The 55,776-nt window shown below is 41.4% G+C and carries 42 protein-coding genes; 37 read left to right on the top strand and 5 right to left on the bottom strand.

The window, feature by feature from the left end:
* Window positions 1–288 precede the first annotated feature (288 nt).
* The gene (locus tag EI161_RS02605; protein ID WP_192528920.1) at window positions 289–1,578 is read right to left on the bottom strand and encodes a replication-associated recombination protein A; all 1,290 of its coding nucleotides are present in this window, start codon (window positions 1,576–1,578) and stop codon (window positions 289–291) included.
* 263 nt (window positions 1,579–1,841) lie between these two features.
* Between EI161_RS02605 and EI161_RS02600 the strand changes: the two genes are divergently transcribed.
* Together EI161_RS02600 and EI161_RS02595 are read left to right on the top strand one after the other, a co-directional pair.
* Window positions 1,842–2,384 carry a type IV secretion protein Rhs gene (locus tag EI161_RS02600; protein ID WP_225735192.1) on the top strand — a complete coding sequence of 181 codons (543 nt, stop codon included), beginning with the start codon at window positions 1,842–1,844 and terminating at the stop codon, window positions 2,382–2,384.
* 52 nt (window positions 2,385–2,436) lie between these two features.
* A complete protein-coding gene (locus EI161_RS02595) occupies window positions 2,437–3,480 on the top strand; it encodes a hypothetical protein (protein WP_192528919.1) in 1,044 nt (347 codons plus the stop codon).
* 116 nt (window positions 3,481–3,596) lie between these two features.
* Here the strand turns inward: EI161_RS02595 and gltA are convergent, their stop codons facing one another.
* Window positions 3,597–4,877: a citrate synthase gene (gltA, locus tag EI161_RS02590; protein ID WP_192528918.1), complete on the bottom strand. Its 1,281-nt coding sequence runs from the start codon at window positions 4,875–4,877 to the stop codon at window positions 3,597–3,599.
* 1,091 nt (window positions 4,878–5,968) lie between these two features.
* On the opposite strand from gltA, the gene sdhC reads away from it, so the two are divergent.
* The 19 genes from sdhC (at window position 5,969) to EI161_RS02495 (ending at window position 35,526) form a co-directional block, all read left to right on the top strand.
* Window positions 5,969–6,355, top strand: a complete 387-nt coding sequence (gene sdhC / locus EI161_RS02585) for a succinate dehydrogenase, cytochrome b556 subunit (RefSeq protein WP_192524178.1) — start codon at window positions 5,969–5,971, stop codon at window positions 6,353–6,355.
* A 2-nt stretch (window positions 6,356–6,357) separates the two neighbouring features.
* A complete protein-coding gene (gene sdhD / locus EI161_RS02580; RefSeq protein WP_318779311.1) occupies window positions 6,358–6,762 on the top strand; it encodes a succinate dehydrogenase, hydrophobic membrane anchor protein in 405 nt (134 codons plus the stop codon).
* A gap of 351 nt (window positions 6,763–7,113) precedes the next feature.
* Window positions 7,114–8,964, top strand: coding sequence for a succinate dehydrogenase flavoprotein subunit (gene sdhA / locus EI161_RS02575; RefSeq protein WP_192524176.1), 1,851 nt, complete (start codon window positions 7,114–7,116; stop codon window positions 8,962–8,964).
* Window positions 8,965–9,165: 201 nt separating this feature from the next.
* Window positions 9,166–9,876, top strand: coding sequence for a succinate dehydrogenase iron-sulfur subunit (locus tag EI161_RS02570; protein ID WP_192528922.1), 711 nt, complete (start codon window positions 9,166–9,168; stop codon window positions 9,874–9,876).
* A gap of 1,285 nt (window positions 9,877–11,161) precedes the next feature.
* The gene (locus EI161_RS02565) at window positions 11,162–14,044 is read left to right on the top strand and encodes a 2-oxoglutarate dehydrogenase E1 component (RefSeq protein WP_192528917.1); all 2,883 of its coding nucleotides are present in this window, start codon (window positions 11,162–11,164) and stop codon (window positions 14,042–14,044) included.
* Window positions 14,045–14,180: 136 nt separating this feature from the next.
* Window positions 14,181–15,440: a 2-oxoglutarate dehydrogenase complex dihydrolipoyllysine-residue succinyltransferase gene (gene odhB / locus EI161_RS02560; protein WP_192524174.1), complete on the top strand. Its 1,260-nt coding sequence runs from the start codon at window positions 14,181–14,183 to the stop codon at window positions 15,438–15,440.
* Between the two features lie 331 nt (window positions 15,441–15,771).
* Entirely contained in the window at window positions 15,772–17,226 is a 1,455-nt protein-coding gene (gene lpdA, locus EI161_RS02555) for a dihydrolipoyl dehydrogenase (protein ID WP_192528916.1), read from the top strand.
* Between the two features lie 156 nt (window positions 17,227–17,382).
* The gene (sucC, locus tag EI161_RS02550; RefSeq protein WP_192524172.1) at window positions 17,383–18,549 is read left to right on the top strand and encodes an ADP-forming succinate--CoA ligase subunit beta; all 1,167 of its coding nucleotides are present in this window, start codon (window positions 17,383–17,385) and stop codon (window positions 18,547–18,549) included.
* Window positions 18,550–18,701: 152 nt separating this feature from the next.
* Window positions 18,702–19,577, top strand: coding sequence for a succinate--CoA ligase subunit alpha (gene sucD / locus EI161_RS02545; RefSeq protein ID WP_192524171.1), 876 nt, complete (start codon window positions 18,702–18,704; stop codon window positions 19,575–19,577).
* Between the two features lie 99 nt (window positions 19,578–19,676).
* The gene (gene galE / locus EI161_RS02540; protein WP_192528915.1) at window positions 19,677–20,711 is read left to right on the top strand and encodes a UDP-glucose 4-epimerase GalE; all 1,035 of its coding nucleotides are present in this window, start codon (window positions 19,677–19,679) and stop codon (window positions 20,709–20,711) included.
* A gap of 41 nt (window positions 20,712–20,752) precedes the next feature.
* On the top strand, window positions 20,753–21,892 hold the full coding sequence (wecB, locus tag EI161_RS02535; RefSeq protein WP_192528914.1) for a non-hydrolyzing UDP-N-acetylglucosamine 2-epimerase: 1,140 nt from the start codon (window positions 20,753–20,755) through the stop codon (window positions 21,890–21,892).
* 42 nt (window positions 21,893–21,934) lie between these two features.
* Entirely contained in the window at window positions 21,935–23,176 is a 1,242-nt protein-coding gene (gene wecC / locus EI161_RS02530) for a UDP-N-acetyl-D-mannosamine dehydrogenase (RefSeq protein ID WP_192528913.1), read from the top strand.
* 123 nt (window positions 23,177–23,299) lie between these two features.
* On the top strand, window positions 23,300–26,998 hold the full coding sequence (locus EI161_RS02525) for a glycosyltransferase (RefSeq protein WP_192528912.1): 3,699 nt from the start codon (window positions 23,300–23,302) through the stop codon (window positions 26,996–26,998).
* Between the two features lie 97 nt (window positions 26,999–27,095).
* A complete protein-coding gene (locus tag EI161_RS02520; RefSeq protein WP_192528911.1) occupies window positions 27,096–28,739 on the top strand; it encodes a hypothetical protein in 1,644 nt (547 codons plus the stop codon).
* A 150-nt stretch (window positions 28,740–28,889) separates the two neighbouring features.
* Window positions 28,890–30,002 (top strand): hypothetical protein, encoded by a 1,113-nt coding sequence (locus EI161_RS02515; protein ID WP_192528910.1) that lies wholly within the window; start codon window positions 28,890–28,892, stop codon window positions 30,000–30,002.
* Between the two features lie 48 nt (window positions 30,003–30,050).
* Entirely contained in the window at window positions 30,051–30,770 is a 720-nt protein-coding gene (locus EI161_RS02510; protein ID WP_192528909.1) for a DUF6270 domain-containing protein, read from the top strand.
* Between the two features lie 78 nt (window positions 30,771–30,848).
* Window positions 30,849–33,620, top strand: a complete 2,772-nt coding sequence (locus EI161_RS02505) for a glycosyltransferase (protein WP_192528908.1) — start codon at window positions 30,849–30,851, stop codon at window positions 33,618–33,620.
* Window positions 33,621–33,623: 3 nt separating this feature from the next.
* Window positions 33,624–34,703 (top strand): hypothetical protein, encoded by a 1,080-nt coding sequence (locus EI161_RS02500; protein WP_192528907.1) that lies wholly within the window; start codon window positions 33,624–33,626, stop codon window positions 34,701–34,703.
* Between the two features lie 4 nt (window positions 34,704–34,707).
* Window positions 34,708–35,526, top strand: coding sequence for a hypothetical protein (locus EI161_RS02495; protein ID WP_192528906.1), 819 nt, complete (start codon window positions 34,708–34,710; stop codon window positions 35,524–35,526).
* 302 nt (window positions 35,527–35,828) lie between these two features.
* On the opposite strand, the gene EI161_RS02490 is transcribed toward EI161_RS02495, so the two are convergent.
* The gene (locus EI161_RS02490) at window positions 35,829–36,545 is read right to left on the bottom strand and encodes a DUF6270 domain-containing protein (RefSeq protein WP_192528905.1); all 717 of its coding nucleotides are present in this window, start codon (window positions 36,543–36,545) and stop codon (window positions 35,829–35,831) included.
* A 120-nt stretch (window positions 36,546–36,665) separates the two neighbouring features.
* On the opposite strand from EI161_RS02490, the gene EI161_RS02485 reads away from it, so the two are divergent.
* The 4 genes from EI161_RS02485 to EI161_RS02470 all read left to right on the top strand — a co-directional run bounded on the left by EI161_RS02485 (window position 36,666) and on the right by EI161_RS02470 (window position 41,881).
* Window positions 36,666–37,682, top strand: coding sequence for a glycosyltransferase (locus EI161_RS02485; protein WP_192528904.1), 1,017 nt, complete (start codon window positions 36,666–36,668; stop codon window positions 37,680–37,682).
* Window positions 37,683–37,757: 75 nt separating this feature from the next.
* Window positions 37,758–38,639 (top strand): UTP--glucose-1-phosphate uridylyltransferase, encoded by an 882-nt coding sequence (locus EI161_RS02480; protein ID WP_192528903.1) that lies wholly within the window; start codon window positions 37,758–37,760, stop codon window positions 38,637–38,639.
* A 3-nt stretch (window positions 38,640–38,642) separates the two neighbouring features.
* On the top strand, window positions 38,643–40,313 hold the full coding sequence (gene pgi, locus EI161_RS02475) for a glucose-6-phosphate isomerase (protein ID WP_192528902.1): 1,671 nt from the start codon (window positions 38,643–38,645) through the stop codon (window positions 40,311–40,313).
* A gap of 200 nt (window positions 40,314–40,513) precedes the next feature.
* Window positions 40,514–41,881, top strand: coding sequence for a UDP-glucose/GDP-mannose dehydrogenase family protein (locus EI161_RS02470; protein WP_192528901.1), 1,368 nt, complete (start codon window positions 40,514–40,516; stop codon window positions 41,879–41,881).
* 306 nt (window positions 41,882–42,187) lie between these two features.
* Here the strand turns inward: EI161_RS02470 and EI161_RS02465 are convergent, their stop codons facing one another.
* Window positions 42,188–43,669: a phosphomannomutase CpsG gene (locus EI161_RS02465; RefSeq protein ID WP_225735191.1), complete on the bottom strand. Its 1,482-nt coding sequence runs from the start codon at window positions 43,667–43,669 to the stop codon at window positions 42,188–42,190.
* Between the two features lie 144 nt (window positions 43,670–43,813).
* On the opposite strand from EI161_RS02465, the gene mazG reads away from it, so the two are divergent.
* The 8 genes from mazG (at window position 43,814) to yjgA (ending at window position 51,548) form a co-directional block, all read left to right on the top strand.
* Window positions 43,814–44,680 (top strand): nucleoside triphosphate pyrophosphohydrolase, encoded by an 867-nt coding sequence (gene mazG, locus EI161_RS02460; RefSeq protein ID WP_192528900.1) that lies wholly within the window; start codon window positions 43,814–43,816, stop codon window positions 44,678–44,680.
* Window positions 44,664–45,068 (top strand): ComEA family DNA-binding protein, encoded by a 405-nt coding sequence (locus EI161_RS02455; RefSeq protein WP_192528899.1) that lies wholly within the window; start codon window positions 44,664–44,666, stop codon window positions 45,066–45,068. Before mazG ends, EI161_RS02455 begins: the two co-directional genes overlap by 17 nt.
* A gap of 166 nt (window positions 45,069–45,234) precedes the next feature.
* Window positions 45,235–47,511 carry a polynucleotide adenylyltransferase PcnB gene (gene pcnB, locus EI161_RS02450; protein ID WP_192522727.1) on the top strand — a complete coding sequence of 759 codons (2,277 nt, stop codon included), beginning with the start codon at window positions 45,235–45,237 and terminating at the stop codon, window positions 47,509–47,511.
* A complete protein-coding gene (gene folK / locus EI161_RS02445) occupies window positions 47,504–48,034 on the top strand; it encodes a 2-amino-4-hydroxy-6-hydroxymethyldihydropteridine diphosphokinase (protein WP_192522726.1) in 531 nt (176 codons plus the stop codon). The genes pcnB and folK overlap by 8 nt, the downstream gene beginning before the upstream one ends.
* 72 nt (window positions 48,035–48,106) lie before the next feature.
* Window positions 48,107–48,907, top strand: coding sequence for a 3-methyl-2-oxobutanoate hydroxymethyltransferase (gene panB, locus EI161_RS02440; protein ID WP_192522725.1), 801 nt, complete (start codon window positions 48,107–48,109; stop codon window positions 48,905–48,907).
* An 81-nt stretch (window positions 48,908–48,988) separates the two neighbouring features.
* A complete protein-coding gene (gene panC, locus EI161_RS02435; RefSeq protein WP_192522745.1) occupies window positions 48,989–49,876 on the top strand; it encodes a pantoate--beta-alanine ligase in 888 nt (295 codons plus the stop codon).
* Between the two features lie 114 nt (window positions 49,877–49,990).
* On the top strand, window positions 49,991–50,938 hold the full coding sequence (gene rapZ / locus EI161_RS02430; protein WP_192522744.1) for an RNase adapter RapZ: 948 nt from the start codon (window positions 49,991–49,993) through the stop codon (window positions 50,936–50,938).
* A gap of 94 nt (window positions 50,939–51,032) precedes the next feature.
* Window positions 51,033–51,548: a ribosome biogenesis factor YjgA gene (yjgA, locus tag EI161_RS02425; protein ID WP_192522724.1), complete on the top strand. Its 516-nt coding sequence runs from the start codon at window positions 51,033–51,035 to the stop codon at window positions 51,546–51,548.
* A gap of 253 nt (window positions 51,549–51,801) precedes the next feature.
* Here the strand turns inward: yjgA and EI161_RS02420 are convergent, their stop codons facing one another.
* Window positions 51,802–52,422: a thiol:disulfide interchange protein DsbA/DsbL gene (locus tag EI161_RS02420; protein ID WP_192522723.1), complete on the bottom strand. Its 621-nt coding sequence runs from the start codon at window positions 52,420–52,422 to the stop codon at window positions 51,802–51,804.
* A 382-nt stretch (window positions 52,423–52,804) separates the two neighbouring features.
* On the opposite strand from EI161_RS02420, the gene ubiG reads away from it, so the two are divergent.
* From ubiG to EI161_RS02400, 4 genes are all read left to right on the top strand, one after another.
* The gene (gene ubiG, locus EI161_RS02415; RefSeq protein ID WP_192528898.1) at window positions 52,805–53,641 is read left to right on the top strand and encodes a bifunctional 2-polyprenyl-6-hydroxyphenol methylase/3-demethylubiquinol 3-O-methyltransferase UbiG; all 837 of its coding nucleotides are present in this window, start codon (window positions 52,805–52,807) and stop codon (window positions 53,639–53,641) included.
* Window positions 53,642–53,706: 65 nt separating this feature from the next.
* Window positions 53,707–54,417, top strand: a complete 711-nt coding sequence (locus EI161_RS02410) for an HAD family hydrolase (RefSeq protein WP_192528897.1) — start codon at window positions 53,707–53,709, stop codon at window positions 54,415–54,417.
* Window positions 54,418–54,504: 87 nt separating this feature from the next.
* Window positions 54,505–55,317, top strand: coding sequence for a YciK family oxidoreductase (locus EI161_RS02405; protein WP_192528896.1), 813 nt, complete (start codon window positions 54,505–54,507; stop codon window positions 55,315–55,317).
* Between the two features lie 113 nt (window positions 55,318–55,430).
* Entirely contained in the window at window positions 55,431–55,697 is a 267-nt protein-coding gene (locus EI161_RS02400; protein ID WP_192522719.1) for a DksA/TraR family C4-type zinc finger protein, read from the top strand.
* Window positions 55,698–55,776: the final 79 nt, after the last annotated feature.

Raw genomic sequence — 55,776 nt, 5'->3', positions numbered from 1 at the left:
ATGATAAGCTTAAAGCCAGCTATGAGGCTGCCGTAATTCTCGCTTGTGTCTTTATCTGGCTGCCGCTGATTTGAATTCTATACAGCCCCTAGTAGATTTACTTTAAAACCGATACAGTGCTATTTATTTTACTACAATCGTATCGCTTTTATTTTGAACCGACTATCTGTATCGTTATGAGGCCATTTTAACGCTTTTCACCCCAGCATGCTGCCTCATCTCTAAACTCTATCGCTCAGTAGCTCAAAAACAGTGATGTGTGTTATCAATAATAAATACCACTCGAGCTTATTCGTTACTTGCCGCTTGGCTTTTTAGCCAATCCATAAACTGTTTGCTGTGTTGTTCACGCTGATTGTCCGCAAACTCATAAAATCTTGTGCCCAGCAAATTATCTGGTAAGTAGCTTTGAGCGTAGTAATGATTGGGATAGTCGTGCGGATAAACATAACCTTGTCCATAGCCCTGATTGCGCATCAACTTAGTGACACCATTACGCAGATGCAGCGGGACAGGTGAGGCATCTTTTTCTGCCAAACTCATCGCCGCATTAATGGCTTTATAAGTGCTGTTGCTTTTGGCACTGGTCGCCAGATAGACCACCACTTGGCCTAATGTAATGCGCGCTTCGGGCATGCCGATAGATTGCACACTACGCAAGGCAGCGTCGGCGAGTAGTAGCGCATTGGGGTTAGCATTGCCGATGTCCTCACTGGCCAAAATCACCAAGCGCCGCGCAATAAAATCAGCAGGCTCACCACCGACCAGCATCCGCGCCATCCAGTACAGCGCCGCATCAGGATCAGAGCCGCGTACGGATTTTATCAAGGCCGAGACGATATCATAATGCTGCTCGCCGTCTTTATCGTAGCGCACCAGCGCGGTCTGGGCGACACGAGCGACTAAAGCATCATCGACGATGAGCGGTGATTGGTTGGTGTCAGCCGTTTGAATCGCCAGCTCTAATAAGTTTAGCGCCTTTCTCGCATCACCATGTGCCAATTGGCTGATGGTTTCTTGCGCCTGCAAATCTACAGTCAACTTTTTAAATACATTATCTTCTGAGAGCGCCCGCTGTAATACTGCTGCAATTTGCTCAGGCGTCAGTGGCTCCAAGCGATATACTTGGCAACGTGATAACAGGGCGTTATTGACGCTAAAAGAAGGGTTTTCAGTCGTCGCGCCAATCAAGGTAATATCGCCAGACTCTACCGCGCCAAGTAACGCATCTTGCTGGGCTTTATTAAAACGGTGAATCTCATCGATAAATACCACCGGTGACTCAAAGCTTAGAGAGTCTTTGCTATCTAGCACTTCTCGCAGTTGCTTCACCCCAGTATTTAGCGCAGACAGCGCATGGAATGGTCGTCCAACGGCATCAGCCAATAGCATGGCGATGGTGGTTTTGCCGATACCTGCTTCGCCATGCAAAATAATCGACGGCAGATGTCCTTGTTCCACTAAGCGTCTTAACGGTGCTCCTTTTGCTAACAAATGCTCTTGACCAATAATGGCATCAAGCGTCGTTGGGCGCATACGCTGGGCGAGTGGGGTGTCGGTATGAAAGTTAGGCGGCATGGGACTCTCTATTATAAAATAGCAATTAAATTAGAAAAATAAGATAAATTTTATTGATCATTATATAAGCTGGTATTGGGTATTATATGAGCTAGGCTAACGCAGATTTACGTTAATAAAAGTCAGCTAAGTGTACAGCTTATGTCCCAAATACTTTGGTTTTTATATTTTTATCCCTATTAATGCTCTAACAGAGTTTATGACTTAGTTTATGACTTGGGATATATTAAGCATTGATTTATTGAGCATAAGGTAGGATATTAATGGTAACACCATCGACTTTTAAGCGCTTATTGAATCGCCATCCAGAAAAACCGCAATCACGACAGCTGACAGCTGGTGAGATAGCGCTGGCTCGTTCAGTGTTCGCTGACAGTATTAGACTTGATAACGTTCAGCTAAAGACCGCTTGGTGGGTGCTCAAAAATTATGCGGTGAGTCCCAATGGGAATATTTATTTTCACCCAGCAGACTGGATTGTAGATTTTAGCCAAACGTCGCTCAATAAGCAAAGCTGGTTGATACATGAGCTGACCCACGTCTGGCAGTTGCAGCAAGGTCTAAAAGTCGTACGTGGCGCGCTCATTGACCGTCGCTACAATTATGTGTTTGAAACAGGCAAGTGCTTCTTTAAATACGGTATCGAGCAGCAAGCGCGCATGGTACAAGATTACTTTATCCGCCGTCAGCGTGGGCAGTACTGTCAGGATTTAGAAAGCTGTATTCCGTTTCTAATAGCGCCACCAGTCGTTCCTGCTGGTAGTAGCCATGCTAATGAAACTAATGAAAGCTCGCTCAAGTCTTAACCCGTATGTCATGATTTAATATTTCTGCTTTTAACCAAGGGTGTGTACTCAAATGTTTAAATTTTTATCAGTAAAACCGACTATTGATACTCATCATAACCTTGTAGATAAAGGCCTCATGAGTCCACGCCAAGCGCCAACCTTGCTTGCAGCAGCAATGACAGGTGTCTTATTGTTGAGCGGTTGTCAGCAACAAGCAGAAACACCACCAGTGCCAGATGACAGCCAAACCACTGAGAAAACGGCTGAAGAGGACAGTCAGCCTATGCAAAAAAGCGATTCGGCTGCTGCTCGTATAGAACAGTACCAGCCTATATATGTCGCCCAAGCGCAAGGGTTGCAGCGTCGTTTGCAAGCAGAGTACGAGTCGCTACAAGCAGCTGATGCCTCAGTACCGCAAGAGTCGTTATTGCTAAATGGTACGACGGACGACTTCAGTGATAACAATGACAGCTACAATAACGATGACATCGCCGGCAATAATGAAAATAACGACAGTATCAATATTGAAAAGAATGCTGGAATGGCTAGTGGTGCTACTTCGTCGACAGTAGCGCCTACATCTCCAATGGCTAATGTCGACAGTGACACTAACAGTGCCAGTGATATTGCTAATGACGCTGTTAACGAAATAGCGGCTGAAGATGATATTAATACTAGCACGGAAGTCGGTGAGCGTGATTTGACTGTGTTAAAACGCATCAGCCTCGAGCCGCGCAAGCCTACGATACTCACAGAAGCGCAAATTATCGAACGCTACCAGCAAGTAATGGAGGCGCTCTATCAACCTGTGACCACGCCGCTTAGTGCCGAAGATACCGATACGTTGATTAATGTTGCCACCTTGGTGCCGCAGTTGTTTGAAGATGCGGAAATTGCTGGACGGGTTAATGCAAAAAGCCCAGCACTGGCGCGTTTGGTGATTCAGCATCAGGTTTGGGAGCAAATAGAAGCTCAGCAAGTGCTAGATATGCAGCAAATGAAACGAACCCAGCAGCAAGAATTTGAGATGTTAATGACAAAATTTAATGAGACCATTGAAGGTTACGATGAACAAATTGCTAAATATGAGCAGACCTTAAAAGCCTTTGAGTAATGACTCAAACCCATCTGTCGTTAAGCGAATAGTTGTAAATGCAGCCCATAAAAAATCCCGCACTTTGGCGGGATTTTTATGGGGCTTCAATTAATTAATCAATCAAATACTAAAGCTTATTTGCGGTCTTCCACTTTAACGAAGTCACGATGCGTCTCACCTGTATACAACTGACGTGGACGACCGATTTTGAACGGTGCGCTATGCATCTCGATCCAATGGCTGATCCAACCTGAGGTACGGGCTAGTGAGAAAATAACCGTAAACATTGACGTTGGGATACCAATAGCTTTTAGAATAATACCAGAGTAGAAGTCAACGTTTGGATAGAGGTTACGCTCGATGAAGAACGGATCTTCTAAAGCGATTTTTTCTAGTTCCATAGCCAACTTAAGCTTAGGATCGTCGATACCTAAAGCTTCCAATACTTCATCACAAGCCTTTTTCAGCACTTGTGCGCGTGGGTCAAAGTTTTTATAAACACGGTGACCAAAGCCCATTAGCTTCACTTCACGGCTCTTCACTTTTTCCATAAATTCAGGAACATTTTCAACAGAGCCGATCTCGTCTAGCATCTCAAGAACAGCTTCGTTAGCGCCGCCATGTGAAGGACCCCATAAAGCAGCGATACCAGCAGCGATACAAGCGTAAGGGTTAGCGCCAGTAGAGCCGGCTAGACGTACGGTAGATGTCGAAGCGTTTTGCTCATGGTCAGCGTGCAAGGTAAAGATTTTGTCCATCGCATCAGCGATGATTGGGTTTACTTTATAATCGACATCAGCAGGGGTTGCAAACATCATATATAAGAAGTTTTCTGCGTAGCCAAAGTCATTACGTGGATACATGAACGGTTCGCCCTGTGAGTATTTATAACTCATAGCCGCTAATGTAGGCATTTTTGCGATTAGACGAATAGCCGTGATTTCACGATGATCTTCATCGCTGATGTCTAACTTATCGTGATAAAAGGCAGATAAAGCACCAACGACACCGACCATAATCGCCATTGGATGCGCGTCACGGCGGAAGCCTTCAAAGAACTTACGCAGTTGGTCATGAACGGCCGTATGCTTACGGATTTTTTCAAAGAAGTCTGCTTTTTGCTCGCTATTAGGTAGGTCACCATGAATCAGTGCATAAGCCACTTCTAAGTATTCAGCGTTTTTTGCTAACTGGTCGATAGGGTAGCCGCGGTATAATAACTCACCTTTACCACCATCAATAAAGGTAATCTTTGATTCAACAGGAGCCGTTACTTTAAAACCAGGATCATAAGACCAAAACCCTGAGTTTTGTAAAGCAGCAATATCGATAACTGGGCGCCCTAAAGTACCTTTGATGATAGGAAGTTCGTACTCTTCACTATTTACGGTTAGTTTGGCATTATTGTCAGCCATAAATTGCTCTCCATTAGTTTTAACTTGTTAGAATAAATTCACGACAGACGCATACCCTCGCGTTATCGATTCACCAAATAGTTTAAATTTATTTAAGCCACTTGATACGCAGGGTATATTAGCAGCAATTCAATATGATTTGAAAAGACTTTTACCGACAATCCCACCAAGTGACACGGTTTAGCCGTGTGTAACCACTGTAATTTTTGTATCAAAATATGTCTAATCGGTTATTTTGCTTAAAAGTACCTCTTTTAAAACTATAAGTAGAGCTACATTATTCACGTAATTTTTAAAGATTTTTAACAGAATAATACGGTAAGTGTTATAAATATTTGTGTTAGAAACAGGCAGAGTATGAGCAACAGACAAATAGAGTGGGCCATAAATTTTGGTAAAATCAAACATTTTTAGACAACCATTATTAATGTTCTCTATTTATTTGCTCACTTAGTGTGCCTTTTTTACTACTCAGGGGATAAATTTGTAATTGTCGCTCAGTCATTTTATAATTGATAATACTTAACTGGCACTCGTATTGTACAAATTGAGAAGTAGTTAGGATATGGTATCGTTTAAAGCTGGTTGTTTGGATACTGGTTGTTTGAGTATTTGAATATGGCTAAATAGCAAACGAGCAAGACTCGATACTGTTTCGATAAACGATTGAATCGATAAGACCCCGAATCTATGGTTTGGGTGTTGTTTTTAGTGGCTTTATTTTTAATTGTTTAAATGTTAAGCGTTTAATACAAGCACTTAAATTTAGCAAAACGTTTGTATCAATACAAAATGACAGGATAGCGTCATTTTTTATTAATATGTCTCGTAAAAATAGGCTGGTTAATCGATGTTATTCATGTTTTTTCTTTGTTGTATAATGGCGAGGCTTCTTTAGATCTGTCATTTCGACCAACGACATGAAACGGTTTATTGATTCCCTATACTGCACTATCCTCTCTTCATATTTGACGCAAACTATACGAAGTCAGCTAGCTCTTCCTTACCTTATTCGTCTTGAGTAGTACTCGGTGTGTTTGGTAGACGATTGCCAAACCATAAGTAACTACCAGACACAACCGCAAAAAAGGATGCCCGCTGTGAAAAGCAACAGACCTATTAATCTGCCTTTGAGCCAAGTGATTAGCGTTAACAGCTCACCGATTGCAATTGCCTCAATTTTGCATCGTATTTCTGGCATTGTTTTATTTTTATTGATTCCTGTCATGCTGTGGTTACTACAGAACTCGTTGGCGTCGCCTGAGAGTTTTGAGACCGTATTTGACAACGTATTCGTGCGCTTTTTGGCATGGATATTTGTTGCCGCGATTGCTTATCACTTTGTGATGGGCGTCAAGCACTTATTTGCTGATATGGGCATGAACGAGGAGCTAAAATCTGGCCGTGCCGCTTCTATGATTAGCTTTGTAATTGCAGCAATCTTAATTGTCGCGTCATTTGTATGGGTGATGTTCTAATGATAAAAAATGATTCAGGAATCAAAAGCGCTACTGGTCTGACCAGTTCAGGCTCACGCGATTGGATTATCCAGCGCCTCAGTGCAGTAGTCTTAGCCGTTTATAGTGTGGTATTACTGGGCTTCTTTTTGACCCACGGTAATGTGACCTTTATTGAGTGGTCATCATTTATGACCAGCTTGCCGATGCGTCTATTCAGTTTGATAGCTGTACTTGCGTTAGCTGGTCATGCTTGGGTTGGGATGTGGACGGTATTTACTGACTATATTACCACTGGCAAAATGGGCTCAAGCGCAGCAGGTTTACGTTTAGTGCTACAGTCATTGATGATTATCGCTATTTTAGTGTTTCTATTTTGGGGCATCATGATTTTTTGGGGTACTGGTTTCGGCGTTGTTGCTGTTTAACCACTGAGTGATAACCTCTACTATCGATAACGGGTGCGCGTAGCAGAATTTTTAGCTGCCTTAGTATGTCAAAGCCATCCGTTAGTCGCCAAAAATAGTCATAGCCAATCATAGCGTTGGGCACACATTGACTTAACCAGTCACTTAAAACTTAGGTGTATCCGTGGTGAAGCGAGTGATGAGTCCCAATATAACGATAGATATGCAAGTTAAGTGGTTAAAGGTTGTTTGCATGGTGCTTTGATAAGCACAAGTGGTACTGAAGCAAAAGTTATTCGGTACGGCAAAAATAATATGCAGAATCACCTTTTTATTTACTTCTAAGCATTAACAGGCATTAGGAAAACCGTAATGGCAACTAGACAAGATAATACCATTAGCAATATCAAGACCCTAAACTACGATGCAGTCATCGTGGGTGGCGGCGGCTCAGGTATGCGTTCTTCACTACACTTGGCTGAAGCGGGCATGAAAGTTGCCGTTTTGACCAAAGTATTCCCAACGCGCTCGCACACCGTTGCCGCTCAGGGCGGTATTGGTGCAAGTTTGGGCAACATGAGCAACGATAACTGGCATTTCCACTTTTATGACACCGTTAAAGGGTCAGATTGGTTGGGCGACCAAGACGCGATTGAATACATGTGCCGTGAAGCGCCAAAAGTCGTTTATGAGCTTGAGCACATGGGCATGCCGTTTGACCGTAACGAAGACGGGACGATTTATCAGCGCCCGTTCGGTGGTCACACTTCAAACTATGGCGAAAAAGCCGTACAACGTGCGTGTGCTGCTGCCGACCGTACCGGTCATGCGCTGCTACATACGCTCTATCAAAAAAACCTAGAGCAAGGCACTGAGTTCTTTATCGAGTGGATTGCGCTTGATTTGATCAAAGACGAAGCGGGTAACATCAACGGCGTTATCGCCATTGAGCAAGAAACGGGCACAGTTGCGGTATTCCAATCGCCGATTACTGTCCTAGCGACAGGCGGTGCTGGCCGTATCTTTGCCGCGTCGACCAACGCTTATATCAATACTGGTGACGGCATTGGCATGGCGGTCCGTGCGGGAATTCCATTACAAGATATGGAATTCTGGCAGTTCCACCCAACCGGCGTTCATGGGGCAGGCGTACTATTGACCGAAGGGTGCCGTGGTGAAGGCGCTATCTTACGTAACAAAGATGGCGAAGCGTTCATGGAGCGTTACGCGCCAACCGTGAAAGACTTGGCACCACGTGATTTGGTTTCTCGCTCTATGGACCAAGAAATCAAAGAAGGCCGTGGTTGTGGCCCCAATGCTGACCATATCGTTATGGATATGACCCATTTGGGCGTTGAAACCATCATGAAGCGTTTGCCATCAGTCTTTGAGATTGGTAAAAACTTCGCCAACGTCGATATCACCAAAGAGCCTATTCCAGTCATTCCGACCATCCATTATATGATGGGCGGTATTCCGACCACGATTCATGGTCAAGTAATCACTCCTGATCTAGAATCGGGTACAGATGAAGACGGATTATATACCAAAGGTAACGTGGTCAAAGGTCTATATGCCATCGGCGAATGTGCTTGTGTGAGTGTCCACGGTGCCAACCGTCTAGGTACCAACTCATTACTGGATTTGGTCGTATTTGGTCGTGCTGCTGGTAAGCATATCGTTGATGAATTCCATCATGCGGATCATGACTACAAGCCACTAGATCCACACGTGCTTGATTTTACCGTGAAGCGTTTAGACAAACTGCAACAGTCGACCGACGGCTACAATGCGCAGGACGTGGCTGATGAGATTCGTGCCACTATGCAAAAGCATGCCAGCGTATTCCGTACCCAAGCGATCATGGATGAAGGGGTTGAGCAGATTTTAGCACTGGGTGAAAAAATCGACAAAATCCATCTGGCGGACAAGTCACAAGTCTTTAACACCGCTCGTATCGAAGCGTTTGAAGTAGCCAATCTGTACGAAGTAGCAAAAGCCACCATGGTATCAGCAGCCCATCGTCACGAAAGTCGCGGCGCGCACAGCGTGGCAGACTACGATCGCCCAGAGGATGACGATTATGCACCAAACGGCCGTAATGACCACGATTGGATGAAGCATACCTTGTGGTATTCTGAAGGCAACCGCATCGTTTATAAGCCAGTTCGTAAAGTGCCGTTGACAGTTGATTATATCGAGCCAAAAGTTCGTGTCTATTAATTTTAGACCGCGCACCTGATTTATAGCTGATATATAACAACAGCGTTAACGTTTTATCCCTTATTCATTTATTAAAAGGTTGACCGCCAGCTACAAGCTACAATCAGCGCTATGATGAAAAACATGAATAGCGCTGATGTTTGCAAGATTAAGTTGCAACGCTTGTATGCCAGCCATCACCTATGTGTGGAGTTTAGCATTATGAGCCGAGGTACTCGCACCATCGAAATCTATCGCTACGATCCTGATCAGGACGCAGCGCCGCGTATGCAAACGTACACGATTGAGCTACAAGAGTCAGATCGTATGTTGCTTGACGTGTTATTACGCCTAAAAAAGGAAGATGAAACGCTCACCTTCCGTCGCTCGTGCCGTGAAGGTATTTGTGGCTCTGACGGCATGAACATCAATGGTAAAAACGGTCTTGCTTGTCTAATCAACATGAATACGTTGCCAGAAAAAGTCACCGTACGCCCATTGCCAGGTTTGCCAGTGGTTCGTGACTTGGTCGTCGATATGAATCAGTTCTACGAGCAATACGAAAAAGTACATCCGTACTTAATCAATGACCAGCCAGCACCGCCAACAGAGCGTTTGCAGTCACCTGAGCAACGCGAAAAAATGAACGGTCTGTATGAGTGCATCTTATGCGCTTGTTGTTCAACCAGCTGCCCATCGTTCTGGTGGAACCCTGATAAGTTCTTGGGGCCTGCTGCTTTATTGAATGCCAACCGTTTTGTCATGGATAGCCGTGATACGGATACTCAGGCGCGTTTAGCACGTCTAGACGATCCGTTTAGCTTATTCCGTTGTCGCGGTATCATGAACTGTGTATCGGTTTGTCCAAAAGGTCTAAATCCGACCAAAGCCATCGGTAACTTACGTAATATGCTCATTGATCAAGCGGGTTAATCGTTATACCAAACCCAAAAAGTACGATTAGCTGTGTCAAACTTGTTTAGTCTACAGTGCGTAGCACTTGCACTTGTTTTCCTTGCTACTCTAATTTTTGTGAATGGTATGACATGGGTTTTGTAGAGTCTATCTTCTGCAAAACCCGCACAAAAAAACCACCTAAATTTTAGGTGGTTTTTTTGTGTGCAATTTTCTAGATTTTTTAGAAAAATTTGTTCGTCTCATACAAGCTTTAAGGAATGCAAAGATCAAAGGTAAGGCTGTGCTAACAATACGTTGGTCGTGTGTAAGAAAACATGATATATATGCAGGCAACCTATATAATTATTATGAAAAAACAGGTATTCACTGAGAGATATTGATGAAATTAAATGTTACAATGATGTCTGCTTTGAATGATGAGTTTTAATAACCAAGCATTTCGCTGAATAAATAGCCGTTATCGACTTTCTGCTTTATCAGTGACCGCGTACTAATTAACCTCGTAAGCGATAAAGATGTACCTAAATTAATATAGCCAATAGCATGTTATTACCATTACATCGCTTTTGTTTTGAGCTGACTATAGTGGTTATTCATTACCTAAATACCTAGTATTGAACAAACAAACTATGGCATAAAAGACAGGCGTGCTACCCTATACAGCAATGTATTTCAGGCTAAAAAAAGCAGTAACCCTCAGAAATAGCCAGGCACCTCAGCAACGATAGCCAATTTATAGGCCAGCTGATAGCACACCAAGTATCCACTATAAATAAATTTGTTATGGCTATAGGCAGTATATATAAATTAATGTTGTGAAACGAGCCAGATAAGAAAACTCATCGTTCACAAATAATTATATTTTTCATCAAGTGTTGTAAAAATACTGATGGCCTCTATGTAGCATATAGACTCTCGTAAATGATTACAGCCCTATAGTTAGATCAATATAAAAGCGATACAGGCGTGGCTGGAATACTTTCGTTTAAAACACTGGAGTACTTTCGTTTAAAACATAAGTTTTGTAGCCTCTGTTGGCGTAGGCACAGCAAGCAAGAAAAATTTGTACTAACCACGCAACGTGCCAGCCACGTAACCATGTAACAGAGTTTCGTGTATCATTTTATTCAGTATCGACTATATCTAAACTGTGAATACTACTGAAAAGTAGGATTTTATCAGATGACACCTAATACGATATATCAAGTTTTTGCACGATTGTTTTGCATGTTTAACCAGTGACAGATGACACAATAATAAGCACGATTCCATTCATTTATCTATCAAATAGACGATTATTATGAATAGTATAACTAAAGAAACAGCAAGCCACGGCCACACAGAACTGGCCGCTGATAATGCCCATTATGTAGAAGCTCTTTACGAGCAATATTTAGACGACCCTAATAGTGTTGATAGCGATTGGCAAACGTACTTTGAACAGTACAAATCGCCAAACGATGCTCATCATAATGCTATTAAGGATCAGTTTTTATTGCTTGCCCGTAATCAGACAGCCAATAAAGGGGGAGCGGCGTCTAATAGCGAAGCAACCAGCTTAGCTAATTGCGCTGACCCTAAGCAAATGGGTGTGCAACAATTGATTTCGGCATACCGTCGCCGTGGTCACCGTAAGGCGAAGCTTGATCCATTAGATTTGCACCCACGTGCAAAAGTAGAGGATTTGACCCTCGCTTATCATAACCTTTCAGAAGCCGACCTCGATACGGTATTTCCTACCAATGATTTGGATATCGGTAAGGAAGAAGCGCCTCTACGTGAAATTATTGAAATCATGGAGCGTGTTTACTGCCGCAACATTGGTGTTGAGTACATGCATGTCACCACCAGTGTAGAAAAGCGCTGGATGGAAAAATACCTAGAAACCAATCTAGGCTATATCAAGTTTGACAAAGAAAAACGTCTGTCTATTCTTGAGCGTCTAACCGCTGCTGAAGGCCTAGAAAAATATCTAGCCCGCAAATATACGGGTGTTAAGCGTTTCGGCCTAGAAGGTGGTGAAAGCTTTATCCCTGCTATTAATGAAATCATCCAACGTGCTGGTGGCTATGGCACTAAAGAGATGGTCATTGGTATGGCTCACCGTGGACGTCTAAACTTATTGGTCAATATTTTGGGTAAGAACCCAGCAGATTTATTTGATGAGTTTGATGGCAAAATCCAGCCAGAAAAAGGCTCAGGCGATGTCAAATACCACAATGGTTTTTCATCTAACGTCATGACGCCAGGTGGCGAGACGCATTTAGCTTTGGCATTTAACCCATCACATCTTGAGATTGTAGCCCCAGTATTGCAAGGCTCAGTACGTGCACGTCAAGTGCGCCGTAATGACCAGCCATTACAGGACAATAAAGACGGTAATTCAGTATTGCCTATCGTGATTCATGGCGATGCCGCTTTTGCTGGTCAGGGTGTGGTTCAAGAAACCTTCCAGATGTCACAAACCCGTGCTTATACTACAGGCGGCACAGTACACATTGTCATCAATAACCAAGTTGGTTTTACCACCAGCCGTCAAGAAGATGCACGTTCAACTGAGTACTGTACCGATGTAGCAAAAATGGTTCATGCGCCTATTTTACATGTTAATGGTGATGATCCTGAGTCAGTGGTATTTGCCGCTCAATTGGCGTTAGATTACCGCCATGAGTTTGATAAAGACATTATCATTGATTTGTTCTGCTATCGCCGTAACGGTCATAACGAAGCCGATGAGCCGTCAGCTACTCAACCGTTGATGTATGCGGTGATTAAAAAGCTGCCGACCACGCGTGGTATCTATGCAAAAACATTGATTGAAGAAGGCCTACTAAGTGCCGACGATGAAAAGCGTTACGAAGATGAGTATCGTGAATCATTAGATCGTGGTGACTATGTTGCTAATTCACTAGTCAGTGAGCCTAACGAAGAATTGTTTGTCGATTGGAAACCTTATCTAGGTCATGATTTGGTGGACGAGTGGGATACCAGTGTCGATATCGAAAAGTTGAAAGGTTATGGTCGCCGTATGGCTGAGATGCCCGAAGGCTATAAGCTACAACGTCAAGTACAAAAAGTTGTCGACCAACGCTTAGCCATGCAAACAGGCGAAGAGCCACTTAACTGGGGCGCTGCTGAAACATTGGCATACGCGTCACTGGTTGATAATGATGAAGTGATGGTACGTATTACTGGCGAAGATGTCGGCCGTGGCACGTTCTCACATCGTCATAGTGAGCTATATAACGTCGAAGATGGCAGTATGTATGTGCCCCTTGCTCATATGAGTGAGACACAGGCTCGCTTTGCTACTTATAACTCTTTATTGTCAGAAGAAGCCGTGCTGGCATTTGAATACGGCTATGCCACCACCGTGCCAAACGCATTGGTAGTATGGGAAGCGCAGTTCGGTGATTTCGTCAATGGTGCACAGGTTGTCATTGATCAGTTTATATCCAGTGGCGAAACCAAATGGCAGCGTGTTTGTGGTTTGACCATGCTATTGCCGCATGGCTTTGAAGGTCAAGGTCCTGAGCATTCATCTGCTCGTCTAGAGCGCTTCTTGCAATTATGTGCTGAAGACAACATGCAAGTGGTTACCCCAACGACGCCTGCGCAGATTTATCATGCTCTACGTCGCCAAGCGGTACGTCCAATTCGCAAGCCGATGATTGTCATGTCGCCAAAGAGCTTGCTACGTCATAAGCTGGCCACGTCAAACCTAGAAGAGCTTGCCAATGGTAAGTTTGAAACGGTACTGCCAGAGATAGATCAGCAAAATGCGGACAACGTGACTCGTATGGTGGTATGTGGTGGTAAAGTTTATTATGACTTGCTTGAGCATCGCCGTGCATTGGGTCTAGATCATGTGGCTATCGTCCGTATCGAGCAGCTTTACCCATTACCAGAAGAGCGTTTGGTTGCTGAGATTGAAAAATATAGTAATCTAGAAGAGATTGTGTGGACGCAAGAAGAGCCATTGAACCAAGGCGCTTGGTACTACTTGGCACCGAATATATACCGTATTGTCGTACCGCACCCAACCAAGGCAAAAGTTATGGATCCGGTAGCGCGTCCTGCTAGTGCAGCTCCTGCGACAGGCTCACCAAAACTACACGCTCAGCAACAGCAAGCGTTGATCGCTGGTGGTCTTGGTATCAGTGTCGATGAATTGTCTAAATAATAGATGGGTTCATCACAAGATTATAGACAGTAAATGAATCAGGCGATGGCAGTCAGTGCTTTTTAATTGAAACAATACTGACTGCCTATCACGACTTAATAATAAATATGAATATCCAAATCTAAGGAGTATATCGATGGCTGATATCAAAGCCCCCGTTTTTCCAGAATCGGTTGCCGATGGCACAATCGTTGAATGGCATGTCACTGAAGGTCAACAAGTTAATCGTGATGACCTATTGGCTGAAATCGAAACTGATAAAGTTGTATTAGAAGTTGTGGCGCCTGATAATGGCGTTGTGACCAAAATCGTTAAGCAAGTAGACGATACCGTACTGTCTGACGAGCTCATCGCTCAGTTTGAAGCCGGTGCAACTGGAAGTTCTGATGGCGGTTCTAGCTCAGATGCTGCGCCTGCCGTAGATCCAGATCAACCAGCCGCGCCAGTACAAGCAAAACAAGCCGCAGATGGTGGTGAGCCAGTACAAGCAACAGATAAGAAAGACGAAGCGGATCATAAAGATCAAAGCCCAGCCGTACGTAAAGCCGCAAAAGAGTCAGGCGTCGACCCTAAAGACGTCGAAGGTAGTGGTCGCGGCGGCCGTGTCACCAAAACTGATATGGCAAGCCCAACACTGAAAGCCGACAGCAGCATTAAGTCTGATAGCGGCCGTCCAGTGGCTGAATCAATGGGTGAGCGTACTGAAAAACGCGTCCCAATGACTCGCTTGCGTAAGCGTGTGGCTGAGCGTCTATTGTCAGCGTCACAAGATACTGCCATGCTAACGACGTTTAACGAAGTGAACATGAAACCGTTGATGGACATGCGCGCTAAGTATAAAGAGCAGTTTGAAAAACGTCATGGTGTGCGTTTAGGCTTTATGTCATTGTTTGTGAAAGCAGCGACCGAAGCCCTTAAACGTTTCCCAGCAGTCAACGCCTCACTAGATGGCGATGACATCGTTTATCATGGTTTTTATGATATCGGTGTTGCGGTATCGTCAGATCGTGGTTTGGTCGTGCCAGTATTGCGTGATACCGACCAGATGAGCATGGCAGGTGTCGAGAGCCGTATTCGTGAGCTTGGTGGTTTGGCGCAAAAAGGCAAACTTGGTTTAGATGACATGACTGGCGGTACGTTCACTATCTCTAACGGTGGTGTCTTTGGCTCATTGATGTCAACGCCTATCTTGAATCCACCACAAACGGCTATCTTAGGTATGCACGCCATCAATGACCGCCCAATGGCAGTCGATGGTAAAGTTGAAATCCTACCAATGATGTATCTTGCACTGTCTTATGACCACCGTATGATTGATGGTAAAGAAGCAGTACAATTCCTAGTAACGATCAAAGAGTTGGTTGAAGACCCAGCCATGTTACTACTAGACCTATAAGTGTTTAAGCTTGTATTGGCAATCGCTGATACAAGCTTTTTTCACCTTATGATAAAAGCTCTCCCAGTTATTCTGCAATTCTCACGGTTATACATCAGCGCTCTACAGCATGTGATACTGAAGTAGTGTATTAACTATACGGTTAACTTGTGGCTGATTACTTTTGTTATTAATAAATTGCCTAATAGCTTAAACGATAACGAATACCAAACCTAAAAAACATGATTAGTTGTGTCAAACTCGTTTAGTCTACTAAAAGTAGTACTTGCACTGGTTTTCCTTGCTACTCACATTTTTAGGAATAGTATAAAATTAGAAATAGGAATGGACTATGAAAGACAGTTATGATTTAGTCGTCATCGGCGGCGGTCCTGGTGGCTACGAAGCTGCTATCCGCGCAGGACAACTAGGTATGAGCGTTGCTTGTATCGAAAAACGTGTTTATAAAGGCGAGCCTGCACTTGGCGGTACTTGCTTAAACGTTGGTTGTATCCCATCAAAGGCGTTGCTTGATAGCTCGCATCGTTATGAAGCGACTAAGCACGACCTTGGCGAGCATGGAATTAGCACGAGCGATGTGACCATTGATGTCGAAAAAATGATAGAACGCAAAGAAGGCATCGTTAAGCAATTGACGGGCGGTGTTGCGGCATTATTGAAAGGCAATGGCGTTGACTGGCTACAAGGCTGGGGCACGTTAGAAGATGGCAAGGGCGCCGATAAAAAAGTTAAATTTACCGCTCTAGCAGACGAAGCAGAGACAACGATCACTGCTAAAAACGTCATCCTTGCGGCAGGCTCAGTGCCTATCGATATTCCAGTCGCTAAGACTGACGGCGACCGTATCGTTGATTCTACTGGCGCGCTTGATTTCACCGAAGTACCTAAGCGTTTAGGCGTGATTGGCGCAGGCGTCATCGGTCTTGAGCTGGGTTCAGTATGGCGTCGCCTAGGTGCCGAAGTGGTGGTTTATGAAGCACTACCAAGTTTCTTAGCAGCTGCTGATAAAGACATCTCAAAAGAAGCGGGCAAAATGCTGAAGAAGCAAGGCCTCGATATCCGTGTCGATACCAAAGTCACCAACGCTGAAGTGAAAGGCGATCAAGTGGTCGTTACTAGTGAAGCCAAAGGTGAGGCGTCAGACGAAAGCTTTGATAAATTAATCGTTTGTGTTGGTCGCCGTGCCTATTCTGAAAAGCTGCTTGGCGACGATAGCGGCATTCAATTGACCGAACGCGGTTTGATTGATGTCAACGATCAGTGTAAAACCAATCTTGATGGCGTTTATGCTATCGGTGATTTGGTTCGTGGTCCAATGCTTGCGCATAAAGCCATGGAAGAGGGCATGATGGCCGTTGAACGTATTCACGGCGAAAAAGCTCAGGTCAACTATGACACTATTATCAACGTCATTTATACCCATCCAGAAATCGCATGGGTTGGGTTGACTGAACAAGAAGCTGAAGCAGCTGGCTATGAAGTCAAAACAGGCTCGTTTAACCTAGCAGCGAATGGCCGTGCCCTTGCCCAAAGTGAAGCGCAAGGCTCTATTAAAGTCGTCGCTGATGCCAAAACAGATCGCCTATTGGGTATGCATGCGATTTCTGCTGGTGCTGGTGATATCGTCCATCAAGGCATGATTGCGATGGAATTTGTTTCTAGTATCGAAGATTTACAGCTGATGACATTTGCGCACCCAACCATTTCAGAAGCAGTGCACGAAGCTGCTCTATCTGCAGATGGTCGTGCTATTCACGCCATTCAGCGTAAAAAACGTAAGAAGTAAGTAATTAGTTTGATAAGTACCAACTTATAACCTGATTGTGGTGTGGCTATGTTAATCATCACTACAGTCATGAGTGCGCTAGACGGATGTCTACTAGATATATATGCGCACTCGTTTTCACTTTTTATTAATTGTAAAAAATAAAGGATACAATCAATGAATTTACATGAGTATCAAGCAAAAGAGCTATTAAAAAGCTACGGTTTGCCGATTCAAGAAGGCATCATTGCCCATAGTGGCGACGAAGCGGCCGCTGCTTTTGATAAAACACCAACAGATATTGCAGTTATTAAAGCGCAAGTACATGCTGGTGGTCGCGGTAAAGCGGGCGGTGTAAAGCTGGTTAAGACTCGTGAAGAAGCTAAGCAAGTTGCTGAAGAGCTTATCGGCACCAATTTGGTTACTTTCCAAACCGACGCTGACGGCCAACCAGTGAACTTCGTATTGGTTGCAGAAGACATGTACCCAGTACAAACTGAGCTATATCTTGGTGCAGTTGTTGACCGTTCTAGCCAACGCGTGACGTTTATGGCATCAACCGAAGGCGGCGTTGATATTGAAGAAGTGGCCAATGAAACGCCAGAAAAAATCTTCAGTGTTAACGTTGATCCGTTAGTGGGCCTTATGCCTTACCAAGCGCGCGAAGTTGCGTTCAAATTGGGTATGGAAGGCAAACAAATCAATCAGTTCGTTAAAATCATGACTGGTGCTTATCAAGCCTTTATAGACAACGATATCGAAATGATTGAGATCAACCCACTAGCCGTACGCGAAAATGGCGAAATCGTCTGTGTTGATGGCAAAATCGGTATCGACTCAAACGCCCTTTATCGTCTGCCTAAAATCGCAGCACTACAAGATAAAACGCAAGAAAATGAGCGTGAGCTAAAAGCCGCTGAATTTGACCTAAACTATGTTGCCCTAGAGGGTAATATCGGTTGTATGGTTAACGGTGCTGGTCTTGCGATGGCGACGATGGACATCATCAAACTGTACGGCGGCAAGCCTGCTAACTTCTTGGACGTTGGCGGCGGTGCTACTAAAGATCGCGTTGTTGAAGCATTCAAGATTATCCTTGAAGACAGCAGCGTTGAAGGTGTGCTAATCAACATCTTCGGTGGTATCGTACGTTGTGACATGATTGCAGAAGCCATCATCGCTGCGATCAAAGAAGTTGACGTAAAAGTACCAGTTGTTGTCCGTCTAGAAGGTAACAACGCTGAAAAAGGCGCGAAAATCTTAGAAGAGTCTGGTCTGAAACTAATCTCAGCTCAAGGCCTATCAGACGCTGCTCAAAAAATTGTCGACGCTGTAAAAGCCTAATATATTTGAAGTATAGAACTTTAGATATAGCTGCTTAAACATAGTAGTCAAAGCGTAATAGCAGCTTGTTGGTAAAGAATGAATCATTAATATTTAATGATCAATCCATCATCAAGTGGCTATTACAAGACAACCGAATAAAGGAATAAATAATGAGTGTATTAATCGATAAAGACACCAAAGTATTGGTACAAGGTTTCACTGGTAAAAACGGTACGTTCCACTCTGAACAAGCAATCGAATACGGTACGAAAGTCGTCGGCGGCGTAACCCCAGGTAAAGGCGGTCAAACGCATTTAGACCTACCAGTATTTAACACCATGGCGGAGGCGATGGAAGCCACTCAAGCCGACGCTTCTGTTATCTACGTACCAGCGCCATTTGTACTAGATTCTATCGTTGAAGCTATTGATGCTGGCGTCAAGCTGATCGTAGTAATCACTGAAGGCGTACCGACTCTCGATATGCTAAAAGCCAAACGCTATCTCGAAGAAGCGGGCGATGTACGTCTGGTTGGTCCTAACTGCCCAGGTGTTATCACTCCAGGTCAGTGCAAAATCGGCATCATGCCAGGCCATATCCATCAACCAGGTAAAGTGGGCATCATCTCACGCTCTGGTACATTGACTTATGAAGCGGTCGCTCAAACCACTAAGCTTGGTTTTGGTCAATCAACTTGTATCGGTATCGGTGGTGATCCTATCCCTGGTATGAACCAGATTGATGCGTTGAAACTGTTCGAAGCAGATCCACAAACTGAAGCTATTATCCTGATCGGTGAGATCGGTGGTACTGCTGAAGAAGAAGCGGCTGCTTATATCAAAGACCATGTGACTAAGCCAGTGGTTGGTTATATCGCAGGTGTTACTGCTCCAGAAGGCAAGCGTATGGGTCATGCTGGCGCTATCATCTCAGGCGGTCAAGGTACTGCTGAAGAGAAATTTAAAGCCTTTGAAGATGCTGGTATCGCGTATACACGTGACCCATCTAAACTGGGTGACAAGCTAAAAGAAGTTACTGGTTGGTAATACATACAGAGTATGTTAAGTAACTACTAAAACTGCATTGAAAAAAATCAAAGACACCTCTACAATGAGGTGTCTTTTTTATGCCTAAAAAATTATATTATGAAAAACAAGATATTAGTCACTGGCGGTGCGGGATATATTGGTTCACACACTTGTATTGCGCTGCACGAAGCAGGCTACGAGATAGTAGTATACGACAATTTATCCAATAGTAGCCGTGAAGCGGTAAATCGTGTTTCTAGTCTAATTGGACAGCCAATTGACTTGATTGAAGGCGATATCCGTGATGTGAAGTTACTAAGACAAGTCTTTTCTGACAATCAATTCTTTGGTGTCATTCATTTTGCAGGTCTTAAAGCCGTTGGTGAGTCGGTTGCCAAGCCACTCATGTATTATAACAACAATGTCAGCGGTACGATTACTTTACTAGAAGTAATGGCAGAATATAAGGTGAAGAACCTCGTCTTTTCTTCATCGGCTACTGTCTATGGCGACCCCGAAACTCTGCCTATCGATGAGAGCTCGAAGCGCTCTTGTACCAACCCTTATGGCCAAAGTAAGCTCACGGTTGAATATATACTAGAAGACCTCGCAGTATCAGATAACGACTGGAACCTGATTACCCTTAGGTACTTTAATCCGGTAGGGGCACATCCATCAGGGCAGATTGGCGAAGATCCTAATGATATCCCAAATAATTTAATGCCTTATATTGCTCAAGTAGCAGTCGGTAAATTGCCCAAGCTCAGTATCTTTGGCAATGACTATCCAACTATCGATGGTACTGGTGTTCGTGATTTTATTCATGTCACTGATTTAGCACAAGGTCATGTAGCCGCACTTAGTTACCTAGAACAGCAAGCAGCTCCAGTAGGATTTTTACCAATTAATCTTGGTACCGGTAAAGGAACTTCTGTCTTAGAGCTAGTAGCAGCATTTTCTAAAGTGTCGGAACAGGACATTCCTTATCAATTTGTTAGCCGCCGCGCTGGTGATATTGCGAGTTGTTATGCCAGTGCTGATAAAGCGAAAAACCTATTAGGGTGGCAAGCAAAACTCTCTATCACTGATATGTGCCAAGATAGCTGGCGATGGCAAAGCATGAACCCTAATGGTTATGAGACAAATATATAATTAGATTTTGTAAAATAGAATTAAACTAACAAGAGGTATTTATGATAAAAGTACTAAGTATATTTGGCACGCGTCCTGAAGCAATAAAAATGGCACCAGTAGTTAAGGCGCTAGAAGCCAACCCTAAGATAGAATCATTGGTTTGCGTGACAGCCCAGCATCGCGAAATGCTGGATCAGGTATTAGCATTGTTTGAAATTACGCCAGATTATGATTTAGATATTATGAAGTCGGGACAGAGCTTGACTCAAGCCAGTTCAAGAATGCTACTTGCTCTCGAGCCTATTCTTGAAGAGTGTCAACCAGATTTAGTTTTAGTCCACGGTGATACATCAACAACTCTATGTGGGGCACAGGCTGCTTTTTATCAGCAAATCCCTATTGGCCATGTAGAGTCTGGCCTACGTACTTATAATATCTATTCTCCATGGCCAGAAGAAGCCAATAGACAGCTAACTAGTATCATTACTAAGTTGCATTTTTCACCGACGAAAGCCGCTGCTCAGCATCTATACGACGAACATAATAATCCTGACTTTATCTATGTCACAGGCAATACTGTTGTCGATGCACTATTAGATGTCAAAAACAAACTCGAGACTAACGAGACTCTCAAGAATGAACTGAAGCAGCAGTTCTCTAAGTTAGACTTCAATAAACGCCGTGTATTGATTACTGGTCATCGCCGCGAAAACTTTGGAAATGGGTTTGAATCAATTTGTCAAGCGATTCAAGAGTTAGCAAAAAAGTACCCTGATTATGAGTTTGTCTATCCTGTACATTTAAATCCTAATGTTAAAGAACCAGTGGAACGTTTACTTCACGGTTTAGATAATGTCAAACTGATTGAACCCCAAGATTATCTACCTTTCGTTTATTTGATGAGTACTAGCCATATCATCCTCACTGACTCAGGTGGTATTCAAGAAGAGGCACCATCGCTTGGTATTCCAGTCCTTGTCATGCGTAGCACCACTGAACGACAAGAAGCGGTTGAAGCAGGTACCGTTAAGCTGGTAGGTACACACCATGCTACTATCGTTGCCGAAGTTAGCAATCTGATAGAGAATGAAGCTATTTATTCAAAAATGAGTGAGGCACATAACCCATACGGTGATGGCCAAGCTTCAAAACGTATAGCAGAGACTATCGTTAAGTTTTTCGAACCGAAAGAAGCTTAAAAAGCAATAAAATTAATTATAAATAGAGTAAATGAGATAAAAATGAAAAATATTTGTGTATTTGGCTTAGGATATATTGGCTTACCTACGGCTGCGATGTTTGCTCATCATGGTGCCAATGTGGTCGGGGTCGATGTCAATCAGCATGCCGTTGATACGATCAATCAAGGTAAAATCCATATTGTAGAGCCAGGTCTCGAAGCCATTGTAAAGCAAGCGGTAGACAAAGGTAATCTCAAAGCCAGCTTGACACCTGTGCACTCTGATGCTTATCTCATTGCGGTGCCAACACCGTTTAAGGGTAATGACTATGAGCCAGATCTTTCTTATATTCAAGCGGTTAGTAAAGCACTAGCGCCGCTATTAGAAAAAGGTGATATAGTCATTTTGGAGTCAACCTCTCCAGTCGGGGCTACCGAAAAAATGGTTGCTTGGCTATCTGAAGTCCGTCCTGATCTAACCTTTCCTAAGTATCATGAGCCGGATAATGAAGCAGATATCTTTGTTGCTTATTGTCCAGAACGCGTGCTACCTGGAAAGGTCGTAGAAGAACTAATCTCAAACGATCGTATCATTGGTGGTATGACCAAAGAATCGACTAAAAAAGCGCAAGAAGTATATCGTATCTTTGTAGAAGGTGAGCTACTAGCAACCAACTCTCGTACGGCTGAGATGGCAAAGCTGACCGAAAATGCTTCTCGTGATGTGAGCATTGCCTTTGCCAATGAGTTGTCTATTATCTCTGATAAACTAGATATCAATGTCTGGGAGTTGATCGAGCTAGCCAATCATCATCCACGTGTTAATATCTTGCAGCCTGGCGCTGGAGTTGGTGGTCATTGTATCGCTGTTGATCCATGGTTCATCGTTAATCAAAACCCAGATGAGGCTAAAATTATCCGTGCGGCTCGTGAGATTAATGACAATAAGCCTAACTGGGTGATCGAAAAGATCAACGCCGAAGTGAATAAGCTAAAGGAACAAGGGAGTGAGAAGCCAACAGTAGCACTCTTAGGCTTAGCATTTAAACCTAATATTGATGATCTACGTGAGAGTCCAGCGGTTAACATTGCTAAAAAAATGCTCGAGAGCAGCAGCGCTAATATTCTATTAGTTGAGCCTAATATCAAACAGTTACCTGAAAGCTTAAACTCAGGTAAACTCTCATCTCTACAAGAAGCTATCGATGCAGCTGATGTGATCGCTATTTTGGTCGCTCATGATGAATTTGAGAGCTTAGACCTATCTGACAAAAGTGTTGTGAATTTTGTGACTAACCGTTAGTTTGACAAACCTAATCATAAAATTAGAAAGCTTTTATGATTAGGCCTATTTCGAGTTTAAGCTTCTAATATTCTTTCCTCCATCCACTCATTCTGGTGACCTATGAAAAACAGGATCTATAAGATGCTATCTAAAAACACTACTAGTTTTAGCGAATCAGAGCTAAAGGTAGTCAGAGACCTAGTTGAGAAGCATGGAGGCTCTATAGATGATCTAAAAGAATACATTCGCGCGCTCGAAATCGAAAATGAAAGAAAGCAAATTAATAAAGCAGCAGAAAAAAATACGATCTCTTATCAATTAGGCAAATCTCTAATCGATGCTGCTAAAAGAAAAACAAACGTCAGAAGGCTTAGTAAAGAGCTATATGCAATTTATGCTGACTCATTAAGTAGAAAAAATAAAGATTTAAGCAATGCTAGTTTATTGCATAAAATAATAATATTGCTTGATGAGCAAAAACAAAAAGAACGTTATGATTTAGTGAAAATGAGCAATGTTAATAAACGCAGTATCATAGCGACACCTACAAAAGTAAGAAAGATAAAAGAATTAAATAATGATCGTGTAAATAAAATTACTTTACAGAAAGATTTCTCAGAAAAAAATATCAAAATCGCTGCTGTTATGGATGAGTTTACCTCGCTATGCTTCGACCCTGAGGCAACTATATGTCATATCACACCAAACAACTGGCAGTCAGAGATTCTTGAGTTTAAGCCAGATGTGTTATTTATTGAATCAGCTTGGCAAGGTAAAGATGGTCTATGGAAAACTAAGATTAGCCATCAATCAGTAGAGCTAATAAACCTAATAAAGTTTTGTGATGAGCAAAAGATTAGAAGTGTTTTTTGGAGTAAAGAAGATCCAGTACACTTTGGTACTTTTTTGGGAGTAGCTGAGCTAGTCGATATTGTATTTACTACAGATATCGATTGTATAAGCAAGTACAAAGAACATTTGGGTCATGAGAGAGTGTACTTACTGTGTTTTGCTGCGCAACCACTTATTCATAATCCTATTGAAATTTACGATCGACAAGATAAATTCAACTTCGCTGGCTCCTATTATTTAAAATATCCTATAAGGCAGCGCGATTTTAGCGTTTTATCTGGAGTTGCAGATAGCTATAAGGGTTTAGATATTTTTGACCGTAATTTTGATAAGCCTCATCCACATTATGAGTTTCCTGAAAGCTACCAGTCAATGATACTAGGTAGTTTAGCACCATCTGAAATAGATAAAGCCTATAAAGGCTATGTATACGGTATCAATATGAATACCATCAAGCAATCACAAACCATGTTTGCTAGACGAGTGTTTGAGATGCTGGCTTCTAATACTATAGTACTAAGTAATTACTCACGCGGTGTCAGACTTTTATTTGGTGATTTAGTCATATGTTCAGATGAGACCATTGAACTTGATAGACAGTTAAAGAAGTTTACTGGAGATCTTTTAACTCAGAAAAAGTACAAGCTTCAAGGACTTAGGAAAGTTTTAAGCCACCATACTTATCAGCACCGATTAAAGTATATTTTAGAAAAATCATTTGAATCAACCTTAAGTATTGCTCGCAATCATATAGTAGTAGTAGCCTATGTTAATAGTCAAAGTGAGTTAGACAGTGTTATCAGCAGCTTTAATGAGCAAGACTATTTAGATAGAGAGTTATTTATACTTAGCAATATAGATTTAGGTAATGTGGTCGATGACAGGATTACTATCTATAATACAAAATCTGAATGTTCTGAGGCCATTGAGCAATGTCAAAAAGATACTGATATAGCTGTGTTTAATCCGAATGACAGTTATGGTCGCTATTATTTATCTGATTTGGCACTAAGCGGAGTGTACCTTGAGCAGAATGACGGTCACCTTATATCTGCTATAACTAAAGACAGTTATTTTGAAAATATAAGTGGCAAAGCTGTGCTGGTACAGAACAAGGAATACCAACAAGTAGATAAATTTAAATGTACTAAAAGTCTAATAACTGCTAATTTATTTAAAAAAGTGGTATTAGAAGAGGATCAGCTTGAAAGTATTAATAACTTAGAAGTTCAAGCAAGGTCATTCGCTATGGATTGCTTTAACTATGTATTAAATGGAGCTAGTCTCAGCGATGAAGAAATTTTAGCTGCACACGGCAAACTGACTCTCGATGAAGGAGTTGACTTTGAAGGCAGACTCCTAAAGGTCTCAGAAGCAATAAATGTTAGTACAAATAAAACCGATGACCTAAGTGTATATCAAGACTCAAATGCTGTTATATTTTTAGCTAGCGATATAGATGCCCAGTTAATCAAACCTCAAAGCAAACAAATACAAATTAATAGAAATATTGAAAATGTCGAAATCAAATCTACCCTTCCTGATGGTAAGTTTGCTTATGTCTATTTTAAGACTATTTATAATAGGTCTGACGTCAATCTAAGGTTCAATAGTCAGTTTATGGTTGATGCAGATACCAACATGGATCTACGTTCCGTATTTGTATTTTTGGATGAAAACAAAGAGAAACTATCACATCATATAACGGCAGTCTCTCACAACCACACTATGCCTATACCGGTCAATTGTGAATATATACAAATAGGATTTAAAATTACGGGTAATGGTCAATCCTATATAAGATCTATAAATATTGGCGAAAAAAGAGAAACCATTAATGACTTCGTTGCCAAAAGTGACACTTTAGTATTAGCAAAACAGTATCCTTCATACGATGATTTATATAAGTATGGTTTTCTGCATAGTAGAGTAAGAGCTTATAAAAACCATGATCACATCGTAGATGTCTTTAGAATGGCAGAGAGTAATACTGATTTAGGTTTCAGAGAGTTTGAGTCTATTGATGTGTTTAGTGGTAATAAGGGTAATTTGAAGAGTATACTCGAATCAGGTCAAGTGAAAAATATATTTATCCATCTTATGGACGAAAAGATGTGGAATATAATCAAGGACTATCGAGAAACGTTAAAGATTACTATATGGTTACATGGGGCTGAGGTACAAAGCTGGCAGCGTCGTGAATTTGATTTATTAGGTTTAAATGAAGCTGAAAGAGAGAGAAAAAAGAGGCTTGCTGATAACCGGTTAAGTTTCTGGAAAAAGCTTATTGAAGAAGAGCTGAATAGTAGCATTACTTTAGTTTTTGTTTCTAACACCTTTCTTCAGGAGGTTGAGGAAGATTTAGAGCTTACAATACCAAGCTCAAATAAGAGGGTGATTCATAATTATGTAGACGACTCTATATTTGAATACACTGAAAAAAAGGCTGAAGATAGATTAAAGCTGTTGTCTATAAGACCATACTCCGGTCCTAAGTATGGTAATGATATTACAGCTGATGCTTTATTAGAATTATCTAAGTATGAGTTCTTTAAGGATTTAGAGATTAATATTTATGGTGACGGGCAGGAGTTTGATTCGATTAATGAGCCTTTGCTTCAATTTGAAAACGTTCATTTACACAAACGATTTCTAAGTCATCATGAGATAGCAGTAGCTCACAAAGAACATGGCGTTTTCTTAAACCCTACTAGATGGGACTCTCAAGGTGTATCTAGAGATGAGGCTATGTCTTCAGGGTTAGTGGTAGTCACCAATAAAGTAGCAGCAGTTCCTGAGTTTATCTCTGACGAAGAAGGTGCTTTGTTTGGAGCTGAGAATGTTCAAGAAATGGTCGAGAAAATTATAGAAATTACTCAAGATCCTTCTTTATTTTTGAATAAATCTACAGCTGCTAAAGAACGTGTCAAAGAACAGTGTGGTTTTGAAAATACCATAGAACACGAAATTAACTTAATAGAAAAGTGATGAAGTTTGATTAAAGAGGGTGAGAGTTATTTTATTAAGCATGAACTCTGAATGAAATAAACTATAGCTATTAAAAACTATATAAACAAGGTTTACCATGACTGATAGCTCTACATACCTATTGTCTAGCTTTAAGAATAATCCTGAAAGGTTATTTCAAGGTTACTGCTTTGCTAAAGAGGATTTTATTTTTGGTCAATCAGGGGCTGATAAGTACTTTGAGCACACTGGAAAACAAATATCTTATGGAGAAGATGGATGTTATGTCTTAGCAAAGAAAGTTGAGAAAGGGTTTCTAATAGGATCGGATTTTTCAGGTTTTAAGAAGATACTATACTTTTATGATAAGGCTTCTAGTGTTTGGGCAGTATCAAATTCATTAAGCTTACTAATTAATCATTTAAAAGAACATTCAATTAATGTTACCCCTAATGTAGCATTATTAATGATGTCAACAGAACGCTTGTCTTTCACTCAACAACCTATTACCTTTGATACCATTGCTAATGAAATAAAGATATTGCCTGTCAATACTTTGCTCACAATAGGGGGTAGTTGTCTTAAAATAGAAAAAATTAATGATATTGGAAGTGATACTATTGACTATCGTCAAATTTTAATAAATTTTGTCAATATATGGATATCAAGATTTTCTACATTATTATCGAATGATGAGCTTTTTATTCGACAAGGCTTGACTGGAGGGTTGGATTCTCGCGCTGTTTTTTCTTTATCCAACCTAGCCTATCATCAGATAGATACGAAAAATACTGCTGAATATCGATTAGCGTGTCATGTAATTAAAGGCTGTGATAAAGATATAAAAGTAGCTGAAAAAATAACCAAATATTTTGGATATAAACTGAACGCCAAAACTAGGTATTCAGATACTATTTATCATCTAGATGCTGAAGAGAAATATCTGACTTGGAAGAACTTGTGTTTAGGAGTTTACCAGCCTATATATTTTCCAAGTACAAAAGTCGATTATAGAAAAATATCGATTGGTGGTGGGGGTGGTGAAAATCATAGAACATTCTATGGTAACAACCCTAAAACTACTACTTATAATGACTCTATTAGATATCTATGTAGTAAGCTCGATAACCCAGAGCAAATGGTTGATTTAGCTATTAATTTATTTGAGACTCTGTCAGTGATGCAAGATGTAGATCATTGTGGCGATGATATTGATGCTTTACTTCTACATTATAGACATTTTAGAAATCGATTCCACACTGGTTTATTTCCCCAATATCAGATATCTTTTACACCTTTAAGTTCGCGCTACTTAGCTAACATAGCAACTAAAAAGAACTTTGAAAAAGTCAAAAGCTCGCAAGTTCTTTATGACATTATAAATATTACCGATAAATTAATTGATTTCCCTTATGATAAGGTAGCAAAAAATCCTTCTAGTAATACTTTGAGTCAGCTAACTAAGTTGAGAGAAGAGTTATCGATCACTACAGGAACTATATATGCAGAAAATAATTCAAACGAGAAGGTTACCTCATCAAAGCCTATAGAGAAAACCCTTGAGTATTTGAAAAAAGATTTTGACAAAGCTTGCAAATCTAAATTGGTCCAAAAATTATGGAGTAATAGCTTTATTAATAAGGCTTCTCAGGATTTAGATGAAGCCATTAGTCGAGGGAGATTTAATCACGCCTCTGAAGGTAGTAGCATATCACTAATTATTGCCGCTGCTCTCTTTAAGACCAGCAACAGTGAAGCTTAATATTTTTAACACTTTGATAAAAATATATTTTACTTACGTTTAAACATTTTATGATAGTTCTGTTTTCATACTTCCTAATATTAAGTAAATCATGAGAAAGCAGAGCTATTCACTGAAAAGTCATATATTTATTAGAAAAGTGAATTAAAGATGATAAATTTAGATGATACTAAAGAGTTTAAAAGAAAAGTTATCAATAGTAATGGATTTATAAGCTTAGAAACGGAATTTGAAGAAGGCTTAGAGTATGCATTTTACTTAACTCATTCTAAAGGCACAGAAAAGAAGGGTTATACTAATCAAGCTAGTACTTGCTTTGCTATACCTTTTAAAGAAGGAAGCTTTAAGGCTATATTTTATTATAAGACTGGTAAGAATAAGATAGCGCATAAGGTATACGTAAATATTGATAGTAGTGGTGCGGTAGAGCTATCAGAACTTGTCGTCAGTAATATAGTTGAAAAAAATGGATATAAAATAGACTTATATGATGTAGGAGCTTCAAAAACCTTTATCGTCTTTAATGGAGCTGGAACATTAAAAACTGAAACTCCATTCGCCTTAAACTATCTTAATAAAAACGGATTCAATGTTGTAGCCTGCTTGCAAAATGATAACCAATATCAAGAGTTATCGTTCGAAGATGTTGAGCATTATGTATTACCCGTTGTTCGCGATCATGAAGTGTTTCTATATGGTAGCTCATTAGGTGGTTATTGTGCGATCTACTACGCTGGAGCGGTAAACGGTACGGTTATAGCATCTGCACCTCGGAACTCAGCTCATCCTATCTTAGTAGAAACCTCCGAAACTCAGTCTAAATTTAGCAAAACAGATTTTAAACATCTAGGCTTCGATCAAAATAAAAAAACAGATAAAAATATTTATATTTTTTATGATCCTTATGTCAAAGAAGATAGCTATTTTATAGATCGTTTGATAAAAAAATCTTTTGAAAATTTGAATTTGATTAATTTTGATTATGCTGGGCATGAAGTTCTTTATCATCTAAATCATACAAAGCAGTTAAGTAAGATAATAAAATCTATATCAACAGGCTCCATACCTTATATTGATAAGATAGAAAGTAGTTACACTCATATGGGACGTGCTAGACAAGCTTATGCGTTAAAGGATTATAAAAGAGCTATATCTTTATCAGAAACAGCTCTTGCAGATAAATCATTGAAACCCGTCACGAGAGAAAAGTTTCTGAGATTCAATAAGACAGTATTGGCAGCGCTTCATAAATCATTAATTTGATTTAATATCATTATTCTTTATTTATGTTCTTTGTTTAAGAGGTATCTGATGAAAGTTAAAGTGTATGGAGGCTGTGTCTCTCGAGATATTTTGAATTTTGATGAAGCTGAGACTATGCAGTTGGTAAGCTATAACGCAAGATCCTCTCTAGCGACACTCGGTTCTAACAATGTAGCAAAGACAATTCCAAATAAATATTACGAATCACTATCTAATATAAGCTCAAAGTTTCAGCGTCGTATGGTTGAGTCTGACTTCAATAATGAAATCATAGAATCAGCAGCTGCTGAGGATTACGATGTTTTATTAATTGATTTTCTAGTTGATAGGTTTCATTTGGCTGAAATAAATGGCAAGCTAGTCACGCGCTCAGTTGAGTTTGTACGCTCTGGTATCAAGCCTGATAAACTCATAAACACCTTCTCTGATCAATATATGAAGCTTTGGCGTGAAGGAATAGATAACTTATTTAGTGTCGTTGACCATAAGATAGGCTTGGATGCTATCAAGATCAATAAGGTTTATTGGTCAAACCAAGCTAATACTCCCGAAGATACTATCTTACTAAATGATAAGTGGGAAATAGAAAAGAATAATGAGAAATTAAAAGCTATGTACGATTATGTAGAACAGATCCTACCATCATCAAGCATTATTGAGGTTGATAAGGACTTACTTGTAGCTGATTCAAACCATAAGTGGGGGCTATCTCCCTTTCATTTCACTGATGATTATTATAAAAGAATGTTAGAAAAAATGAGAACCTAAGACTTAGCTTTACCTCTTTTATCTGTATCAAAATAACATCATCAAAAAACTTAAAATATCTCAATAAGTGACGTTACTATGCTTAAGACCAAACACAGAGCCAGTAAAAAACTGAAAATGCCAAGCATTCAGCTCATTGAAAAATTAGAGCTACCATTACAAGAGCCAGTCTGGTATCCAACGGCTGTGAAGTCAGGTCAGAGAATCAGCATCAAAGCGATAGTCGAGTACCTAAACATCAGTCCTGCTAACAAGCGTAAAGCCGTCTTGCTAATCCGAGCTTACAATGAGGCTGGCGAAGAAGTCGACGTGTCTTTAGAGAGTATGTTTAGGTCAGAAGCTTTTGACGCGCACTTTAAATATCTTGCTTCCACACAAGGGGAAGTTGAAGAGCTATACACCTTTATCGTACCTGAAGGGGTAACGACTATTCATTTTGGGTTTAATAGATTTTTATGTTCAGAGAATGAGCAGGTATTAATCAGTGATCTTACGATATATCCAGAAGTAGAGAGTGAGTTACCTAAAAAGCTTGAAACTGCGAACAACCATTTCATTGAAAAATTAGAATTACCATCAGAAGAGCCAGTCTGGTATCCAACGGCTGTGAAGTCAGGTCAGAGAATCAGCATCAAAGCGATAGTCGAGTACCTAAACATCAGTCCTGCTAACAAGCGTAAAGCCGTCTTGCTAATCCGAGCTTACAATGAGGCTGGCGAAGAAGTCGACGTGTCTTTAGAGAGTATGTTTAGGTCAGATGCTTTTGACGCACACTTTAAATATCTTGCTTCGACACAAGGGGAAGTTGAAGAGCTATATACCTTCGTCGTACCTAAAGAAGTAGCGACTATTCACTTTGGGTTTAATAGGTTTTTATGTTCAGAGGAAGAACGAATATTATTATATCAAATTAATATCCATAGTAAAAAAGCTATTCATATTGATAACAGAAATGACGTATCGGAATTAAAAGATGAGCTTTTAGTGTCTTATGAGAAAATATATAAACTTAAAGATAAAATGATTTATGAATTAGAGGAAAACTTAAAAGAAATTGAATCAATATTAGGTTTGAATAAAAACTTGAAAGCTTTATTTAAAAGTAATGATGTTATTACCACACAGTCAAAAGATGAGAATACTAAAGCTTTAAAGAGCACAAAAATAAGTATTCCAAAAAAAGGTAAAGTTGAATTGAAAGACACATTTAAGCAAGGTCTTACACTGCTTGATCCTATCTCTGAGGAGTGTTGGAATGATGCTTTTCAGGGATTTGGAGTTGTTAAAAATAATTATTCTAAGCAAATTGCGACTACGAAATCTGATTTTGCATTTTTTGAAAGTGCTTGGAAAGCAAATAAAAGTGAATGGTTATATGCATTTACCTCTCCAAATCTACAGCATAATAACGCACAAAAGCTTCTAGATGTATTTGGGAAGTTAAGAGAAAAAAAAATACCAGTAATTTTCTGGAATAAAGAAGATCCAATGCATTATGAGATGTTTAAACCAATTGCAAAAGAAGCAGATTATGTATTTACTACTGATTCACAAATAGTTGAAAAATACAGAAAAGAACTAAAAAACGCTAATGTTTGGTCTTTGTCTTTTGCAGCACCCGTAAGCAAGACCAATCCTATAGATAGATTTTCTGGAAGTGTGGAAAATGTATGTTTTGCTGGTACTTATTATGCAAAAAACCATCCAGATAGAAAGAAGCAGATGGATAAACTTCTACCAGCGCTTCTAGATAATGATGGCTTTATATATAATAGAGTTTCTGAAAACAAATCTGATAATTATGCCTATCCTTCTGAATATAATGAAGTAATTAGAGACGGTGTGGGATTTGAGGAAATGATTGAACTATACAAGAAGTTCAAAATATTTTTGAACGTAAATACTATAGTTAGCTCTCCAACTATGATGTCACGTAGAGTATATGAGTTGCTAGCTAGTGGTACTCCTGTAGTATCTACACCATCTAAAGCGATAACAGCCCAGTTCCCAGGTATTGTACTGACGGCTACAAATAAAGATGAAGCAAATATTGCGGTAGGTACCCTATTAGATAACAGCTATTTTTGGCATAAGCAGTCTGTTCTAGGTATTCGAGAAATTATGTTAAAACATACTTATCAAATACGTTGGGAATATATTAAAAACTGTATAGCAGACCAAGAAGTTGATGAAAATAGTTTAAATGACGTATCTATTGTAGCTAGATATACAGGACTAATAGAAATTGAAAGTTTTATCGGGACGCTGTTGAGTCAAAAAAATATTAATATTGATAAGCTTATTATTATAAACGATAGTAAAAAGTTGCATAATGCGTCTGTAGGAAATACTTTAAAGTCTAATGAGAATAACAAATTATCTATTGTAGATAGTTACAACGACGCATTTTATGAAATTAACGAAGCTAATAGCCAATACGTTTACTTTACTGAAGACTCTATTATTAACTTCCAAAATGCCGTATTAGATTTGATTTTAGCTACTAAATATACCAAATCTAAAGCTATTACACGACAAATTCATTATGATTTTGAAGAGCTCAAGGATAAATCCGTGGATAAAGTTAATTTAGACATAGACGATGCTAATTGGTATAGAAGTATTGAGAAGGCTTCTCTGAGAAGTGTGTTAATTGATAGATTATCTCTAGATAATTATAAAGTTAACTCATCTGAATGGGAGATTGAGAATTCGACTGGTAGTAATGATATTTTTGTCATAGACCCCTTTAATGTAGTTTCTGTTAAAAAATTTAAAAATAATAGATTGTTAAACGATAAAATTATAAGCGACTTCATATATAAATATAATAGCTGGTTAGGGGTTTAAACAATGAAAATCATATTATTTGATACTATTTTAGAGAGGCATTTAGCGGAAAGCTTGCAGCGTGCCTTAAGATATCTTGGGCATGAAGTGGATTTTACTGATCTAATTTTACACGGTCATTCAATGATTGAAAAAGAAAAAGATCTAGAGTTCATGTGGAAAAAGGTGAAGGAAGTAGAAGAAAAAGGCTATGATTTACTTATATCTTTTAGACCGATGAATCTGACAACAGAGATGGTATCTTATCTTGGTAGGTCCATGAAGACATCAATATGGCTATCAGACGATCCTGTTCTTTATAAAAACTGTTATAAACATGTAGTGGATGCGTACGATATAGTGCTTCATTGCGGTTATACTGAAGTTCTAAAATTTTATGAAGATAAAGGCCATGTAAAGGGTTTTAATTTCCCTTTTTGGACAGATCACATTAGTTTTCCTATCGTGTTTAATAAGCATGTTCCCGAGATGGATTTGGTGTTTTTAGGTAATATGAATGGACAGGTACGTCAAAAAAGATATCTTGAATTTGGTGCATTGCCTTTTGTAAAGAAAGTGTATGGATTAGTAGATTCTGATCCTTATGGAATTCATGGAGGATTTCTTAAAGAGGCATATCTTCATACTAATTTGGTGAGCGATGTGCTTTCACGTGCTAAAGTGGGTGTGAGTATTCCTCAGTTTTTTAAAGAGTACGAAGGCTTAGATTATAATTTTCCAGAATTAGCTGATCTTGGTTATTTTCAGTTCCCTAGCCGTATTATCCAATATGCAGCAAGTGGTCTACCGATAGCTGCTGTAGGTGATAGCAGGATGCAGGAGGTTTATCCAGCAATTCATGTACAGAAAAGCATTGAAGAGCTTACACCTTATTTAAGTCAAATAGCTAATGATCGAGATTTTGCAATTCAAGAATCTAATAAGATTATCAGTCATTTTCAGAAGTTTTTTTCGGCTTTATCACGTGCAGAGATGCTGATAGATTTATATGATAATCTTAATGAACGGAAATTACTAACCCCTGAGCAGCGAGCTAAGCTATTTCTAGAATATAACGTGGTATATAATCAGGATACATATTAATATTATGAATTATTTAGATTTAGTGGATGAAAAACTCAGTTATGCTCTGAGTAATAATAAAACTCAGGTTAACTTTAAGGGTGAGATGCTGGATTTTCCTTTTTCGGCCTATTTATATTTAAAGAAGGGTTCAGATAAGTTGTTTGTAGTATTGAACGGTGCTGTATCTGAAGATTATAAAGGTAGAGTTTGCTATCATCGCTGGTCATGGAGTGATAAGTTCCCAGGTTCTGTTTTATTTATCACTGATCCTACTCTTCTAAAGCATGCTGATCTATCATTGGCTTGGTATATAGGTAATCTTAATAGTAAAGTTGATAAACATATTGCAAGGTTTGTTGAAAAAGTTGCTGGTTACCTTCAAACAGAAAAAATAGTTCCTTATGGTTCAAGTGGTGGAGGCTTTGCAGCAATCCAGCTAGCCTGTAATATAGATAAATATGCAACTGTAGCTGTAACTATTAACCCTCAAGTTAAACTGTCTGAGCATAGAAGACAACCAGTTGATAAATATCTCGAGAGCTGCTGGCCAGGCTATGATGTATCATTGTTAGATAGTGATTTAAGCTTTGATGCTCTAAGTAACTTTAAAATTAATGTACCTGATATTATCTATATTCAAAATACTGTTGATAAGTTGCATTATGAAAGGCATTTTATTCCTTTTTTAAAGGGAGTGGGTTTTGATATGAACTCTATTGGAAATCCTATTTCTATTCAGACAGGAAGTATTAGAGCTTTAGTATATGATCATGAATCTGGCCATGCAGCTGAACCGAAGGAGCTTTTACCAGAGATATTTCAAACTATTGATCAGCTTTAAAAATGCATTTTTAATTTTTTATTATTTAACTACTTCTGTATATAAGAGAGACTATAGCCGATACGCTTCAAAAGTGTTATAGCGCTACTGGGATGAATTTTGCGCAGCCTCTGTCGGCGTAGGCACAGCACGCAAGTAAAATTCATCCCAGTAGCGTATTTAAACTTATATAACATTTTTATTTTCAGCTGACTATATTTAAATAAAGGTCTCTCTCATTACTATATAAGTAAATATTTCTTAAACTTTTTTAGAGTATTTATTGCTCAAAGTAAGATTAAAGCCATATTATTTTAATGATTCTATTTTTTAAGGTTGTGCATGTAGTTGATGAAGTAATCATATACGTCTTGAATATAGTGAAATGGTGAAGGTCCCCATCTGTGATTAGCATCGCCAATCAAAATACTACTGGGATAATTAACAAAATTATTTTCGGGAATGCCTTCTTCCTTTGCTATTTGATATAAATTAGAAACCATTTTATTACAACGCTTTACGTTCTCCACCGTTGAGATATCATCTCCGCTATTGAGTTTATTAGTCCAATAGACATTATTAATGATTATTTTATCCACTCCTATTTCGTCAATAATTTTCTTAAGCCCACAGCGCCAAAAATGATGAAATTCTTTATTATCACAAGGTGTTTTTAGAGCAGATTTATAGTCAAATAATTGAGCTTTTCTAAGTTCATCTGAGTTAGTTACATAACTTGACTGGTTATAATAAATTAAACCAAATCTTTCATCGACACAATCTATTACTAAATAATCGAACTCAGCGTCAAGGATACTTTCAATTAGATTGTTAGAAAATTCATTTTTTAGTAGTTTTCTTTGAAAGGCAGAAGAGACTTTTTGTTCAAATAACTTATCAGATATTTCTAAAGGAACTTCTGGGTAAATTAACCTTGCTAACGAGTAGCGAGCATAGTAGTTCACGTTTTCGAAGTCTTTCTTAGTGTCTGGAGTAAATGCATCTCTAGTCACACAGGATCCTGCGATAAATACTTTCATTGTTATATATCCTTAATTAGTTGCTCTGCTAAGAGTATAGTTTATAATTGTACCGCTGCCCATAAGTCATAAGGTTCTGGCTCATACTTTACGAAATTAAATATTTATAATGTGATTTTAATGAGAATTCTTAATTTAAGCTTGAATACTAGCGTACAGTTAATAGTAGCATTGATTAGTGATGACTTAACTTCTCAATCCCTAAGTATGATGAATTCTGTAAAATTGTTTGAAAAGCGATTGCAGTTTCAGCTTCGGCGTAGAGAGAAGCCTGATATTATCTTAGTTGAATCCGCATGGCGCGGTCACAAAGACAAATGGCGCTATAAGATAGCCAACTATCCTGGTTACCCTGAGCGTAATAACATTGAGTTGCGCAAACTCTTAGAGTTGGCTGATAAATATAATATCCCAGCCGTATTTTGGAACAAAGAAGACGGTGCTCACTTTAACCGCTTTATCAACTCTGCCAGCTTATTCAAATATATTCTGACCGTTGATGAAAACTGTGTTAAACGTTATCAAACTATTTTAGGTGATAGTGTAAAAGTAGGGGTGCTACCCTTTGCGGTGCAACCCAAGTTTCATCATCCTACCTCACTACCTCCTCGTTATAATGAAAGTCTATTTGTTGGTAGCTATAGCCACCATATTCACAATGCACGCCAGCAATGGCAAGATATGGCCTTTACTGCGACTTCCCCTTATGGGCTGACCATCGTTGATCGTAACTCTGACCGTAAATCTGACGTTTATCGTTATCCCAATCTATCTAATATGACTATCAAATCTGCTGTACCTTATGATAGGACAGGAGAGCTATTTAGACAGTATTCGCACTGCCTAAACGTCAATACTGTGACCGACTCTCCCAGTATGTTCTCCCGCCGTCTCATTGAGATTATGGCCTGTGGTCGGCTAGCAGTGACCAATCCTAGCTTGGCAGTCAGTACACGCTTTGAAGGTATGTGTGAAGTCATCGATAGTAAAGAGCAAGCGGATGAATTATTTGCGCAATTATCTAAAGGCTATACTAAGCAGCAAAAAGAAATGATGCGCTATGCTAGTGACCATGTGCTGCAAAATTATAACTATGATCAATGGATTAAGCGCATTGTAGAGTTTATTGAGCTATAAATATTTAGATTATGCTTAGTTGATTCTAATTCGTTTATTTCACAAAACCACACATTTTAATATAGTAGTCTTCTTATGAAAAAAATCACTCACGCCGTTATCCCCGTCGCAGGCTTTGGCACACGTATGTTGCCATTATCTAAATCCGTGCCAAAAGAGCTATTGCCGCTTGGTAATCGTCCTGCCATTCATTATGTGGTTGAAGAGGCAATTGCTGCTGGTATCAAGCATATCGTCTTGGTCGGTCACGCGCAAAAAAGTGCCATTGAGAACTACTTCGACATCAATGCAGAGCTGGATAACCAGTTGCGTCATAAAGGCAAAGACCAGCTGGCGGATAGTCTCAACTGGCTACCAGACGATGTGACGGTTTCTATGATACGTCAAGGTCAGCCATTAGGTTTGGGCCATGCAGTACTCGCTGCGCGCCCGATTATTGGTGAGCATGATTTTGCCGTATTATTGCCCGACGTGGTGCTTGATCCTTTTACGGGCGATATGACTGCTGATAACTTAGCCTTTATGCTATCAGAGTTTGCTAAAGACCAACATTCACAGATACTCGTCGAGCAAGTCGCTGATGAGGATGTGCATAAATACGGTATTGCCCAATTGAATGAAGCGTTTAGTGATACCAGTGATGTTGATGAAGCTGATCTGAATGCTAGCTTTAAAGTCGCTGGTTTTGTAGAGAAGCCAAGCTTAGCAGACGCACCATCACGTTTAGCGGTAGTAGGGCGTTATGTGTTTAGTAATAAAATATTTGATTATTTAGCCAATACTAAAGCTTCAGTTGGTGGCGAGATTCAACTGACAGATGCAATTGACGCACTCATTAGTGAATACGGGGTCAATGTGACCACCATGCGCGGCGATAGTTATGATGCTGGGGATATGCGCTCTTATATGCAGGCGTTTATTTATTTCGCTCAGCAGCAATTAGCAAACAAAGAGTAGTTGATGAACGGTATAGAAGACAATAAAGCGTATAGCAGCGCTCGCAGCTCTAAACACTGGCAGCAGTTACAGATACTTGCTGAGCAGCCATGGTCACTTGCCAATTTATTTGCACACGATGATGATCGTGCTAAGCATTTTAGTACGCAAGCTGGTGCGCTATATATGGACTATAGCAAGCAGTGTATTGATGAGAGAGTGTTATCTAGCCTGCTAAGTCTGGCTGATAGCTGTGATTTAACAGCGCGAATCAAGAGTTTGATGCAAGGAGCGATGGTTAATGCCAGTGAGGAGCGCGCCGCTTTGCATACAGCACTGCGCTTGCCAGAGACGGCAGAGTTGAAAATTAGCGACCAAAATGTGGTTAAGGATGTGCATCACAGTTTGGCGCAGGTTGCCAGATTATCTGATCGGGTGCGTAATGGCACCTGGCGCGGCTTTTCAGGACAAGCGATTACCGATGTGGTGAATATCGGTGTTGGTGGCTCAGACCTTGGGCCGCTAATGGCGACGACCGCGCTCGATGAGTGGGCAGATACAGATATTGAGGTGCATTTCGTTTCTAACATGGATGGTACCCAGCTCGATAACTTGCTCAAGCATTTAAACCCTGAAACTACCTTATTTATTATCTCATCCAAATCCTTTGGTACTGTTGATACGCTGTCGAATGCTAAAACGGCATTGTCATGGTTGCTTGCCACTGCCAAGCTGCGCGCTGGCACCGAAGGCAGTGTATTACGTCGCCACTTTATCGGGATATCTGCCAATAGCAAAAAAATGAGCGCTTGGGGTATTCATCCCGAGCATCAATTACAGCTTTGGGAGTGGGTTGGCGGGCGTTTTTCTTTGTGGTCAGCGATTGGGTTGGCTATTGCGATTCGCATTGGTATGGCTGGGTTTAAACAATTATTGGCCGGTGCTCATCGTATGGATGAGCATTTTGCCCAGGCGGATTTTGCAGAAAACCTACCCGTATTGTTAGGCTTGCTGGCGGTATGGAACAGTACCTTTTTGAAAGTGAATGCGCATACCGTATTACCTTATGATGGGCGTTTAAGTTATTTGCCGAGCTACTTAACCCAGCTTGAAATGGAGAGTAACGGCAAGTCGGTCACGCAGCATGGCGGGCATATTGATTATGATACTTGTCCGATTTTATGGGGTGAAATTGGCTCCAATGCTCAACACGCTTTTTATCAGCTACTACATCAAGGAACGCAGCAGGTTTCTTGCGACTTTATCGCTTGTGTGCGCCGTTATAGTGGCGAGCTACAAAATGCGTCATTGCAGCAGCAGCATGAATTATCGTTAGCTAATTGTCTGGCACAAAGTCGAGTATTGGCGTTGGGGAATGACGCAATCGTTGAAATTGATGGGCAAGTTGCTTGCGACGCTGATAAATATAAATACTATCGAGGCAATCAGCCGTCTACAACCTTGTTGATCGACGAGCTGACCCCGCACAGCTTAGGCGAACTGATTGCACTCTATGAACATAAAGTTTATGTCATGGCCAGTATCTGGGATATCAACCCGTTTGATCAATGGGGCGTTGAGATGGGTAAGCAGATGGCAGAGTCAGTTCATGGTGCCATGCAGCACGACAGTAACGAACATTTTGATGCCTCTACCAATCAGCTATTACAGCATATTCAACAGCTGTCTTTTTAGCCCTCTACTAGAGCGTGTCCTCAATTCAAGCGATTGTATCTAAATGGGCTAAAAATGGCTAAGTTTTGCCAAACATCGTCAAATAGCTGATTAATATCCCGATATTATTTGCGCTATTTTCCTCGTTTGACTGCAATTTATCTCATTTTTATAACCATTTTTAAAATAAAGCCACGCCCTAAATAATAAAAGGTAAGCTCATGAGCGCTGATACGTTACATAACCATAACTATGAACCTCAATCACAAGATGTCAAAAACAATGAGGTTTGTGTCCTTATAGGTCATAGCATTGAGGCGATTACCAGTGCCGTGGTGCTGGCAAGTCTCGGTCATTACGTTCATCTGTATGCAGACGAAGAGGTACTGTCACAGCAACTACAGCAATATGGTTTTGAGCATCATTTGCAGGCGTTATGGCAGATGTATGGGCAGCAAAAACAGATTATCAGTCATGCATTGCCTGAAAGTGCTGATGCGCTTATACAGCGTTATGAAGCGATGAGTCCTATTGATGAAAAAAAGACAGTGTCGCTGTATTGGCTGTTTTTAGACAGTATCAAGCCAGTATGGGTAGAAGATAACTGGATTACCGCTTTTAACCACAGCCACCAGCAGAACCTGCCGCTGATTATGAGTGGTATCGAACAATTAGGTGCGGTTTCAGCCTTATCGAAGCGTTTGCAGCGCGCTTGGGTATATTATGTGCCGTTTGTGTTCTTACAAGACGGTGATGCTTATAGCTCGATGTTGAATCCGTCGTTATGGTTATTAGGTGAAAAAACCTCAGACAGCAGCCAGCATTTAGAGCTGTTAAAGCCTTTAATGCAACATGCCCGCGCGGCTCATCATGCAGATATTGCGACGATAGAATTTGCCCGCAGCAGCATTATGGCGATGCTGGCAACGCGTGTCAGCTTTATGAATGAGATGTCACGTTTGGCGGACAGCCAACAGGTGGATATCCAGCAAGTAAGTCATATTATGGGACTTGATAAAAGGGTTGGTAGCAGTTACTTGCAAGCTGGTTGGGGCTTTGGTGGTAATACCTTGCCGACTGAGCTTATTGAGCTACAACAGGCAAGCCAAAAACATAGCTTAGATATGCCATTGTTGCAGTCGGTCATGCATATCAACGAAGACCAAAAAGAGTTGATATTCCGTAAGTTTTGGCAGTATTTTGATGGTTTTATCGATAATAAAACAGTGATGATTTGGGGCGGCAGTTATAAAGCGGGCTCAGGGCGTACGGCAGATTCGGCCATTCATCCATTATTAGCCTTGCTATGGTCTTATAATATTCGCACTTTGGTTTACAGTGATAAAGCGCAGTCTGAGCTTGCCGCACTTTATGGACAGCAGCCATTACTGCACTTGATTACTAGTCCTTATCAACAGCTTAATGAAGCGCAAGCAATTTTTATCATCAGTTGGTCGGCAGACGATCAGCTGGATGTGGCACAATTAAGTCAGCAAGCGATGCCTATATTTGACGCACAAAACGCCTTAACACGCTCGCAAATTGATAGTCTGCTGGGAGATTACATGGGCATTGGTCGCGCAAAATAAGGCTTTTTATCAAGTGCAAAACTAGCGCAGCAGACAACAGGCACTAGGGCGTGTCCTCATTTTGAAAATGGTGATAAGAATGAGATAAATTGTCGCCAAACAAGGAAAATAGTGCTGATAATATCAGGATATTGGCTAGCTATTTGACACAGTTTGGCAAGATTTAGCCGTTTTTAGCCCATTTAGTTGCTTTCGTTCAGATTGAGGACATGCCCTAAACTAAATCTATAAAAAAGCGCCCATTAATCTAAAAGTTAACCGGCGCTTTTTTTATAAAACTATCTGTTTTTTAACAATCATAAGTGCTTATGCAGGTACAGCACCTTGAGCAGCCAGCCATTGCTGAATGTCTTGGGTTTTGTCTGCTAATAATTGCTCATCGCCGCGACTTTCAATATTTAATCTAATCAGCGGTTCGGTATTCGAAGCGCGTAAGTTAAAGCGCCACTCCCCAAAGTTCAGGCTTAAGCCATCAAGAGTCGATTTAGTGGGATTTTCCGTACTGAACTTTTCTTCAATCGCGCTAATAATTGTTGGCGCATCATGGGTAGTGAGATGAAAATTTAGCTCACCTGAGCTGGGATACGCTTTGATATAACCGCTAACCAGTTCCGACAAGGTTTTACCAGTAATAGACAACAGCTCAATGGTTAATAACCACGGAATCATACCGCTATCGCAATAAAAGAAATCGCGAAAATAGTGATGCGCAGACATCTCGCCGCCATAAACCGCGCCAGAATCACGCATCACTTGTTTAATAAAAGAGTGACCAGATTTGCTAATGACCGCCTTGCCGTTATGTTCTTTGATAACAGCTTCGGTGTTATAAATCACCCGTGGATCATAAACGATCGACTCATTAGCATACTTATTCAAAAATGCTTGCGCCAGCATACCAACGACATAACTACCATCAATAAATTCGCCATGTTCATCGAATAAAAAACAACGGTCAAAATCACCATCAAAGGCAATACCAATATCGGCTTTGTTTTCTAAAACCGCTTGCTGGGTGGCGGTTCTATTGGCCAAAATCATTGGGTTAGGAATACCGTTTGGGAAGCTACCATCAGGGCTATGATGGAGTTTAATCACCTCAATGGGCGCGCCAGCTTGCACCAGTTTATCGATTAATAAATCAACCACGGGCCCCGCACTGCCATTACCTGAATTGATAACCAGCTTAAGGGGTTTTAACTTATCAGTATCGATGAAAGCCATCACATGGTCGATATAGGAACTCTTATCAGTCAATAGCTGCAACTTTCCAGAAGGCTTATCAGTGATAAACTGCCCTGATTCTGCCAGCGCTTGAATCTCTGCTAAACCATCATCGGCGCTAATCGGTTTTGAGTATTCTTTTACCAGTTTTAAGCCGTTATAATTGATAGGGTTATGGCTAGCGGTCACTTCAATACCGCCCAACGCTTGATAATGGCTAGTGGCGAAATAGACCTCTTCGGTTCCAGCCATACCCAAGTCGATCACATCGACCCCCGCATCTAGAATACCTTTGATACTGGCTTGTTTTAACTGCTCACTTGAATGACGAACATCGCTACCGATAACGACAGCTGGATTTAAGTTTTTTAGCTCAGTGGTGGCATCAACTGCCATATAACGCTGGAATAAAATCTGTGCAAAGGCGCGTCCAATACGGTAAGCGATGTTTTCGTCGAGATTGACCCCAAGCTCGCCGCGGATATCATAGGCCTTAAATGAATCGATGATAATAGGATTAAATTCAGTGGCTGGTTGATAGTCAGTAGTTGCAGAAGTGGACATAATGATAAAAATCCTTACGCATAATAAGTAGTGATAAAATAAAGTATGAAAGTAGATGGCGCAATTATAAGGCTGTTTATATTAAATGATACACTAGTCGTAACATCAAACGATATGATAAATCAAACAATAAGAGTACCCCTTATGACTACTTTAGACAATGAAGTTTCAGCGCCTGTACCAGTACAAGGAACACCTGTGGTTAGCGGTGAGTTAGACGATTTATTGGCGTTAATGGCACGGCTGCGTAGTGATTGCCCGTGGGATAAAAAACAAAGCAATCATAGCTTAATCCCATACGCCATCGAAGAAGCCTATGAATTAGGGGAAGCGGTACAAAGCGATGATGACGAAGATATCAAAGGCGAGCTTGGCGATGTGCTATTGCAAGTGGTCTTTCATTGCCAAATGTACGCTGAACAAGGGCGTTTCGATATCAGTGACGTTATTACCACTTTACAAGAAAAACTGATTCGCCGTCATCCGCATGTGTTTGAGGCAGAAACCCTAAAAGATGATGCCGCTGTTAAACTACGCTGGGATGAAATCAAAGGGGAAGAGCGGCAAGCTCGCGAAGTGCGTGGCAAGCCACAGCGTCGTTTGGACAATATCAAAGCGGGTAGCGCACTGATGCAAGCACAAGAGTTACAAAAGCAGGCGTCAAAACTGGGTTTTGATTGGGAAGGCGTAGCAGGAGCTTTTGAGAAGTTAGAAGAAGAAATCGATGAATTAAAGGTGGAGCTGACCGATAAATCCAAAGCGGAGGTTAAAGCTAATATTAGCGATATTGAGAAGGAGTTAGGCGATTGTATGTTTGCCTTAGTCAATGTCGCACGTAAGCTTAATCTGGATGCGGAAACCGCAACTCTGACTTGTGTGCATAAGTTTAAATCGCGTTTTGGCTATATTGAAGAACAGCTAGCCGCTGCTGGCAAGTATTTAGAGGATAGTGATATAACCGAAATGGATGCGTTATGGGAAGCGGCGAAACAGCATGAACGCTCATCATAAAGCCGCTTTTGCCAGCTTAACCACGTTAACCAGCTTAATAAAGAAGGCTACTCTTGGCCTAGCTTGTTGTCTAGGATTGACTATTACGACCTTCAATTATGCTAGCGCGGCGCCTTGTTTTGATAGTCCGCAAATGGCGTATGAGTATCTATTGGCGCAAGAAACGGCGCAGAATCAAGCGTATACGCAAGCAAGTGTTAATATCAATCGGGCGACGGAAGCGCAACTGGTCTCGCTACATGGTATTGGCAGCAGCAAGGCGCAGGCGATTATCTTGTATCGTGAGATGTTTGGTGGTTTTAAAACGGTTGATGAATTAACTAAGGTAAAAGGCATCGGTACAAAAACCGTTGAGAAAAATCGCCAGCGTTTAAGCGTGCAAGACTAATAAGCGTATTTTGCATTAATTAATCCCAATATTGACAAAATAGCACGTAAGTAACGGTCATTACACACCCAGCAAGCGTAAAATTTGTTAAACTAGCAGATACATCCGCCTGATAAACGCTGTGTTCGTCAGAGGTGGTTAAAGAATACCGGCGAGGAGTAGATGCATGGCCGAGCGTGCCGCCAAGCAGTTAGAACTGAATAAATCTGAATTACCCAATTCCATTACTGAAGTGATTGCCACATTAACCCGAGCTGGGTTTGATGCCTATATCGTCGGTGGTGGCGTGCGCGATACCTTGTTGGGTCTGCGCCCAAAAGACTTTGATGCCGTTACTGATGCCAAGCCGCATGAGATAAAAGACGTCTTTGGTAAGCGCTGCCGTATTATCGGTCGGCGCTTCCAATTGGCGCATGTCTACTCAGGGCGTGAGCTCATTGAAGTTGCTACCTTTCGTGGTCCACCAACCAGCAGTGGCACCACCAATCAAGACGGCATGATCCTACGTGACAATGTTTGGGGTGATATCAAACAAGACTTCTCTCGTCGTGATTTCTCTATCAATGCGCTTTATTATCAGCCATTAAAAGGCGTGGTTCATGATTTTTGCGGTGCGCTTGAAGACATCGATAATAAAATCATTCGCCTATTGGGCCATGCGCCGGTACGTATCGAAGAAGATCCGGTACGATTATTGCGTGCCTTACGTTTCAAAGCCAAATTAGGCTTTGAGTTTGATGAAGAGTTGTCTCAGCAGTTTCATGATGGTAACTGGGCGCTACTCGAGCAAATATCACCGCATCGTCTCTATGATGAGACACAAAAGATGTTCACGGGCGGTTATTTGGTGCCACTATTGCCACTATTGTTTGAGTCGGGCGCGATTGATAGCTTAATTATCTACCCGCCGTCTGAGCCAAGTGCACTGGTCACTCAAGTGGCTATCAATACCGACAAACGTATTGCGGCTGGCAAAAGTATCAACCCTGCGTTCTTTTACGCTGCATTGCTGTGGGAAAATTATCTGCATCAATTGGCAAAAGCCAAAAAACGTAACATGCCATTTGCTGAAGCGCAAATGCATGCTGCTAGTAAAGTTATCGACCGTCAGCGTATCAAGACCGCAATTCCAAAATTTGCCGAGCAGTTTATCCGTGATATTTGGATATTGCAGCCAAAATTGGCCGCCCCGCGTAGTAAGCAAATCGTTCAGCTTTCTGAGCACCCACGTTTCCGTGCAGGTTTTGACTTTTTATTATTGCGTGAGCAATGCGGTGATGCCGAGCATCCGCTATCAGAGTCGACCAATGGCATGGGCGACTGGTGGCAGACCTACCAAACCTTATCTGAGCAAGATCAAGAGCAAGCCATCGATGAGTTTGATGAAAATATTCGTCGCGGTGCCTATAAAAAAGGACAACAAGCGCAACGTGGTCGTGGACGTAATCGCCAAAAGCCAGAGACAAGCACGGCGGATGATTCAACTTCTCATCAAAATACTGCTAAGCAAAATAAAGCCAATGATAATGTTGAGAAGGGTACGAATAGCCAAACTATGGTAAATGATTCGTCAAATATTCCATCACGCCGTCGCCGAGCGGCGAGTCAGTCGGCCCCTGCTCAGCAGTCTGGTAGCAATAAAAATCAGGGTAGTGCCAATAACAATAGTGCTAATAAGGATAATGAGTCGCAGCAAGCAACACAAGACAGCCATGAGCTTGCACAGTTACAGCAATTATCGCTTGCCAATAACAGTCACCAAGCGGCAAATAAGCGCCATCACTCTAAGCCTGCGCCATTGTTTGTCATCGAACACGAAAAAGTCGTGCCGCCCTTCCAAAAGCAATTGACAGATGATGAAAGCCCTAAGCACAGTAAAGAGTCTGTGCAGAAAAAACCAGCCCCTAAGCATACCTCGACTGAAGACATACAGCCAAAATCTGACAAGAAAACTGAGCAATCAAGTCGTGTGCAGTCGTCTAAAGCTAAGCCGTCTAGTGCTAAACAAACTGAGGCTAAACCTTCATCTTCGACAGCAACTTCTACTCGTTCTATAGCAAGATCACCTGCGTTAGTCAGTATGAATAACGAGCCGGTTCCGTATAAGCGTCGCCGTCGTCAGCCTACTGTAGCTAGCACGAATAATGCAGATAGCGTAGAGGCACAAGTAGAGATACAAGAAGCTAAGCGCGCATCTAAACCTGCTGCTAAGTATGCAAAAAAAGCCCCCAAATCTAGTGCACAGTCTACTGATAAAACGGATACTAAAGCTAATAAATCAGCTAAAGTAACGGACGCTAAGCCGAATAAAACTAGTCAAGCGGCTAAAAAACAGCCTGCTGCACGCAAAGTAAATGACACTACAAGTAAGCATATAAGCGACAATAAAGGCCCTGTACCATCGAAGCGTCGCCGCCGTCAGCCCAGTACCGATAATGTTTAATATCGATAACAATGCGGACAACGTTAATTGGATAACCTGCTATGTGGGTTTGGGTAGCAATCTAGCGAATGAGCTTGGTTCACCTGTTGAGCATTTGCAGCAAGCAATTGCAACTATGCGCGAACACGAGGACATACGTGAGGTTACTGTGTCTTCATTTTATGCCTCGGCGCCTATGGGACCACAAGATCAGCCAGACTTTGTCAATGCAGTCGCTGGTTTTGAGACGACATTGCCGCCTTCGGAGTTGCTCGCCTTTTGCCAGCAGTTAGAAAAACAGGCTATGCGGGCACGTTTACGACATTGGGGTGAGCGTAGCCTCGATGTCGATATTTTATTATACGGTGAAGTGCAGATTACTGAGCCGCAACTAACCATTCCGCATGCAGGATTGGCTAAGCGTAATTTTGTCTTGGTACCGCTGCGCGAGCTTGCTCCAACAGTAGTGATTGCCGATAAACCAATAGAGGAATATCCACAAAGCGCAGACTGGTCAGGCTTAACCTTATTATCGAATGATTGATGAAGTTTTTAACCAGCAGTAGAATGATGGGTGAAGACAGATAAAAAGTATTGCAGATTCATTGAGGGACATATGACGACATTATCTACTTTAAAACAATTCAAAAAAGACGGTACCAAATTTACTTGCTTGACGTGCTACGACGCGATGTTCGCACGCATGATGGAAAAAGCGCAAATTGATACTATTTTGATTGGAGATAGTTTGGGTATGGTGGTACAAGGCCATGACTCAACATTGCCAGTGACCGTTGATGATATGGCTTATCATACTGCCAATATCGCCCGTAGTAATAAGCAGGCGCTCATTCTAGCGGACTTGCCATTTATGAGCTATGTGACGCTGCCAGAAGCGGTGACGAATAGCCGCAAGTTGATGCAGGCTGGTGCCCATGTGATCAAGATTGAAGGCGGTAGCGAGCTTGGTGATTTGGTCACAACGTTAGCGCAATCGGGCACGCCAACTTGTGTGCATTTAGGCTTGACCCCGCAATCGGTCAATGTGTTTGGCGGTTATAAAATCCAAGGTCGCGGCGATGCTGCTGCTGACAAGCTACTTACTGATGCCAAAGCCGTCGTCGCTGCTGGTGCGGCGCTGTTAGTACTAGAGTGCGTACCTGCTGAACTTGCTAAAGCGATAACCGAGGCTGTTGCAGTGCCAGTCATCGGTATTGGTGCTGGCGCAGATACCGACGGTCAGGTTTTGGTGATGCATGACATGCTAGGTATGGCTCACGGCCGTGTCCCACGTTTTGTACATGACTTTTTGACCGATGAGCGTAACCAGGCACATAGTGTCGAAGGCGCCTTTGCACTCTATCAGCAGTCAGTACGCGAAGGTAGCTTCCCAAGCGAACAACATCAATTTAGCTAGTTAATCAGTTTCTTTCATTGCATGTAGCTCACCCCGTTCCGTCGATATATTTTACGATTATCAGTAGAAGAAATGTCAATAATGCCAATTATTCATCACCATATCTCAGCACTGCGCGACGTATTAAAGCCTTATCGTGGTCAACAACGTATCGCGTTAGTGCCAACGATGGGCAACCTGCATGATGGTCATCTTGAACTGGTCAAAATTGCCAAACAGCATGCGGATGTGGTGGTAGTGAGCATCTTTGTCAATCCTACTCAGTTTGGCGAGGGAGAGGATTTTGACAGTTATCCTCGTACGCTGGATGAGGATGTGGCTAAACTAGCGACGGTTGGCGCAGACCATGTGTTTGTGCCCAGTATTGATGAGATGTACCCCGTACTACCGCCGCCGACATTGGTTCTTGCTGGTGCGATTACTACTCAGTTATGTGGTCAATCGCGACCTGGTCACTTTGATGGTGTTGGTATTGTCGTCTCTAAGCTATTTAATATTGTACAACCAGATGTGGCAATATTTGGCCAAAAAGATTATCAGCAATTAGCGATTATCAAGCAATTGGTACGTGACTTAAGTTATCCCATTGAAATTATTGGCGCGCCCATCGTTCGTGCTGCTGATGGGTTAGCGCTGTCATCGCGCAATCAGTATTTGACAGTAGCTGAACGACAAGTCGCGCCAGTATTGCATCAAGTCTTACAAGATTTAGCCCAGCAGTTAGCGCAGAAACTAAAAGAAGAAAACCTTACTGAGTTAGTATTTCAGTCACTAGTAACGCACGCTCGTCAGCGTATTGTTGATGTTGGATTTGAGATGGATTATTTAGAGGTTAAGACCACTGACCTGCAGCCTATTAGTTTTGACGGCCCTCGTTTAGCAGATAAAACACAAGCGTTAATCGTTTTAATAGCGGCAAAACTGGGCAAAGCGCGATTATTAGATAATCAATTGGTCATTGTTAAATAGCATAATCAGTTTCGAATAAATAGCGTACTATAGATATAAAGACCGTTTAAGATTTTAGTCGTTTAGGGTATGGCAAGCCTATCAATCAATCGGGTAATGGATCAAGGTAATAGTATGGTAGTAGATAGTGACACTGTAAATCCTCAGACGCCATCACCGAGCGATGACAAGCTGAGCGTGCTCATTGTCTCCGGACGTTCAGGCTCGGGTAAGACTTCTGTACTCAATACTTTAGAGGACTTAGGTTACTACTCCATTGATAATTTGCCCTTATCGCTAGTCCCGGAAGCGGCGCATAAGTTGATCCACGAGAGTAGTATCAAACGCGTGGCGTTGGGCGTTGATATTCGCTCACCGCGCGCCGACCTCTCCAACTTTGCTGCGATTCAAAAAGAGTTGCATCAGGTCTATGGCGAATTAAAGGTGCAGGTCATTTATGTCACTGCGCAAGAGGAAATCTTAGTCGCGCGCTTCAACGCTACGCGTCGTGTCCATCCGTTAATGGCGCAAGATGCTGATGGTATTGAAAACACCAAATATAATTTACCAGCGGCGATAAAGAGAGAAATTGAATTATTAGAGCCGATAGCCCGTTGCGCTGACGTTACTATCGATACTAGCAAGCTCAATATTCATCAGCTAAAAGAACGCCTACGCGATCAAGTCGGGGCAGATAATAAGATTGTGATTAACCTGTTATCTTTTGGCTTCAAGTATGGCAGCCCTATTGACGCCGATTTTGTCTTTGACGTTAGAATTTTACCCAATCCGCATTGGAATGCCGCTTTGCGCAGCGCCACAGGATTAGATAGCGAAGTCGAGGCATTTTTTGCAGATTATCCTGAAGTGAGCGAGATGAGTGATGATATCGCCAAGTTTTTGACGCGGTGGTTGCCAGACTTTTTGCATAATAATCGCCATACCGTAACCGTTGCTATCGGCTGTACAGGTGGTAAGCATCGTTCGGTTTTTATCACTGAAAAGTTACAACGTCATCTCACTGAACATTTGCCAGAAGCCTTGACGGTTGTGGCTAAACACCGCGAAAAAGGCCGTTGGTAATCGTTAAGTCATTATTACCTTGACGTCATTATTATTATCATCGTTATCGCCCAAATAGTGTCTATTTTATTACCCTTATTCTCAGAGAGCTTTTATGATTGATTGGTCAGAACAGGATATGCGCGTTTCGCGCACAGAGCTCAAAAAAGCCCATGAGCGCTTACAGCAGTTGTCGATACCGCTTGCCAGCTTATCGAAAAAACAGCTAAAGTCTTTGCCAGCCAGCGATTACTTTATGGCAGAACTGATGGCACTGGCTGATATCACCAGCGCCAATGCCCGTAATCGACAGACCAAGCGCGTCGGTAAACTCATCAGCGAAGAGAATCGCCACGAGTTGGTAAAAGCATTGTTCGATGCATTTTTTCCCAAAGAGCAAGTCTCTAAAATAGAAAGCTGGTATGAGCGTTTAAATATCAATGACGAAGGCACGCTGAAACAGTTCGTCAAGCAATACAAAGCCTCTGAACACAATAGTATGTATCAATTATTGCTCTGGATTGAGTATGCTAAGCATATGAACGATGATGAGCTGATGGCAGAATCAAAAGAAGATTTGGCAAGCTATATTCGTGAAGTGGCTATTTTGTCGCAGTTAAAAAAACAGTGAGAAAAAATACACAGTTAAGTGAGCTTGGTTCAGTCGATGGACATTTGGTTCAGTTGATAGATATATAGATAGTTAAAATACTTTAAAAACGCTACGGTACCTGTAGTACGTGATTTATCGATTTTACGTTTCACTGACTATAGATAGGTATAAAGTGCTAAAAGTAGAATACTAAGCTGCAAAAAAGCCAATCATTTATGGATTGGCTTTTTTATGTGTCCAGCTTATGTATTTTATTTTTTTGAGTTTGGTATTATTTTTTCTCAGTACGGACCTTATCCACCAAGTAATCAACAACTTTAGGCACAGTGGCGCTTTCGCCAGTCACCACGTATTTGCCCTGTACCACTACTGCGGGCACACCAGAGAGCTGATAGCGTTTAGCACCCGCTTGTGAGCGGCCAATTTTTGTGCCGACGGCGAATGAGTTATAAAGGCTATTAAATTTCTTCTCATTAACCCCTTTTGACGCATACCATTTACTTAATGATGATTGGTCAAAGATTTTTTTGCCGTCTTTGTGAATCGCTTCAAATAGCGCGTCATGGGTTTTGTTTTCAAATCCGAGCAACTGCGCGGCATAAAAACCACGGGCACTGGCTTCCCAAACAGGGTTTAGCGCTGCTGGGGTTTTGAAAAATGCCACATCTTTGCTTTTACTTTTTGCCCATTTTTCCATATGCGGATTGAGGGTGTAGCAATGTGGGCAGCCATACCAGAAAAACTCACGAACAATGATAGCATCACCGCTGATCTTTTCTGGATTGTCCAGCACGCGGTAATCTTTTCCAGCGACATAATCGGCAGCTTGTGCGCCCATAGAGGCAAACCCAATAGCCATGGCCAGACCAGTCAGTGTGATGACACGTTTCATACTTTATCCTTGAGGTATCGAATTTCAGAGGTGTTCTTATAAGTTTTAGAATGACTAAACGACCATACGCCGCTTACATCGACCTATCATACAATAACGACTATAATAACGTAAAGCACACGTAGTTGTGAACCCGATTCTTAAAGAACCATGGTAAAGCGGTGAGTTATTAGTAAAGGGAGCTTACGTATCCTTTCGCTTGTCATATTTGAGCTTATGATCGTTAAAGTTTAAGAGGTTAACAACGATCGGCTATTGGCAAACCAGTTCACAATCGGTGACGATGTACTCACGACAAAACCGCTGCTATCATGCTAACATTAAAAGCATAATCGTACCCTGTATACGACAAAAACTATAATGACAATAAAGGAAAAATGCGATGAGCTCAACTTTATCTTCTCCACCTTCTGAGAATGAACAACTCAGCAGTAATCTCGATAATACTAAGTCTGCCAATATCAATGTGGATCCCAGCGAAGTTGAAAAGTTCAATAAACTGGCGAGTGAATGGTGGAGTACGACGGGCGCATTTGCGACTTTGCATGAAATCAATCCGCTACGTTTAAATTGGATAGAAGAAAACGTCAAGCGTGGCTATCAGAGCGATGATGGTAATGATGCGCACAAAACAGCTGAGACAGGACTGGCTGGCAAGAAGGTGATCGATGTCGGTTGCGGTGGCGGTATATTATCGGAGTCTATGGCACGTCGCGGTGCTGATGTGACTGGGGTTGACTTGGGCACTGAAAATCTAAAAGCTGCTGCGCTGCATGCCGAACAAAGCGGCTTGAATGATACCTTGCGCTATCAGCACATTCCAGTGGAAGAGCTAGCAAAAACCCATGCCGGTCAATTTGATGTGGTGACCTGCATGGAGATGCTGGAGCATGTCCCTGACCCAAGCTCGATTGTGCAAGCTTGTTTTGAGCTATTAGCGCCAGGCGGGGTATGTGTGCTATCGACGATTAACCGCAACCCCAAATCCTACTTATTTGCTATCGTTGGGGCGGAGTATGTATTACGCTTGCTTGATCGTGGCACCCACGACTACGCCAAGTTCATTACTCCAGCCGAACTAGACAAAATGGCAGCCGATGCTGGGTTTACGCGTCAAGACATTATTGGGTTGCATTATAACCCTATCACCAAACGCTATTGGCTGGCACAAAACGTCGATGTCAACTATATGACGGCAGTCCACAAGCCAATGGGCTAAAACTCAAACCGTACGCGGTTATATTTATACTATTGTCACTCACCTCAATCTTAAGAGCATTCATTATGAGTCAGTTTGTAAAAGCAGTTTTATTTGACCTTGATGGGACACTAATCGATACTGCTGCCGACTTTGTCCGTATTATTGGTAATATGAGCCGCGAAAATAATTGGCAAGCACCGCCTGAAGCAGAAATTCGCGAGCAAGTCTCTGCCGGTGCATCAGCAATGGTGCAATTGATGCTACGACACAACGATCAAATGGAGGTCAGCGAAGAAGGCTTGCTTGATTTTCGTCAGCAGTTTTTGGATGACTACGAAGCCGAGATTTGTGTCGACAGCTGTGTATTTAGCGAGCTTGAAGAAGTCCTAAGCGCGCTTGAGGAAAAAAACGTGCCATGGGGCATTGTGACCAATAAACCACGCTATCTAGCAGAACAATTATTAGAAAAGATGCAACTAGATGAGCGCTGTGCCGTTTTGGTTTGCCCTGATGATGTGTCGCGCCCCAAACCTGATCCAGAGCCAATGTATATGGCCCTAGAGAAGCTAGAAATACCTCGCGGTGCAGCTGAAAGCGTGATTTATGTCGGCGACCATATCCGTGATATCGAAGCTGGCAACGCGGCTGGTATGCCAACGATTTTGGCAGCATATGGCTATATTCCACCGGAAGATCAGAAAAATCTCAAGAAATGGGGTGCGGATTATATTACCGATACACCCAAGCAATTGAGTAAACTGCTGCTAAAGTCTGGTAAATTTGATTATTTATAAATCTAATTTTTGACCAATTTTTATTTTAACGTAGCAAGATACCTATTTAGCCTCTCAATTATTAAACGATAAGTAGTGAGCGATACCATGAGTGAAAATTCTAAACAACAACCCGCGCAACACTCGACACAAGCTTTAAGTCACGAGGATATACGCAGTTTTGTGCCAGCCGATAATTGCCTAGATGGTAAGACTATTTTGGTGACAGGCGCTGGTGATGGTATTGGCCGCATTGCAGCATTGACCTACGCGCGTTATGGCGCTACGGTTCTGCTATTAGGGCGTACCAGCAGCAAGCTTGAGTATGTCTACGATGAGATTGAGAGCTTTGGTGGCAAGCAACCAGCCATGCTACCGATGAACTTAGAAGGCGCAACCTATGCCGAAATGCAGCAGCTAGAGGGACTAATTAATAAGGAAGTCGGTCAGCTGGATGGTATTTTGCATAATGCAGGGATGCTCGGGCAACTGACCCCACTTGAGATGTACGATGTTGATACTTTTTCCCAAGTGATGAAAGTCAACTTTACTGCGACTTTTATGCTCACCCAAGCACTACTACCTTTGCTTAAAGACGCTGACAATGGTTCTATTGTCTTTACTTCTAGCACCGTCGGTACCCATCCTCGCGCATTTTGGGGTGCCTATGCGCTTTCTAAGCAGGCGGTTGAAGGTATGAGCGATATCTTCACCCAAGAGACACAAAATACCACCAATTTGCGTTTTAACTGTATCAATCCTGGTGGTACGCGTACTAATATGCGCGCCCATGCTTTTCCAGGTGAAAACCCAATGTCTCTTAAAACCCCAGAGGATATCATGGGAGGTTATGTTTGTTTAATGAGTGATGAAAGTATAGGGGTGCGCGGGCAAGTGGTGGCGTTACAACCCAAGGACTAGTTGTCAATTTATAACTACTGCCACATTGAAAATAGTGGGATATAACCCCATCTATTTGTTATTAAAGACTTTTATAGGGTCTAATTATAGTTAATAATAAATAGGATAAAGTTATGGCAGGTGGCTGGTCAAGAGATGGGGCGGAGCATGAGCAAATGGATGCGACCGTTAATGATGCGCTAGAACGCGCACGACGTGCGTTGCCGACAGGCGTTAGCGCAGAGTTTTGTGATGAATGCGGCGAGCCGATACCAGAAGCACGGCGGGTCGCTGTGCCAGGGGTTCAACATTGTATCGGCTGTCAAAATGAGCTGGAGCAAGAAGCGAAGGCCGCTGAGCTGTTTAATCGTCGCGGTAGTAAAGACAGCCAATTACGTTAACTTCAAATATTGTGCTTTATCAACTATAGTTAAAATACTTTAAAAACGCTACGATACTGCGGGTATAGTTTTTTTGCAG

This window comes from Psychrobacter sp. FME5 (assembly GCF_014861375.1).
Lineage (GTDB): Bacteria > Pseudomonadota > Gammaproteobacteria > Pseudomonadales > Moraxellaceae > Psychrobacter.
This window is presented reverse-complemented; position numbering and strand designations above follow the sequence as displayed.

Coding starts and splice junctions, on each gene's coding strand:
- galE (WP_192528915.1), top strand. CDS start 19,677: ATGAAAAACAAGATATTAGTCACTGGCGGTGCGGGATATATTGGTTCA.
- EI161_RS02410 (WP_192528897.1), top strand. CDS start 53,707: ATGAGTCAGTTTGTAAAAGCAGTTTTATTTGACCTTGATGGGACACTA.
- sucC (WP_192524172.1), top strand. CDS start 17,383: ATGAATTTACATGAGTATCAAGCAAAAGAGCTATTAAAAAGCTACGGT.
- sucD (WP_192524171.1), top strand. CDS start 18,702: ATGAGTGTATTAATCGATAAAGACACCAAAGTATTGGTACAAGGTTTC.
- rapZ (WP_192522744.1), top strand. CDS start 49,991: ATGGTAGTAGATAGTGACACTGTAAATCCTCAGACGCCATCACCGAGC.
- EI161_RS02420 (WP_192522723.1), bottom strand. CDS start 52,422: ATGAAACGTGTCATCACACTGACTGGTCTGGCCATGGCTATTGGGTTT.
- sdhC (WP_192524178.1), top strand. CDS start 5,969: ATGCCCGCTGTGAAAAGCAACAGACCTATTAATCTGCCTTTGAGCCAA.
- wecB (WP_192528914.1), top strand. CDS start 20,753: ATGATAAAAGTACTAAGTATATTTGGCACGCGTCCTGAAGCAATAAAA.
- EI161_RS02400 (WP_192522719.1), top strand. CDS start 55,431: ATGGCAGGTGGCTGGTCAAGAGATGGGGCGGAGCATGAGCAAATGGAT.
- EI161_RS02600 (WP_225735192.1), top strand. CDS start 1,842: ATGGTAACACCATCGACTTTTAAGCGCTTATTGAATCGCCATCCAGAA.
- EI161_RS02465 (WP_225735191.1), bottom strand. CDS start 43,669: ATGTCCACTTCTGCAACTACTGACTATCAACCAGCCACTGAATTTAAT.
- EI161_RS02525 (WP_192528912.1), top strand. CDS start 23,300: ATGCTATCTAAAAACACTACTAGTTTTAGCGAATCAGAGCTAAAGGTA.
- wecC (WP_192528913.1), top strand. CDS start 21,935: ATGAAAAATATTTGTGTATTTGGCTTAGGATATATTGGCTTACCTACG.
- EI161_RS02490 (WP_192528905.1), bottom strand. CDS start 36,545: ATGAAAGTATTTATCGCAGGATCCTGTGTGACTAGAGATGCATTTACT.
- EI161_RS02455 (WP_192528899.1), top strand. CDS start 44,664: ATGAACGCTCATCATAAAGCCGCTTTTGCCAGCTTAACCACGTTAACC.
- lpdA (WP_192528916.1), top strand. CDS start 15,772: ATGAAAGACAGTTATGATTTAGTCGTCATCGGCGGCGGTCCTGGTGGC.
- pcnB (WP_192522727.1), top strand. CDS start 45,235: ATGGCCGAGCGTGCCGCCAAGCAGTTAGAACTGAATAAATCTGAATTA.
- pgi (WP_192528902.1), top strand. CDS start 38,643: ATGAACGGTATAGAAGACAATAAAGCGTATAGCAGCGCTCGCAGCTCT.
- EI161_RS02510 (WP_192528909.1), top strand. CDS start 30,051: ATGAAAGTTAAAGTGTATGGAGGCTGTGTCTCTCGAGATATTTTGAAT.
- EI161_RS02495 (WP_192528906.1), top strand. CDS start 34,708: ATGAATTATTTAGATTTAGTGGATGAAAAACTCAGTTATGCTCTGAGT.
- sdhA (WP_192524176.1), top strand. CDS start 7,114: ATGGCAACTAGACAAGATAATACCATTAGCAATATCAAGACCCTAAAC.
- EI161_RS02520 (WP_192528911.1), top strand. CDS start 27,096: ATGACTGATAGCTCTACATACCTATTGTCTAGCTTTAAGAATAATCCT.
- EI161_RS02570 (WP_192528922.1), top strand. CDS start 9,166: ATGAGCCGAGGTACTCGCACCATCGAAATCTATCGCTACGATCCTGAT.
- EI161_RS02565 (WP_192528917.1), top strand. CDS start 11,162: ATGAATAGTATAACTAAAGAAACAGCAAGCCACGGCCACACAGAACTG.
- odhB (WP_192524174.1), top strand. CDS start 14,181: ATGGCTGATATCAAAGCCCCCGTTTTTCCAGAATCGGTTGCCGATGGC.
- panB (WP_192522725.1), top strand. CDS start 48,107: ATGACGACATTATCTACTTTAAAACAATTCAAAAAAGACGGTACCAAA.
- EI161_RS02605 (WP_192528920.1), bottom strand. CDS start 1,578: ATGCCGCCTAACTTTCATACCGACACCCCACTCGCCCAGCGTATGCGC.
- gltA (WP_192528918.1), bottom strand. CDS start 4,877: ATGGCTGACAATAATGCCAAACTAACCGTAAATAGTGAAGAGTACGAA.
- EI161_RS02500 (WP_192528907.1), top strand. CDS start 33,624: ATGAAAATCATATTATTTGATACTATTTTAGAGAGGCATTTAGCGGAA.
- folK (WP_192522726.1), top strand. CDS start 47,504: ATGTTTAATATCGATAACAATGCGGACAACGTTAATTGGATAACCTGC.
- panC (WP_192522745.1), top strand. CDS start 48,989: ATGCCAATTATTCATCACCATATCTCAGCACTGCGCGACGTATTAAAG.
- EI161_RS02480 (WP_192528903.1), top strand. CDS start 37,758: ATGAAAAAAATCACTCACGCCGTTATCCCCGTCGCAGGCTTTGGCACA.
- EI161_RS02515 (WP_192528910.1), top strand. CDS start 28,890: ATGATAAATTTAGATGATACTAAAGAGTTTAAAAGAAAAGTTATCAAT.
- EI161_RS02485 (WP_192528904.1), top strand. CDS start 36,666: ATGAGAATTCTTAATTTAAGCTTGAATACTAGCGTACAGTTAATAGTA.
- EI161_RS02595 (WP_192528919.1), top strand. CDS start 2,437: ATGTTTAAATTTTTATCAGTAAAACCGACTATTGATACTCATCATAAC.
- mazG (WP_192528900.1), top strand. CDS start 43,814: ATGACTACTTTAGACAATGAAGTTTCAGCGCCTGTACCAGTACAAGGA.
- ubiG (WP_192528898.1), top strand. CDS start 52,805: ATGAGCTCAACTTTATCTTCTCCACCTTCTGAGAATGAACAACTCAGC.
- yjgA (WP_192522724.1), top strand. CDS start 51,033: ATGATTGATTGGTCAGAACAGGATATGCGCGTTTCGCGCACAGAGCTC.
- EI161_RS02470 (WP_192528901.1), top strand. CDS start 40,514: ATGAGCGCTGATACGTTACATAACCATAACTATGAACCTCAATCACAA.
- EI161_RS02405 (WP_192528896.1), top strand. CDS start 54,505: ATGAGTGAAAATTCTAAACAACAACCCGCGCAACACTCGACACAAGCT.
- EI161_RS02505 (WP_192528908.1), top strand. CDS start 30,849: ATGCTTAAGACCAAACACAGAGCCAGTAAAAAACTGAAAATGCCAAGC.